The organism is Vreelandella sp. L-15, from assembly GCF_056857635.1.
In genome coordinates this window covers 112,723-170,393 of record NZ_JBSXNN010000092.1, presented here as the reverse complement: position 1 = coordinate 170,393, position 57,671 = coordinate 112,723, and the positions used below count along the sequence as shown (strand labels likewise).

Below are 57,671 nucleotides of genomic sequence, written 5' to 3'. Positions count from 1 at the left end.
CCCATGCCAAACCGATCAGCGCAGAGTTGATTGTGCGCCAGCACTTTATTGGTGTATCCGCCAGCCCTGACAAGATGAGCGAGTGGGGGATTACCCCGGACCACCAGCTGATGTTTTGGGAGTGGGTCGGCGGGCGCTACTCGCTGTGGGGCACCATTGGGCTGCCGATTGCGTTGGTCATTGGCATGGAGAACTTCCGCGAACTGTTGGCGGGCGCCCATGCTATGGATAGCCACTTCCGCGATGCGCCACTGGAGGACAATCTGCCGGTGTTACTGGGCTTGGCAGGTATCTGGAACGTTAACTTTTTGGATATTCGCGCTCACTCGATTCTGCCCTACGACGGGCGGCTTGAGTACTTTGCCGCCTATCTTGAGCAGTTGGAGATGGAGTCCAATGGCAAATCGGTGACGCGCCAGGGCCAAGCGGTGAACTACTCCACCTGCCCGGTGCTGTGGGGCCAGTTGGGCCCTAATGCCCAGCATGCGTTTTATCAACTGCTTCACCAGGGCACGCAGCCGGTGGTGTGCGATTTTATCGCGCCGCTTAAGCGTTACGATGAGGTCGAAAATCTGGATACCCGCCGCCATTTGAAGTCGCAGCATCGCTTGGCGCTGGCCAACTGTTTTGCCCAGTCCCGTGTGCTGATGTTGGGCGACGATGCGCTGGAAGAGGATGGCCCTCGCCCCGAACACAAGCGCTACCGGGGTAATCAGCCCTCTTCAACGGTGCTGCTGGATAAGCTCACGCCTGCCACGCTAGGGTCGTTGATAGCGCTGTATGAACACAAAGTCTTCGTGCAGGCCGTGATTTGGGACATTAACCCCTTTGACCAGTGGGGCGTCGAGCTAGGCAAGCAGATTGCCACCGATACCCAGGCAATTATCGACGGGGAAGGTGATATTGGCCGCATGGACGCCTCTAGCCGCGGGCTGATTGAAGCGTTTTGGGCCGCAGAGCAGCAGTAGGACGCCCAACTCATATGGCTGGATATACAGCTTTTTGCTTTTCCGCTATCCTGTGTGCTTTTCTTCGCGGCCTCACTTGGTGAGAGTCCTGGGCGCCGTTTTTTCACGGCACCCGTTGAGGCTGCCAGTACGCTTTTGTTCAGTACGTTTTTTCAGGAACCGACGTTACATGACCCAGTTTGATGCCTCCCAGTACGGCGCGAGCTCTATCGAGGTCCTATCAGGGCTCGATCCGGTACGTAAGCGTCCCGGTATGTATACCGATACCTCGCGGCCTAACCACCTCGCCCAAGAGGTCATCGACAACAGTGTCGATGAGGCGCTCGCCGGGCACGCTTCAAACATCAGCGTGGTACTCCATAGCGACGGTGCCATTGAAGTGCAGGATAACGGCCGCGGTATGCCCATCGACCTGCATCCGGAGCACGGTGTTTCAGGGGTCGAGCTCATTCTTACCAAGCTCCATGCGGGTGGTAAGTTCTCCTCTTCGAGCTATCGGTTTTCTGGCGGCCTTCACGGCGTGGGCGTGTCGGTGGTCAATGCGCTGTCACGGCGTTTAGAAGTCGAAGTGACCCGAGACGGTGCTCGCCATGCCATTGCCTTCGAGCACGGCGAAAAGGTCGAAGAACTGCATGAAATCGGCAAAGCCCCCAAGCGCGCTACTGGCACTCTGGTACGCTTCTGGCCAGATGAGAGTTATTTTGACAGCCCGAAGCTGGCACTTTCCAAACTGAAACACCTGCTGCGTGCCAAAGCAGTGCTTTGTCCCGGTTTAGCGGTCACGCTAGTAGAGCCGGATGGCACCAAAACCGAGTGGGCCTACGCTGATGGCCTGCGCGACTACTTGGCCGAAGCTACCGATGGCTACGAAGTGCTGCCCAAAGAGCCGTTCGTAGGCCACTTTAGCGACGACGAACATGGCGTAGACTGGGCCATTCAGTGGCTGCCTGAAGGTGGCGAGGCGCTGCTTGAGAGCTACGTTAACCTGATCCCTACGCCCCAGGGCGGCACCCACGTTAACGGCTTTCGTTCTGGGCTGTTAGACGCCCTGCGAGAATTCTGTGAATACCGCAGTCTGCTGCCCCGTGGCATCAAGCTCACCGCCGATGATTTGTGGGAGCGTGCTTCCTTCGTGCTTTCGGTGAAAATGCTTGACCCACAGTTTGCCGGCCAAACGAAAGAGCGACTTTCTTCGCGCACCATTGCCGGGTTTGTATCAGGCGTGGTGAAAGACGCCTTCTCGCTGTGGCTGAATCATCATATCGAGCAGGCCGAGCAGCTAGCGGAGATGGTGATCAGCGCAGCCCAGCAGCGTCAGAAGAAATCGAAGAAGGTCGCGCGGAAGAAAGTGACCTCGGGCCCCGCGCTGCCGGGCAAGCTGGCGGACTGTTCCGGCCAGGACCCGGCGCAGAGCGAGCTGTTTCTGGTGGAAGGAGACTCGGCGGGGGGCAGCGCCAAGCAGGCGCGAAACCGCGAGACTCAGGCTATCTTGCCGCTGCGCGGGAAGATCCTAAATACGTGGGAAGTCGAAACCCACGATATCTATGGCTCTCAAGAAGTTCACGATATTGCCGTGGCGATTGGTGCCGACCCCGGCAGCGCCGACCTTGAAAAGCTGCGCTATCACAAAATCTGTATTCTTGCCGACGCCGACTCGGACGGTTTGCATATTGCGACGCTGCTATGCGCGCTGTTTGTGAAGCACTTCCCCAGTTTGGTGGACGCAGGCCATGTGTATGTGGCGATGCCACCGTTGTACCGCATCGATTTAGGTAAAGAGGTTCACTACGCCCTGGACGAGAGCGAAAAAACCGCCGTTCTCAAACAGCTGGCGAAAAAGCGTGGCACCCCCAACGTGCAGCGCTTTAAAGGACTAGGGGAAATGAGCCCGTTGCAGCTACGCGAAACCACCATGGCCGTGGAAACCCGCCGTCTCGTACAGCTCACGCTGGACGAGGGCGACGGCACCCTGGAAATGATGGACATGCTGCTCGCCAAAAAGCGCGCCAGCGACCGCAAGAAGTGGTTGGAAGATTACGGTAATTTGGCAGACATTGAGGTATGACCCCCCGATGACCATGGATATTCAGGTAGCGGAAGGCGACGTCGAGCGTCTGTCCCTGCGCGATTACACCGAAAAAGCGTACCTCGACTACTCGATGTACGTCATTCTAGACCGCGCCTTACCCAACATTGGCGATGGCATGAAACCCGTGCAGCGGCGGATCATCTACGCCATGCGCGAGCTGGCGCTGCATGCCAATGCCAAGTACAAGAAGTCAGCGCGCACCGTCGGTGACGTACTGGGTAAGTTCCACCCCCACGGAGACAGCGCCTGCTATGAAGCCATGGTGCTGATGGCGCAGTCGTTCAGCTACCGCTACCCGCTGGTGGATGGCCAGGGTAACTGGGGGAGCCCAGACGACCCGAAATCTTTCGCGGCGATGCGCTACACCGAGGCCAAGCTTTCCAAATTTGCCGACGTGCTGCTGAGTGAATTGGGCCAGGGCACCGTGGAGTGGGCGCCCAATTTCGATGGCACCATGCAGGAGCCGGTAGTATTGCCTGCGCGGTTGCCTCACGTGCTGCTCAACGGCGGCACGGGCATTGCCGTGGGCATGGCCACCGATATTCCACCGCATAACGTCTCGGAAGTGGTGGAAGCCACTTGCCACCTGTTGCGTCACCCCGAGGCCACCACGGCGGATTTGATGGCGTTTGTGCCTGCCCCGGATTTCCCGACGGATGCAGAAATCATCACACCGAAAGCGGATCTGCGTAAGCTCTATGAGACTGGCCGAGGCTCGGTCAAATTACGCGCCCGCTATGTGCGTGAAGACGCCAATATCGTCATTACTGCTGTACCCTATCAGGTCAGCGGTGCCAAGGTGTTGGAACAGATCGCCGCGCAAATGCAGGCGAAAAAGCTGCCTATGGTGGCCGACCTGCGCGACGAGTCGACCCACGAAGAGCCAACCCGCCTAGTGATCGAGCCGCGCTCGAGCCGTGTGGATGTCGAAGCGCTGATGGCGCACCTGTTTGCCACCACGGATCTGGAAAAGAACGTGCGGGTGAACATGAACGTGATTGGCCTGGATGGCCGTCCACGGGTGATGCCGCTGACCGATATGCTGGGTGAGTGGCTGCGGTTTCGCCGTGCCACCGTGCGTCGCCGCCTTGAGCACCGTTTAGGCAAAGTGGAAGATCGCCTGCATATTCTAGAAGGCCTACTGACCGCTTACCTGAATATTGATGAGGTGATCCGCATCATCCGCGAAGAGGATGAGCCCAAGCCTGCCCTGATGAGCGCCTTTGGCCTGACCGAGCGTCAGGCTGAAGCGATCCTTGAACTGCGTCTGCGCCATCTTGCCAAGCTGGAAGAGATGAAGATTCGCGGCGAGCAGGATGAGCTGGAAAAAGAGCGTAAAACCCTGCAGGGGCTGCTGGGTAGCGAAGCCAAGCTCACCACGCTGATCGAGAAAGAGATCCGCGCAGCGGGTAAAGAGCACGGCGACGAACGCCGTTCGCCGCTGGTGGAGCGCAGCGAGGCTAAAGCGCTCTCCGAGGTGGAGTTGCTAGGTGCCGACCCGATTACCGTCGTGCTGTCGGATAAAGGCTGGATTCGTGCTGCCAAAGGCCACGATATCGACCCCGAAGGGCTCTCCTACAAAGCGGGGGATCGTTTCCGACTAGCCGCTCGGGGTAAAACCAACCAGCCGCTGGTGCTGCTGGACGATACAGGCCGCGCCTATACCCTGGCGGCGCACAATTTACCCAGCGCCCGAGGGCAGGGAGAGCCGGTAACCGGTCGGGTGAACGTGGCAGCGGGGGCGCAGATGGCGGGTCTGATGCTCGCGCCGCCCACCCAACGCTATCTTCTGGCCAGCGACGGCGGCTATGGGTTTGTGGCCCAGCTCGAAGCGCTCACCGGCAAAAACAAAGCGGGTAAAGCCGTGCTCAGCGTGCCGAAAGGCTGCAGCGTCATGCCGCCCGTGGAGGTGCCGGAAGGCGAATCGCTGTGGGTGGCGTCGGTCTCCAACGAAGGGCGGCTGCTGCTCTTCCCGCTGGACCAGCTGCCCGAGATGGCCAAGGGCAAGGGCAACAAGATGCTCGATATCCCCGGCCCCCGGGCGGCGCGGCGCGAAGAGTTCCTGCGTGATATCGCCATTGTGCCGGAAGGCGGAGAGCTGATCATTCATGCGGGTAAGCGCAAACTGACCCTCAAGGCGGATGATCTCGCGTATTATCGTGGGGAGCGTGGCAGAAGGGGCAGCAAGCTGCCGCGTGGTTTCCAAAAAGTTGATCGTTTAGAAGCAGGGGAGTAACGGATGGCACGCGGGGATGTTCTGTTAACCGTATTGGCACCGCGCTTAACGGCGGATATTGAGTCGCACATGGCCGCGCTGATGGCGCAGTTTGGCCTGCAGGAAGAGCACCGTCAGCGGCTTGCCGATACGGAAAAAGGCGAGCCTATCGACTGTGTGGAGCTGCACTTGAGCGGCGCATCCAGTGAATTAACCTCCCTTCGCCATGCGGCGCTGGAGCTGAGTGAAACCCTCGGTGTGGATATGGTGGTCCAACGGAACCAGCGGGGCGGTGCCGCACCCCGTTTGGTCTGTTTTGATATGGACTCCACGTTGATTAAAGCGGAAGTGATTGATGAGCTGGCGCGCCGTCACGGGGTAGGCGACGAGGTGGCGGAAGTCACCGAGCGCGCCATGCGCGGCGAGCTGGATTTTAAGGCCAGCTTCCGCGAGCGTATGAGCAAGCTGGAAGGCCTGGATGAGTCGGTATTGGCGAATATTGCTACAGAACTGCCGCTGATGGATGGCGTTGAGCGTCTGATGGCGAACCTGAAACGTTTGGGGTTCCGTACGGTTATTTTATCCGGCGGTTTTACCTACTTTGCCCGTTACCTGCAGGAGCGGCTTGGGTTTGATGAAATCCACGCCAACGAGCTGGTGATTGAGAATGGCAAAGTTACCGGTGCGGTCCATGAGCCAATTGTCGATGCCGAGCGTAAAGCCGCGCTACTGCAGCAAATTGCCGAGCGGGAAGGGGTGGCCTTAGCGCAAACCGTCGCCGTAGGTGATGGGGCAAACGACCTGAAGATGTTGGCGAAAGCTGGCCTAGGCGTGGCGTTCCGCGCTAAACCCCTCGTGCGTGCCGAAGCGCGTCAGGCGATCTCCGTGGCAGGGCTGGATGGCGTGCTGTATCTGCTGGGCTACGGTGAAGCCGACTTGATTTAACCACCGTGTACTCACCTAGTACGCAAACGGCGGTGCTAAGCACCGCCGTTTGCTTAATTCACCGCTGTTTGCGGATTTACTCCGCCATATTCAGCGCGCAGTTCCTCAAGCCGCTCGGCCTCGTTATCGGTTAACGCGGGAGCATCCCATAGCGGTTCACCTTCGCTATTGTTAACCCCGAGCAGTGTTAGTGTCAGTACGGCATTACGCGGTATTTGATCGTTGCCCCAGGGGCCAAAACGGTTAGGGGCGAGGCTCCAGGTGGCGCTTTCCCCTGGCGCTAGGCCGCCGGAAGTAGCGTAGTAGAATGTTTCATCCACCCAGGCCACCTCGCGGTTAGGGCTTTTCAGTACGCCGTGCAGCATGAGCTCTGCAACCGCGTGGTCAGAGCCGTTCGTCACCGTTAGCTCAATCACCGGTTCCAGTGCGCCGTAGGGGCTGGTACTGATGTAGTAACGCGCATTATCAATGCTGATTTGCGCTAAATGCTCTTGGGCGCGCTGGGCGCTGTCCTGTTTGGCTTCTAGCCGGTTAAGCGTGCGCAGTGCTTGCTCCCGCTCTCGTGCACGCCGCTGGCGCAGCATCTTGTCAGCGCGCTCAATAATTTCGTCGCCCGTTAGCCCGTGCATATAGGCATTAGCCGATTCAGCAATTTCAGCAGCGTTCATGCGTTGGGGGTTAAAGAGATCGATACCGTTAAACGATGACATGGCTATGATCTTCAGCGCGGTATCAAACTCGTCGCGCTTATAGGTGGGCAGCGACTCACGCACTTTCTCGATTGAGACCACCGCTGCAGGCATGGAACTCGTATCGACTTTCGGGTCGGAGCAGCCTACGAGTACCAAGGCGGATAATGAAAGTGCAGATAGCCTGAGTAGGCTCCACATAGATGTACCTCACCACAAAAAATCAATCGGCAAGAGCTTACCGGAAAGTGGCATCCGCCACTACTTTCTCTTGAGAGCAGATTATGCGTGAGGCTGACACTTTTGGTGCTCGCTCAGATGTTTAGCATAGCGGGCAATAAAAAGCGCTGGCGGTTGCCAGCGCTTGAGAAAATAGGGCAGCGAAGCTTAGCCGTGCCCTTTGTCCGGATGAGGTACCGGCTTTTCGCCGACCTCTTCAGAGCGCAACTCGACCGGTTTGCCCTGGGTTTTTTGGCTGTGCTTTAACTGCATATGCAAACCGGTTTTGGCCAGCAGGTGAGCGCTTACTGGGGCGGTAATAAACAGGAACAGCGTAATCAGCAGCTCTTGGATATCCGGCTTACCATCGACGCTCCAAAAATACCCCATGGAGGCAATCAGCATGCAGCCGATGCCCAACGTAGTGGCTTTAGTAGGGCCGTGTAGGCGCATATAGAAATCGCGCAGGTGTGCCATGCCTAGCGAGCCTATAAACACAAACACGCCTCCGGCTATTAACAGTAGGGAAATCAGTGCTTCAACTAAGAATGGCATAAACGCACCTCATTAATCGGGCTCATTCAATAATATCCCCGCGTAGAATGTACTTGCACACGGCTACCGTACTGATAAAGCCAAGCATGGCGATCAACAGCGCTGACTCAAAGTAAGTCTTGCTGTTGAGCCACAAGCCGAGCAATACGATTAGCGCGATGGAGTTGACGTACATGGTGTCTAGCGCCAGTACCCGGTCAGGGAGATCGGGGCCTACGGTAAGCCGATAAAGGTTCATTAGTAGGGCCATCACCACCAGCGCTAAGGTGATATAGAGCGCAATACTCAGCATTCGTAAATCTCCTTGAGCGGCCGTTCGTAGCGTTCGCGTATTTGCTCAATGAGCGCTTCTTCATCATCCACGTTCAGTGCGTGAATCAGCAGGGATTTGCCATCCATTCGCAGGTTGGCCGAAACGGTGCCCGGGGTCAGGCTGATCGTGCTGGCCAGCAGCGTGATGGTAAAACGCTCCTCCAACATCAGCGGATACTCGATGAAGTGAGGCTTTAGCTTGCGCCATGGGTTAGCGATCAGGTACGCGACCTCAAAGTTGGCGGTGACGATATCGCCCAATACCCGCAGGCCAAAACGCAGCAGCATCATAGGCTTGCTGATCCGTGGCCGAGCATCCCAAAAGCGGTGGGTTAACAAAGGGATCAGAATAGCCAGCGCACCCCCCAGAACGAGCTGGCCAAAGGCGTAGCTGCGCACCAGCAGCAGCCACACCAACAGCAGCAGTATCGAAAGAACTGGGGTGGGCAGCCATTTGCGAGGGGTAATCATGGCGTCTCTCCTGCATCGGGCAGCAGCGTTTCAATTAGCAGCTGTGGGTTGGCGAGCTGCTCGCCGGTGGCTTGGGTGTAGCTGCTCACCGGCCCGGCAAACGCCACCAGTAAAGGCGCGGCGCTGAGTAGCCAGAGCATACCGAACCATTGGTAGCGCGAAAGAGGGCTACCGCTGGGGCTGCCCCGGTGGCTGCGCCAAAACAGCGTAGAGCCTGCACGGGAGAGCGCGATGAGTGATGCTAGGCTGGCGAGCAGCAGCAGTGGCCATAGCCACACGCGCTGAGTGCCTTCTGCGGCTACTAGCACCATCGCTTTACCCAGCGCGCCTGAAAGGGGTGGCATCCCCACCACGGCAATCGCACCGATGAAAAAGGTGATCGCCAGGGCGTTACCCTGAACCAGCGGGCGCCCTTTGACGATGCGCGTACCCGGCTTGCCGCGCTGCAGGCCAATCATCTCAGCCAGCAAGAACAGGCCACCGGTGATCAGCGTGGTATGGATCAGGTAGTAGAGCAAGGCAGAGGTGGCCTCTACCGAGCGCATGCCCACACCTGCCAGCAGCGTGCCGACCGAAATCAGCACCAAGTAGGCCACCAGCAGGCGTAGGTCGCGAGCGGCCATCACACCAACGCCAGCGGCTGCCAAGGTGGCTAGCGCTAACCACCACACCCAAGGCTGCTCAAGCGCCACAAGTCCGCCAGCCTGCTCGCCAAAAATCAGCGAATAGACCCGCAGAATGGCGTAGATGCCTACCTTGGTCATGATCGCAAACAGCGCTGCCACCGGGGCAGGGGCCGCCGCATAGGCGCGGGGGAGCCAGAAATAGAGCGGCAAAATAGCGGCTTTGAGGCCAAAGACGACCAGCAGCATTAGCGCGCCTGCGGTCACTAAGCCCTCGCGCTCGGCGGGCAGGCTAGCAAGCTTATAGCCCATATCCGCCATATTGAGCGTGCCGGTGGCCCCATACAGAATGCCCACGGCAATCAAAAATAGCGACGAGCCCGCTAGGTTAAGCACTACATAGTGAACGCTGGCCTGAATGCGCGCTTTGCCACCACCGTGTAGCAGCAGCGCGTAGGAGGCCAGCAGCAGCACTTCAAAGAAGACAAATAGGTTGAACAAGTCCCCTGTCAAAAACGCGCCGTTGATGCCTAGCAACTGCCACTGAAACAAACCGTGGAAGTTACTGCCTTTCTCGTCGTCTCCACCGCAGGCAAACACCACGGCACCCACGGCAAGAAGGGACGTGAGCAGCACCATCAGCGCGGAGAGGCGGTCGAGCACTAGCACTACGCCAAACGGTGGCTGCCAGTCGCCTAGGGCGTAATAGGTGATCTCACCGCTGGCGGCTTGGCGCACCAGGGCAATCGACACCAGCAGCAGAAGCAGGGTGGCAATAACGCTCACAGCGCGCTTGTAGTGCGCCAGCCCCTGGCGCTGGTAGAGCAATAAAATACCCGCGACCAGGGGTAGTACCACGGGCAACACAATTAGATGCTGAATCATTCGCGGTCTTCCTTTTTACCATCCACGTGGTCGTTACCCACTTCGCTGCGCGCCCGCATGGCAAGAATGACGACGAACGCCGTCATGGCAAAGCCGATGACGATAGCGGTGAGAACCAGCGCCTGGGGCAGCGGGTCGGCAAACTGAGAGCCTTCGTTCACCAGCGCAGCACCGTCCGTCGTCAGCCCGCCCATGGAGAACAGGAACAGGTTGACCGCGTAGGAGAGCAGCGTCAGGCCCACAACGACCGGGAACGTTCTTCCACGCAGCGTCAGGTAGAGCCCGCAGGAGGTTAAGATGCCCGTAGTAATGGCGTAGAGCATTTCCATTAGTGGGATTCCTTTTCATTCGGCGTGTCGTGGGTGTCTGACGTTTTCGGGTCGGTCACCGGGCGGTGTGGTGTCGTCACCTTACCCAGGTTGGCCAGAATCATCAGCGTGGCACCTACCACTGCAAGGTACACACCCAGGTCAAACAGCAGGGCCGTGGCAAGCTCGAACGTGCCAATCAGCGGCAGGCTGAAATACCCAAACGACGAGGTCAGGAAGGGATAGCCCAATAGCCAGCTGCCTAGCCCGGTGAGCGTGGCAATGGCCACACCGACCACGGCGACCGGCTGGAAGGGGAAGTTCAGGCGCTCCTGCGCCCACTCAACGCCCCGCGCCATGTACAGCAGGATCAACGCAACCGCAGTGATCAAACCGGCAATAAAGCCGCCGCCGGGTTGGTTATGGCCGCGTAAGAAGATGAAGGCCGAGACCAGCAGCGCCAGTGGTAGTAGCGTCATTGAGATAGACGTCAAAATGGCCGGGTAGCGATCCGGCGACCAAGCACGGCCTTCACCGTCGCTGTGGGGCATGAACAGACGCAAGCGGTTGAGCAGCTTGAAGATAGCCAGGCCTGCAATGGCCAGTACGGTAATTTCGCCCAGGGTATCGAAGCCCCGGAAGTCGACCAAGATGACGTTGACTACGTTGTAGCCGCCGCCACCGGGTTTGCTGTTCTCCACGAAGAAGTTGGAGATCGATAGCGTTTCTCGGGTCATCACCGCGTAGTTCAAGCTGGCGACCACCAGCCCTAGCGCACCGGCTAGCAGAATATCGCGCACGTTGCGCAACGGGCTCGATTCGGTGGGGGTTTTTTGTGGCAAGAAGAATAGCGCCAGCATCAGCAGAATCATGGTGACGACTTCTACCGATAGCTGGGTCAAAGCGAGATCAGGGGCCGAGAAACGTGCGAAGGTGAGGGCGACAAAGAGCCCTACTACTGACAGCATCAGCAGCGAAATTAAGCGGTAGCGGTGAGTCGCTGCGGTGGCAATACCACCAAAAATTAGCATGCCTGCGCCTAGCAGCACCACGCCATCTATCGGCTGGTTGCCTTTGGTGCCGGTCAATTCTTGCACGCTGGCAAGGCCGATCAGCCCCATCAGCAGGGCGGCACCCAGCAACCATCCCATATAGCGCTGTAGCGAGTTGCCTTCCAGCTTGGTGATGATCTGCTCGGCGCGATAGCCCACGGTGATGATAAACCGCTCGAACACGCGACGCGCATCCACACTGGCGAAGGGCTGCACAAAGCGGCGCAGATCGGCATGACGCCAGTACATGGCAATGCCCGCTGCAAAGGCCAGCAAGCTCATCATCAGCGGCAAATTCACGCCGTGCCAGATGGCGAGATGGAACGACAACGGTTCGACCAGAACGGATTGAGTGGCTAATTCCAAAATGCCCGTCGCGAAAAAGGCAGGGAATAAACCCACCAGCACACATAGCGCCACCAGCAGCTCTACGGGCAAGCGCATCAGGTGGGGCGGCTCGTGGGGAGCTTTCGGCGTTTGCTCGCGGGCGGGTTTGTAGAACACCGCATGAACCAGCCGCAGTGAGTATGCGACGGAGAGAATGCCGCCCAGCGTCGCCAGGGCGGGCAGCACCCAGCTCAAACCGCCGAGTACTGGAGTGGCGAGGGTTTCGGTAAAGAACATCTCTTTCGAGAGGAAACCGTTAAACAGCGGCACCCCCGCCATAGCGGCGGCGGCTAAGGTGGTCAGCAGTGCGGTGACGGGCATCGCCTTTCTGAGCCCGCCAAGCTGCTTCAGCTCTCGGGTGCCGGTTTCATGGTCGATGATGCCCGCGCTCATGAACAGCGCCGCTTTGAAGGTGGCGTGGTTAAGGATATGGAACAGCGCGGCCAACACGGCCATGGGGCTGCCAATGCCCAGCAGGACGGTGATCAACCCCAAATGGCTGACGGTCGAAAACGCCAGAATGCCTTTCAAGTCGGTTTTGAACAGCGCAAACCACGCGCCGTAAAGCAGCGTGATGGTACCTACCAGCGGCACGACCACGCTCCACAATGCGCTATCCGCAATGGCGGGATGCAACCGGGCCATTAAGAAAATACCCGCTTTTACCATCGTGGCTGAGTGCAGGTAGGCAGAAACGGGCGTGGGAGCCGCCATGGCATGGGGAAGCCAGAACTGGAACGGAAACTGAGCAGATTTGGTGAATGCACCCAGTAGTACAAGCCCGAGCATGAGCGGATAAAGCGGATCAGCCACGATGGTGGCGCCGCTGGCCAGCACGTCATCCATCCGATAGCTACCGGCCATATCGCCCAGCAGCAGTAAGCCTGCTAGCAGTGCTAGGCCGCCTGCACCGGTTACCGTAAGCGCCATGCGCGCGCCTTTACGGGCATCGCTGCGATAAGACCAAAAGCCAATCAGCAGGAAGGAGGAGAGACTGGTCAACTCCCAAAATAGCCAGAGCAGGATAAGGTTATCGGACATCGAGATGCCGACCATCGAGGCCATAAACAGCATCAAGAAGGCGTAAAAGCGTCCAAAAGGCTCATCGCTTGCCAAGTAAAAATGGGCATACAATAGAATCAATAGCCCAATGCCCAAAATGAGCAGGTTGAAGAGCAGCGACAGGCCATCGAGACGAAACGCAAGCTCCAGGCCGAGTGCGGGCATCCAGGTGGCAGCAAAACGCAGCGCTTCACCCTCCATCAGGGCAGGTATTTGCAGCAGCGTAAGTAGCAGTGCTGTTGCTGGCAGTATGCCCGTTGCGAGCGAGCACCAAGTGCGGCCGCGTTGGGCAGTCAGTGCCGGCACCAGTACGCCCAGTAACGGCAGTAAGGCGATCCACAGCAGTGTCATGAGGTCATCCAGCGCAAAAAATCAAAAAAATCGCCAGAGCAAAGAGGGTTGCCCTGGAGGCGAAGATACATCAAGTGAAACAACAGGATATCACTTGTATGGAAGGTGTGTAATTTTAGTATAAAGTGTCGACGTTAACCGTTTAGAGACTTCTTGTTCCATGAGTGAACCCTTCAATACCTGGCAAGCCCGCTTTGAAAAGCTGCGTAGTAACAAGCTGTTCGAGACCGTAGTGATCGCCATCATCGTGCTGTCTGCCATGACCATCGGTGCCCGCACCTACGATGAGGTCAGTCAGTTCGAGCAGTGGCTGACCTATCTGGACGTCGCCGTCACCATCTTCTTTCTGGTGGAACTGCTGATTCGCATGGCCGCCGAACGCAATCTGACCAACTTCTTCAAGAAGGGTTGGAACATCTTCGACTTCCTGATCGTCACGGCCAGCCTCATCCCCATGGACGACTCTGAGATGGTGCTGCTGGCACGCCTGCTGCGCATCTTCCGGGTGCTGCGTCTGGTGTCGATGATTCCCGAGCTGCGCCTGCTGCTGGTGGCGTTGATCAAGTCCATTCCACGGATGGGCTACGTGGCGCTGCTGATGTTCATCATCTTCTATATCTACGCGGCGGTGGGCAGCTTCATCTTCCATACCGTGGATGAGCAGCTGTGGGGCAACATTGCGCTGGCCATGCTGACGCTGTTCCAGGTGGCCACCTTCGAGAGCTGGGCCACGGCGGTGCTGTATCCCACCATGGAGCAGTACCCCTACGCCTGGATCTACTTTCTGACCTTCATCTTTTTGAATGCGTTCATTTTCCTGAATATGATGATCGGTATCGTGTTGGACGTGATGCAGAAAGAGAGCGCACAGATTGATTTAGAAAGCGGAGAAGGCGAAGCTGCAGAGATACAGGGCCTGCGTGACGACGTGCGCGCACTGCGCAGCCAGTTGGATCGCATGGAGTCCGCCCTGCAGGCGGCCGCGCAAGCAAAGCCTAGTCTAGCACAGCCTGGGCAAGCAAAGCCTGACCGCGACGAATAACAGGAGAGCCACGATGATGATGAAGGACCCCTCTAAAAAGTATCGCCCTTTCGTGGCGGTAGACCTGCCCGACCGTCAGTGGCCCGGCCAGCGCATCGACACGCCGCCCATCTGGTGCAGCGTCGACCTGCGCGATGGCAACCAGTCGCTGATCGACCCCATGGATCAGGAGCGCAAGCAGCGGTTGTTCGACATGCTGCTGAAGATCGGTTTCAAAGAGATCGAAGTGGGCTTTCCTTCTGCGTCGCAAACCGACTTCGACTTCGTACGTTCGCTGATCGAGCAAGACAAAATTCCTGAGGACGTGACCATTCAGGTGCTGACCCAAGCGCGTCCACACTTGATCGAGCGCACCTTCGAGGCGTTGAAGGGCGTCAAGAACGCCATCGTGCATGTCTACAATGCCACCGACCCGATGTTTCGTCGGGTGGTGTTTAGCGTCGACAAAACCGAGTGCATCCAAATTGCCGTGGATGCCACCGCGCAGATCCGTGACTTGATGGCGGCCAATCCGGAAACGAACTGGACTTTCCAGTACTCACCCGAGCTATTCACCACCACGGAGATGGATTTCGCGGTCGAGATCGTCGAAGCGGTGATGGACACCTTTGGCCCCAGCGTCGACAACAAAATGATCGTCAACCTGCCAGCCACGGTCGAAGTCGCTACGCCCAACAACTACGCTGATCAGATCGAGTGGTTCTGCCGCCATGTGAAAAAGCGCGATACCTTGATCGTCAGCGTGCACCCGCACAACGACCGCGGCACCGGCGTGGCGGCGGCGGAGTTGACGCTGATGGCGGGGGCCGACCGAATCGAGGGCACCCTGTTCGGTAATGGCGAGCGTACCGGCAATGTCGATATCGTGACGCTGGCCATGAACATGTACACCCAGGGCGTACACCCCCAACTCGATTTCTCCAATATCACGCCAATCATGCGCGAAGTGGAGTACTGCAACCAGCTGCCGGTTCATCCGCGCCACCCTTACGTGGGCGACCTGGTGTTCACGGCGTTTTCCGGTTCGCACCAGGATGCCATCAAGAAGGGCATGGCCGAGCGTCGCGCCAACCCAGAAGCCCCCTGGGACGTGCCGTACCTGCCCATCGACCCCATGGATGTTGGGCGCAGCTACGAAGCCGTGATTCGCGTCAACAGCCAGTCAGGCAAAGGCGGCATCTCCTATCTGCTGGAGCAGGAGCACGGTATCGAGCTGCCCCGCAGGCTCTCCATCGAGTTCAGCCAAGTGGTGCAGGAAGTGGCGGACCGCACCGGTAAAGAGATCACCTCACAAATGATCTACCAAGCCTTTGCCGATGAGTATCTAGAGCAGCGGTCACCGCTGGCACTGGTGAATCACCGTCTTTCCTCCGAGCCAGATAGCCCCAAAGTCGCGCTAGAGGCCATTGTCGAAAACGGCGGCCAACGCCAGACCCTGACCGGTGAAGGCAACGGCCCGCTGGCCGCGTTTATCAAGGCGCTGGTGGCGAGCGGCCAAGAGGTCGAAATCATTGACTATCATGAACACTCCCGCGGCCAAGGGGCGGATGCCGAAGCGATCGCTTACGTGGAAGTACGCATTGATGGCAAAGCCGTGTTTGGCGTAGGTACCGATGAAAGCATCACCAGTGCCTCCATGAAAGGTGTGCTGAGTGCAATCAATCGCCATCACTCTACCCAAGCGCCTGCTGCCAATGTGACGGCGGAGTCGCTGGGGTAAATGCTCAAACGGCCTTGGCTGTTCATCGTATTAGTCGCCATGGCCCTGGCTGGGCTGTTCTCGCAGACGGCCTCCCATGAGCCGTTTGAAGAGACGTTGGTACGCTTGGAAGTAGAGCGGGCACTGCCCGCTCTTGAGCCCACGTTTCAAGAAGAGTCTGCTGAGATCAACGCACTGTTTCTTCACTATGCGTCGGATCAAGCGCTATGGATGAGCGCCGCGTTGGCGATATTACGTCACGGTGATATCGCTCGAAGCACGCTTCTCGACTATGGGTTATCGCCCCAATTCCAACAGGTGCTGGTGCGCTTCGGAGCGGATGCCGTGCTGCCTATCAGCTACTTCCGCGATCACGACGTGACGACGCTGCGCGCTCAGCACTGGATAGGAGTGCGCTATCAGCAAGTCAGCCGCTGGTGGGGCGATGAGCCATCGGATACCAATGAGCTAGGTGACGCAGACGTAGAGGCGGCCATGGCCGAGCTAACCCCTTTGCGGCGTGGCCAGATGGGTATCGCGTTACTCGGCAGCAACGGCCATGGGCTGCTCAACCAGTTTGTCGTGGATGACGAAGGCAACGTAGCGTGGCTGCAGGGCGAACGCTTGGTTTCCGGCGTAGGCGACTTTTTTACTAGCGGCCTACGTGATCTGGAAAGCCAGTGGCGGCGTGGCGAGGCAATAGGCGCAAGCGATCTGGGCTGGGCGGGTGTTGATCTACTGGTAATGGCCAGTGCCGTGAAAGTACTCCGCGCTGGAAGAGCCGCTCGTACGGCTCGTGTGGGAAGCGTTGAGGCACAGGCCGCTCGCACGGGTGTGCGTCAAGGGATCGTTGCCACAAGCGGGCGCTTCGCAACGCTGCCGCGCATGGCCAAAGTTGCAGCGGTAGCCGGCACGGCTTATGTGGTCATTCGCCACCCCAGCCTAGTCAGTGCATTGGGTGCCAATCTATCTCAGTGGTTAGGCTGGCCAACGTGGCTCGGGCAGTTTCTTGTCTGGTTAATTGTGCTATTACCGGTAATGTTCATTGCGCGCTTTATTTATCGCTGGCTACTTACACCACTTTTGTGGCTGTTGATGCCACTGATGCGGGTATGTTTTAAAGCCGCTAATCGTTCGCTTGGCAAGCGAACTCAAGAGCAAGCGAAGGAGCTTGTGTAAAGAAGCCCATACGCAATGTTTTACATGTGCATGGGCCTTGTATATCAGCGTTAAGATTGACTTGCCAACCACCCCCGCCAGCCGCCAAATTCGGTGATGTCTTCAGCTTCACCGCCTTCATTTAGCGCCCCCGCGGTGCAGATAAAGCCACACTTCCAACTGCCGTCGGCAAGCTCCACCTGGCCTAAGCCGAGCGGGGCAGGAATGCCCGCTAAAAAGCTGCCCAGGGTTTCGATAGGCAAACGCCAAACTTCTACTTCAATGGCTTGGCCGGTGTCGTCGCGAAGCATCGCCGGGCGCTTTGGAGGCCCACCTGCCAGAGCAAAGAGCTTATAGCGCGGGGCGCTGTGGGTGGTGCTCACCAATACGCCACCCCGCTGTGTGAGCTGATGGTTAAGCGGCAGGCCTTTTAAGTGCGCACCGCACACCACCAGCTCCATGCTGCCATCCTGGGCAGGAGCGGGTAGTTCCTCTAAAGGCGGGTGTGGAATGCTGGTTGCGCCTAACGGTAGCATTAGGCGCGCTTCAAGGGCGCGGGCGAGGGAGAGTAGCGTTAAGTCTGCAAATGCTGGCCCAAACAGCGTGACGCCCACCGGTAGGTCGCGCTCGCTAAATCCCACTGGCACCGCCAGGGCGCTATAGTCGAGCAGGTTCATAAAGTTGGTCCAGGTACCCAGGCGGGAGTTAACACCGATAGGGTCCGCTGCCACCTCGGCCTTGCTTGGGTGAGTCACCGTTGTAGGCGTGAGCATCACATCCACCTGACTAATGAGTGCGTCGGCCTGGCGCTTATATTCAGCGAGTTTATAGCGCGCATCAAAGGCGTCTACTGCCAGCGGCGTTGCCCCACCCTGGGTGATTTGGAAAGTCACCGGGTGTACCGCATCCGGGTTGCTCTTCATTAGCTCACGAATAACATGGTAGCGTTCGGCCACCCAGGGGCCTTCATAAAGTAAGCGCGCAGCAGCCAGTAACGGCGAACAGTCCAGCTCGGCCTTTTCACCGCCCAGTGCTTCAAGCTCAGCAATTGCATGGTGCATGCCTTGGGTATAGGCCGCATCGGTTTGCCACTGGGATTCCAGTGGCACTCCAAAGCGAAACGTAGCGGGCGCTTTTCCGTAGCGTTTGCCGTGTACGGCAAAGTCATGCTGGCGCGACCAAGCGCACTCGGCATCATAGGCTGCGGTAATATCCAGCACCTTTGCGGCATCGTCAGCGGTCAGCGCAAACAGGCTAATGGTATCCAGTGTGGCGCAAGCGGGTACCACGCCCCGGGTGCTAAGCAGCCCCAAGCTCGGTTTAACTCCGTATAAGTTATGAAAGCATGCAGGCACGCGGCCAGAGCCTGCCGTATCGGTGCCCAGTGCAAAACTGACCATGCCAGCGGCTGTAACCACCGCAGAGCCGCTGCTGGAGCCGCCAGGCACCAGCGTTGGGTCGAAGGCATTGGCAGGGGTGCCATAAACTTCCAGCGCCCGCTCGCCTACCAGCCCGGTGGCGAACTGATCCAGATTGGTTTTACCCATGGGAATAGCGCCCGCATCGATCAACTGCTGCACCACAAAAGCGTTTTCCGAGGGCGTGTAAGCATAGGCCGGGCTGCCCGCAGTGGTGGGTATCCCTGCGAGGTCGATGTTGTCTTTCAGCGCAAAGGGAATGCCGTAAAGCGGCAACGTTTCCGGTGACTCACCTTCTAGGCGCTGTAAATAGGGCGCCAACTGCTCGCGACTTAAGCGGGTAATCCAGGCGGGCTCTTTACCGTGGTTTTCGGCCGCTGCCAACAGCTGACTGATAAGATCAGAAGGGGTGAGTTTGCCGCTACGGTAGGCTGCATGCAGGCTGGCAATATCGAGTGCAATAGGAAGCGTCATAATAAATTCCTTAATTAAATCGGTGTCACTAAAGAAGAATGAAGCCGGTTTGCTGCACTGTCATAAATCACTCCCTTCCGCCACGGCTGGGTAGATAGCACTACCCGCCAACCGTCTTGGCTACGCTCTAAGTAGTCAAAGCATAGGCTGGCGCGCCAGAGAAGAGCGCTGTCAGTTAAGCTATTGATTGGGGCGAATAGTGCGTCTGCATTATCTGCCCAAGGGCGAGGTGTGATTGCCATAGCGTGGTCGCCGATTTGCAGCCAGCGCAGTTGGCCCTGCGCGTCTTGAATTACGTCTTCAACGGCATCGTTGGAAAGCTGTTGCCAGTGCTCAACGTACTGATCGTGCGGATGTCGCTCTTCTATAATGGTGCCGTCAATCCAGCGCAGTAGCCCTACATCCTTTTCCAGGCTAGGGCATAGATCCTGATAGCGATGCCAGGTGCATACCCCTAGCTCACTATCGATTTGGGTAATACCTGCAAAAGCAGTGAGTCTCGCCAGCCATTCAAGCTGGCGGCGGTTGCAGTCGTCTAAACCAGTGATGCCTGAAAAGTCAGGCGAGTCTGCAGGCAGGCGCAGGTCGGCATGCCAGTGCTTGCCCTGAAGCCAATAAACCTGAGTAGTGGTGTCGGTCTGTTGGTAGGGTGCTTTAGCGGGCTCATCGTAGAGCGTGCGCTGCCATACGCCACGAAATGCTTGAGGTGTGGCAGGTAAGCCGACGTTCATAAGGGGTCTTCCTTATGCTTACCATGCTGGCCCAGACTACCCACTTCCCGGGCACCTTCGGGGAGCGCAATTTCACCCTTCGCCAAGCGCTCGCGCAGGTAGCGGAAGGTTTGGATGGTTTGGGCGAAGAGGTGGTCGCCTGCTTTTAGTGCTGAGTACCGGGCTTGTCCGTGGCGAGCGATCAGCTCGGGGAGTGGTTCGACCACGGTGTGGTAGTCACAGGCGAAAAACAGCGGGAACGAGTAGCGCTCCTCTTTCACTTTACGTACCCGATGGGAGGTGGCAACAAACTCGCCATTACTCCAGATCTCAAGCATATCGCCAATATTGACGATCAACGCGCCCTCCTTGAAAGGTACATCGATCCACTCGCCTTTCCCATTCATCACCTCAAGCCCTGGCGCGGTAGGCAGTAGCAGGGTAAAGCACTCGTAGTCAGTGTGGGCGCCGATGCCTTGGGCATCCTCAGCATTAGGGTTATAAGGGTAATGGATCAGGCGCAGCTGACTGGGCGGCTTATTGACGTGCTGAAGCAGTTGCTGGGGAGCCAGCCCCAGCGCCATAGCAAAGCCGCCCATCAGTGCGCGCCCGACGTGGTACGCCGCGTCGTAATAAGCGGCCACTGGCTCCTTGAAACCATCAAGGTTAGGCCAGGGGTTAGGGCCAAGCAGTGGCGTTCCGGCCAGCACGTCCGGGTCATCGCTAGGTAGCTCGAAAGCGAGGTCGAAAGCCTCTTTCATGTCGGGCTTGGCTGGGTCTGGCGATTCTTCGCCGGGCGGCACATAGCCGCGATGGTGATGGTAGAGGCCGATGTAGCGCTCCATTTTGATCGCTTCAGACTGTGCGAAGAAACGCTTGGCCTGATGAATCAGGCCTTCGCGCAGTGAACCATCAATACCATGGCCCACCATTTGGAAAAAGCCCACGTCTCGGGCGGCGCGGCCCAGCTCAGCGGCGACCTCGCGGCGTGCCTGTTCATCCCCGTGCAGCAGGGGATGAATGTCGATAATGGGGATCTCCTGAAAGGCTGCTAAGCGTTGGTCTGCGGCAGACGTATTCATGCGTCAGCCTCCTCTTCTTGGGTGAGCACCACCAGAGGCTGGCCGGGTCCAATGGCTGCACCTTCTGCAAGCGGCAGCCTAGCAACACGCCCAGCGCAGTGGGCCGTGACCTCTACCTCCATTTTCATCGACTCCACCAGCGCCACCGGCTGACCGGCGTCTACCTGCTCCCCCTCCTTGACCAGCAGTTTCCACAGGCTACCGGTCACTGGGCTTTCGATACCCAGTTCATTTTCGTCCAGAGTGTCGACTTCTGCGCTAGCTGGTGCTTGGTCTTCAAAGGTGAACTGGCCGTTGGCGCGCCAGGCTGCCATTTCTGCCTGGAAGGCGGCCTCGCGCTTAGTGCGAAATGCCTCGATGGCGTCGGCGTTTTTATCGATATCGGCTTGGTAGTCGGCCAGTTTGAAGCGGGCCGTTTCAATAGGCAGCTCGAAGCGCCCGTGGGGAAAGTCACGGCGAATTTGCTGTAGCTCTTCGTGGCTGACTTCATAAAAGCGAAGTTGATCAAAAAATCGCAGCAGCCAAGGGTTATTGAAGTACTGTGTGGTGCGGTAACGGTTCCACATCTGCAGCGTGCGGCCAACGAACTGGTAGCCGCCGGGGCCTTCCATGCCATAAACGCATAAGTAGGCGCCGCCAATACCCACCGAGTTTTCCGCCGTCCAGGTACGGGCGGGGTTGTATTTGGTGGTGACCAAGCGGTGGCGCGGGTCGAGGGGTGTCGCGACGGGCGCCCCCAAATACACATCTCCTAAGCCCATCACCAGATAACGGGCGTTGAAGACGATATCGCGCACTTGCTGTTCACTTTCAAGGGCGTTGATGCGACGAATAAAATCCAAATTACTGGGGCACCAGGGAGCATCTGGGCGTACGCTGCGCTGATACTTGTCGATAGCTTCCTGGCAGGCGGGGTCATCCCAGGAGAGCGGTAGATGCACGACCCGGGACTCTACTTCCAGTGATTCCACATCCACCAGCGCCTGCTCGGCTTGTTGTAGGTGGACAAGCAGATCGTCAAGGCTCAGCTCTAGCGGTTCGAAATGCACTTGCAGAGAACGTATACCGGGCGTTAGCTCTCGAAGCCCTGTAAGCGGATGTTCACGCAGCCACAGCATCCAGGCGTGAACCCGGAACCGGAGGGCGATATCCAGCTCCATGGGGCCAAATTCGATCAGCAGGAAGTCATCTCCGGCACGGAGGTATACGACCCGTTCACCGGCCTCAGAGGCAGGTACATCTCGTAGAATCGGGCTAGCCCGCTCTGTGGTTAACGCAACGTTGGGGATAGGTGCTAGTGACGCGAGTTGAGTGAGTTGGCGCTCCTCTAAGTCGCGGGCGGTGGTGAGGGTTACCGGGACAAAGCGGACCTTGTCACCAGCGGTGAGTTGCCCCAGCTTCCAGCGTTCAGCGCGCACCACGGTGGCCGGGCAGACAAAGCCACCCAGTGACGGGCCGTCCGGTCCAAGAATGACCGGCATGTCGCCGGTAAAGTCGATAGTGCCAAAGGCGTAGGCGTTATCGTGAATATTGGAAGGGTGCAGGCCCGCTTCACCGCCATCCGCCCGTGCCCACTCTGGGCGTGGGCCAATTAGCCGTACACCGGTGCGGCTGGAGTTGTAGTGCACTTCCCAATCGTGGTCGAAGAAGCGTTCGATATCGCTATCAGTGAAAAAGTCTGGCGCGCCGTGGGGGCCATAAAGCACGGCAATTTCCGTCACGCTTTCGGAACCGTTGCCAATGGCGGGGGCTAGCGCGTTATCCAGCGTGCGTGAGGGCGCAGGCATCAGCGTGGGCAGCTCCAGCATATCGCCGCTGCGCAGTGCCCGCCCGCCATGGCCGCCAAACTGGCCTAGAGTGAAGGTGCTGCGAGAGCCCAGATAGCGAGGGCATTCAATGCCGCCGCGCACTAGAAGATAAGCGCGTGCCCCAGCGGTGGCCTTGCCTAACGTAAGCGTGGCACCGGCCGGCACATCAATGACTTCCCAGTGATTAATGGGGTTGCCATCCAGCGAGGCGGGCAACTTGGCGCCTGCTAGCACGACCTGTGTGGCCCGGTGAAAGCGCAGCGTGGGGCCCTGGAGGGTAATTTCTAGGCCAGCGGCATCCGTGGGATTGTCGAGCAGGCGATTGCCAAGGCGAAACGACCAGTCGTCAAACGGGCCGGAAGGCGGCACACCCACATCCCAGTGACCCTGGCGACCGGGAAAATCCTGAATTGTGGTGAGCGTGCCAGGGGCGATCACTTCCATGGCGGGAGGTGCCCACGCCAGGGTGGTAAGCCAGTGGGTGTCGATATCCGCCTGCTGAAAGCGTTCGGCACGCAGAACGTGGGCAAGCCAGCTACGGTTGGTGGCAATGCCATAAACGCTGGTGTTGTCCAGCGTATCCGCCAGCTGTGCCGTCGCCTGCTTGCGGCTTTCGGCATGCACCATCACTTTGGCTAGCATGGGGTCAAATAGCGGTGACACTTCCAGGCCTGCCTCAATGGCGTGGTCGATGCGCAGGCCGCTGGCTTCAGGAAAGATGACTTCCGTCAGTAGCCCGGCGCTGGGGCGAAAATCGTGAGCAGGGTCTTCGGCGTACAGACGTGCCTGGACGGCGTGACCAGTGGGAGAGAGCGTCTGGGCAAGTGTTTCCAGGCGAGGGAGTTCTCCGGCGCCGAGCTTTACCATCCATTCGACGATATCGACGCCGTAGACCAGCTCGGTGACGCCGTGCTCCACCTGTAGGCGAGTATTAACCTCCAGAAAATAGAAAGCTTCACGCTCGGCGTCGTAAATGAACTCGACGGTTCCCGCGCTGCGGTAGTTGACCGCTTTGCCTAGTTGCACCGCCGTGGCGTGCAGTGATTGGCGCACGGCTTCGGGGAGGTTCGGGGCTGGGCACTCTTCTAGTACTTTTTGATGGCGGCGCTGGGTAGAGCAGTCTCGTTCACCGAGGGCGATAACACTGCCCTGGCCATCGCCAAACAGCTGTACTTCCAGATGGCGGGCACGTGCGATATAGGCTTCCAGGAAGACACCGCCATCGCCAAAGTTGCGCTCGCCAAGGCCTTTCACTGACTCAAAGGCGCGTGCCAGCTCCGTGTGAGAGTGGCAGACCTGCATGCCGATGCCACCGCCACCAGCAGTGGATTTCAGCATGACCGGGTAGCCAATTCGTTCGGCGGCTTGCTTAGCGTCTTCGAGGGTCTCCAGCAGCTGTGATCCTGGCACCAGCGGTACGCCTGCCTTTTCGGCGAGTGCGCGGGCTTCGTGCTTGAGGCCAAACTGCTGTATCTGCTCGGCGGTGGGGCCTAGAAAGACGAGCCCGGCGGCATCGCAGGCGGTAATAAATCGCGTGTTTTCCGAGAGGAAGCCGTAGCCAGGATGGATGGCCTGGGCACCGCTTTGTTGGGCGATAGCGATCAGTTTGTCGATGTTCAGGTAGGTATCGCTAGCCGCCCCCTCACCGAGTGAGTAGGCCTCATCGGCTTGATGCACATAAGGGGCGTCGCGGTCGGCATCGGCGTACACCACCACGCTCCCCACACCTAAAGCTTTAAGCGTGCGTAGAATACGGGTGGCAATCGCGCCGCGATTGGCAATCAGGACTTTGCTAAACGTTTTATGGATGGACATGGCACTGCCTGCAAACAAAGGCGGGTCGTCCCGCAGGTTGTTTGGCCTTCTAGGGTCGTCCCTAGGGCGAATTACTTAACCCCAAATCAGTAGCTCGATGGGCGTGGGGTTGTAGCCGTTGCAGGGGTTGTTGAGCTGAGGGCAGTTGGAGATCAGCACGATGACATCCATTTCTGCGACCATTTCCACATACTTGCCCGGTGCGGAGATACCGTCTTCAAACGTCAGCCCGCCGTCAGCGGTCACCGGTACGTTCATGAAGAAGTTGATGTTGTGGGTGATGTCCCGCTTGCTCAGGCCATACTCTGGGTGGTTGGCGATGGCCTGCATCCAGTTATCCCGGCAGGAGTGCATGTGGCGCTTTTCCAGGTCGTAGCGCACGGTGTTGCTTTCGCTGGCGCAGGCACCACCTAGGGTGTCGTGGCGGCCGCAGGTGTCGGCGGTGAGGGTAAGCATCGTGCGACCTTCGCTGGAGATCAGCTTGGAGCCCGTCGTGAGATAGACCGCTCCCTGTTCGCGAACGGTATCCATGGCGCTGTAGCGCTCGGCGGTGTCGTCGGCGCTGAAGAACAGCGTGTCAGCCGCTTGGTTGCCTTCCAGGTCTAAAATCCGCAAGGTTTGGCCCTGCTTCACGGTGCCAATATAGTGATCGCCCGCATTAACGGTAGTGCGGCTAAGCGCGTTTTCGGGGCGTAAGGTACTCTCGATAATCATGGTTTTCCCCTTAAAGGCCGAGGTGGTATAGGCGGTTATTGGCAAAGCCACGGGCGTTTTCTGGCCGTGAGCGGTAGCAAGGATCGTCCTCTGTTGGTGGCTCAGCCGTACCTAACGCGATATCGACGCCACGGCGCGGGTAGTCAGTGGCAGGGTCCAGCGGGTGGGGGCAGGTATGCAACAACACTAGGGTATCCATCTCGAAGCGCAGCGTGACGCTGTTGCCCGGCTGGCAGTGGTTGCTGACATAGTGCAGCTTGCCTTCGTCATCGCTCTCGACGCGAGAGAACAGGTTGAGATTGGCAGCCATGTCTCGGCGGCTAAGCCCATACTTGGCGAGTTCGACCAGGAAGGCGTCGAAGCCGGTGCGCGTCCAGTCATTGTGGGCCTGCTGGTAGCTCACTGGCTGCCAGCCTTTGGCCAGCAGGTGTTGGGGCAGCAGGTTACCGCCAACGCTGTCGTGCCAGCCAAGGTCATCATGCGTGATCGAGGCAAAGATGCGGCCCATGTCCGAGTAAAGGCAGTGGCCTTGGGTCAGTTTGAACGTGTGCTGGCACTTCAAGGTGTCCGGCAGGTTTAAGCGCTCCAGCAGGTTTTCTGGGTTGTAGCAGAGTAATCCTACGTTGCTGTTGGCCTCCTGGGCGGTCAGGGTTAGTGTTGTGCCGCGACGTAGGCGGAGTGACCAGTGGTGCCCGCCGGGTAAATGAGTGGTGTAATCGGGCTGGCTATTCATAGCAGCGTCTCCTGGGTGTGGGTTTTCAGTCCGCCCTGATGAAGTGCTTCCGTTAAGGCTGCCGTTGGACGGTCTCTCGAAATGGGCAGGTCATAGGTAATGGTGGCGCCATAGGCTTCCGGGGCTTGAGGGTCGTGGCGGGTTTTGTCAAACACCCATAGCCGTGTGCCCAGCTCAAAGGCCTCTTTTAGGTCGTGGGTGATCATGAAGATGGTGAGCTGCTGCTCTTGCCAAAGTCGCGTGATTAATTCGTGCATGTCCTGGCGAATGCCGGGGTCCAGGGCACCAAATGGCTCATCCAGCAACAGCATGCGTGGCCGCATCATGAGCGCCTGGGCGATGGCTAGACGTTGCTGCATGCCGCCGGACAGCTCATGGGGATACTTATTAAGCGCGTGACTTAGGCCAACTTCTTCAATACGTGCTTGGGCTTTCTCAATCGCGTGCCGTTTGGCAGTGCCAAAACTTTTTCCAAGCAGCTTGGCACTATGCAGCTCATCGGCCATCATCACGTTGCCCAGCACAGTCAGGTGTGGAAAGACGGAATACTTCTGAAATACCACCCCTCGATCCGGGCCGGGTTCGTTAGGAATGGGCTTACCATCTAGCAGAAGGTTGCCTTTTGAAATGGCTTCGGTGCCTAGCAGCATCTTTAAAAACGTGGTTTTACCGCAGCCAGAGGCACCTACCAGCGTGACAAATTCTCCTTGCTCGACGCTGAAATTAAGGTTCTCAAGCACGACGTGATGGCCGTAATGCTTTTCTAGGCGTTTGGCGGACAGTAGGCTCATGATTTGTCTCCTTCGCCCGAGTGGTACCAGGGAAAGGCAAGGCGCGATGTCCAGGCGAGAATCTGGTCAAGAAGGAACGCCAGCAGCGTAATCCACGCCACGTAGGGCAGAATCACGTCCATCGACAGGTAGCGGCGAACCAGAAAAATGCGGTAACCAAGCCCCTCTTGGGCGGCAATTGCTTCGGCAGCTATTAAAAACAGCCAGGCGCTGCCGAGGGCCAAGCGAGTGGCATTCAGTAGCCGCGGCGTGAGTTGGGGCAGTAGCACCCGCAACAGTACCTGCCAGGAGCTGGCTCCCAGGGTTTGTGCTTTGATCAGCTGTTCATCGGGAAGTCGCAGCGCATGGCCTTGCAGGTCGCGAATCAGAAACGGCGTCACCCCAATCACGATCAACGCGATCTTGGCGGCCTCACCGGTGCCAAAGGCGATGAATAGAATCGGAAGTATCGCCATCGGAGGGATAAGCGACGCGACGGTGACCAGCGGTGAGAGTTTGGCGCGGATGAGCGGAATGCCGCCGTTTAAAATACCCACTACGAGGCCGATGAAAGCGCTGATCGCCACGCCAATGAGAATCCGCTCTAAGCTGGCGAAAGTGTCTGTCCATAGAACGATTTGGCCAGTGCGTACGTTTTCTGCGGTGGCCAAATGATAAAATGAGCTTGCCATGGTGGCCGGAGTGGGCAGTAGCCGATCATTAGGGTTCTCGGCCAGCCGGGCATTGGAAAGGCTCAGGTAAACCATGGCCAATAACAGGAAAGGCAACAGTCCCAGCAGCCATCTGCTCCCTCGGGATGGGGCTAGATTAATGAGTCGCTTCATGGCGGATGTCCATCGAAGATAAAAGCAGAGGGAGCAGCCGTGGCTACTCCCATGGGCTAGTTACTGAGCGTCGAGGTAAGCTTGGGTAAAGCTGGGGTCGAAGCGCAGTTGCACGTTGCTCTCGTCTCCGAAGACGCCACTGGGTGTCTCAATGCCGACGACTTCTGCGTTTGGTGCCATGTCGCCTAGTAGGCCGTGCTGGAAGCTGAATTCAGCCACTCGCTGCATGGTGTTGAGCAGCTCTGGGCTTTCCATGAGCGCGATGGCTTCGGCGGGGTCGGTGTAGAGGTAGGTGGCGGCAAGTTGCTGACGATAACCGTCAATATCAGTGCCAGCGGCATCTGCCATGATGCCAAGCGCATTTTCATCATCTGCCTCGATGAGTCCCATCACTTCATACCAAGCGCCTACCAGGGCATGACCCAGTGCCGGGTTATCCGCCAAGGTTTGCGTATTTACGACCATCATGTCGAGTATCTCGCCGGGGATCTCAGCTGAGGTGTACACCACGTTGCTATCCGCCATATCCTCGATGGCACCTAACTGGGGGTTCCAGGCAGCGACGGCTTCTGTGGTGTCGCTCGCGAACAGGCCGACGATATCCGCATCGGACGTATTCACCGTTTCGATATCGCGTTCAGTCAAGCCAACGCTTTCGAGAGCACGGGCCAGAAAGTAGTGAGAGACGCTGAATTGAACGAGATTGACCTGACGGCCCGCAATATCGGCTAGGTCATCGCTGCCTTTCAGCACGATGCCATCATTGCCGTTGGAGTAATCGTTGATAATCAGTGCGGTGGAGTCGACGCCGCTGACCGATGGAATCGTTAGAGCATCCATGTTGGTCATGGCACACCCATCGACGTTGCCAGAAGTGAACTGATTGATGGATTCCACGTAATCATTCACCTGCACGACATCGATACTAATGCCGTATTCGTCGGCCCACTTATTGACCACGCCTTCTACGTCGGCATAGGACCAGGGCATCCAGCCGGCATAAATCGACCAGCAGACGCTAAAGTCGCTGCGTTCTTGCGCTTGGGTAGGTGTGATCGTCATCGTCAAGGATGATGCTAGTAGCGCCGCGGTCAGCGGAGCTAGGGACAGGCTTTTGAGGGCAGAGCGATTGGAACGGGTCATGAGAGCCTCCAGCGGCTAAGAAAAAACTCAGGGGCATCGGCGCATCACTGTGCCTTATCCTCCCGGGCTTTTATCCCGCCGTGTAACCTTGCGCTTGCAAGGTCGATTGCTCTCGGACCAGCCACGTCCATCAGGGGCATATCGTTGATGGCGTCGGAACCCTAGCGATCTATTGGAAACTCGATTGTGTGGCAGCGAAGGCAGCCAATACCCCATGTGTAACACTTAACTACACAGCAAAATATTGGCCGTCATCTATAAAAATCATTAATTTTAATAGGTTATAGAGGTTTTATAGTTAACTCTAAGAAGCTGATGATAGAGTAATGCATTATCGTAGTGCGTAGAGCGGTGCGCTACGCACCGCAATGAAACAAAGAGGCCAATGGCAGGGGAGGATCACAAAGGCGTCTTGCTCATCTTGCCCGGTACTTCCCGCACCAGCCTGGGCATGAGAAAGCCGGGCAGGTGTTCCAGTAGCACTTGAATGAGCGCTTGCGCCTCTTTGTCAGGCACGTCAAAGTGCGCGGCGCCCTGAACTGGGTCGAGTACGTGGAGGTAGTAGGGCAGCACGCCTGCTTCAAACAGCCGTTCCGAGAGGGCTGCGAGGGTAGGCACGTTGTCGTTAATGTCCCGTAATAGAACGCTCTGGTTTAGCAGCGTGACGCCTGCCTGTTTTAAGCGCGTGCAGGCATCCACCACGGCTTGGTCGATCTCATTGGCGTGGTTGATATGCAGCACGACGACTTTTTGTAAGCGGGTGCTGCCTAACCAGCTCAGCAGGCCTTCATCCACACGGTCGGGAATGACCACGGGCAAGCGGGTGTGAATGCGCAGCCGTTTTAGGTGAGGAATGCTCTCTAGCTGTTCAACCAGCCACGCCAGCTGCCGGTCGCTGGCGGCAAGGGGGTCGCCTCCTGATAGGATGGCTTCGTGAATCGAGGTGTCGGCACGTAGGTAGTCCAGCGCTTCCTGCCACTGGGCGCGGGAAGGCGAGTTCTCGCTATAAGGAAAATGGCGGCGAAAGCAGTAGCGGCAGTTGATTGCGCAGGCTGGGCTTGCTATCAGAAGTACCCGGTTTGCATATTTATGGATCAGCCCTTTGACGGGGCGGTGGTCGGCTTCCTCTAACGGGTCTGTGACGTAGCCCGGTGAGGCCAGTGTTTCATCGCCTATAGGCAGCACTTGACGCAACAGCGGGTCATTAGGGTCGTTGGGCTTAATGCGGGCAAGGTAAGCGTCGGGCACGCAAATATCGAACAGACGATGTCCGGCCTGCACTTCGGGCAGCCATTGGGCGTCTAAACCAAGGCGTTGGCAGAGCGTGTCGGGATCACGAATCGCATGAGAAAGCTGCTGCTGCCAGGAGGTTGAAACCTGGGCATGGGCGTGGTGACCAGCGATAATGATGTTCTCCTGCAAAAAGCCCTCCTTCGGGTTATCATGCGCGCACTTAGCGGCGTTGCTATTCGCAATGACGCAACTGACGGTAACGTAAGTGGCTGGCAGATCGCCGCACGTACGACATAGACAATTGAAACAGACCATTGAGAGGCATTATGGCGAACTATTCTACCAACGAATTCAAAGCAGGTTTGAAAGTAATGCTCGACGGCGACCCCTGTTCGATCGTTGAGAACGAGCTGGTGAAGCCGGGTAAAGGCCAGGCGTTCAACCGCGTGAAGCTGCGCAACCTGATGACAGGCCGTGTGGGTGAGAAAACCTTCAAGTCTGGCGACTCTTTAGAAGGCGCTGACGTCATGGATCTGGAAATGGAGTACCTCTATACCGACGGTGATATGTGGTACTTCATGAAGACCGACGGCTCGTTTGAGCAGTATGCGGTAGAGAAAAAAGCGCTGGGTGATACCGTCAAGTGGCTAAAAGAGCAGGTACCTTACATTCTTACCTTGTGGAACGATAAGGCCATTTCCGTAACGCCGCCTAATTTCATCGAGCTGGAAGTCGTAGAGACTGACCCAGGCCTAAAAGGCGATACGGCGCAGGGTGGTTCTAAGCCTGCTACGCTATCTTCGGGTGCTGTGGTTCGCGTACCGCTGTTCATCAATCAGGGTGAAGTGCTGAAAATCGACACCCGTTCTGGTGAGTACGTATCACGCGCTTAACCGCGCGATGATAAAAGCGGCAGACATAGTCGCTTAAGCGTTTCGTTCATAAAGCCACGCGATACTGTTGCGTGGCTTTATGTTGTTAGGGAGAAGGGAATGACACTGAACTGGCAGCCAACGGCAACGATGGGCACCTTGCGCGAGCGCGCACGTTTGATCGCGACGGTGCGCGCCTTTTTTGCTGCTCGGGGCATATGGGAGGTGGAGACGCCAGTGCTCGGCCAAGGGGGCAGCACCGACGTGCATCTAGTGTCGCTATCGTCGCTTGCCCGCACCGATAAAGGTCAGCGCAAGCTATGGCTGCAAACCTCGCCTGAGTTTCATATGAAGCGACTGCTGGCGGCCGACAGCGGCCCCATTTTTCAGCTGGCAAAAAGCTTTCGTGATGGCGAAGTGGGGGCTCGGCACAATATCGAATTCACCATGCTGGAGTGGTACCGCCCTGGTTTCACGCTGGCGCAGTTGATAGAGGAGACAACGGCGCTGGTGGAGCACGTATTGCCCCAGTCACCTGGCCCGGTGGTGTACTACCGTTATCGCGAACTCTTTCATCGCCACTTGGAGGTAGACCCGTTCACCACGTCGCTGGTCACGCTGCGGTCGCTAGCAGCAGAGCGGGGCAATATGTCGGCCCAAGCGCTAGCCGAGGAGGGGCGCGATACTTGCCTGGATCTGCTCATGGGAATGGTTATCGAGCCAACCTTGGGGCAACAGGAGCTTAGCGTAGTCGTTGACTATCCTGCGAGCCAAGCGGCGCTGGCGCGACGTCATCAGGATGCCGATGGCGAATGGGTGGCCTCTCGCTTTGAGCTATACCTGAACGGTATCGAGCTCGCCAATGGCTACGATGAGTTGACCGATGCCGAGGAGCAGCGCCAGCGTTTCGATGCAGATAATGCCGAGCGTCGCCGGTTGGGGCTACCTGAAGTAGATGTCGATGCTCATCTACTGGCAGCGCTAGAACAGGGGCTGTCAGCCTCTTCCGGCGTGGCGCTGGGGCTGGATCGTTTGATCCAATTAGCGCTGGGTAAAACGCGCCTGGAAGAGGTCTTGGCGTTTTCGACGGCTAACTGCTAACAACGCGGCCAGCCTGGCTCAGGGCGTTGGGGTAGCGAGGCTCTGCCCCATTTGCACTGTTGCCCCTAGCGCGTGGTTGCCAAACACCACGGGTTTAGCGAAACACAACACGACGGTGGAGCCGAGCTTGAAGCGGCCCATCTCAGCACCTTTCTCCAGCACAATCGGCTGCCCGAAGCGCATGCGCTGAGGGTGGCCCGACAGCGGTGTTACTTGCCCAGACCAGACGGTTTCAATGGCGGCTACAATCATGGCGCCGACCAGCACCATCGCCATAGGGCCGTGCTCGGTATCAAAGATGCACACCAAACGCTCATTGCGGGCGAACAAGCCGGGCACGTAGTTGGCGGTGGCTTGGTTGACCGAAAAGAGTCGCCCCGGCACGTAGATCATTTCCCGCAGCGTGCCGGTCACTGGCATATGCACGCGGTGGTAGTCGCTTGGCGAGAGATAAACCGTCGCGAAGCTGCCGTTCAAAAACTCATCAGCTAACGCTTTGTCGCCGCCCAGCAGGGTTTGGACGGAAAACGTATGCCCTTTTGCCTGCACCAGTTTGCCCGCCGTGGTGAGGCGGCCAAACTGTGAAAGCGTGCCATCCGCAGGGCTCAGTAGACCTTCGCCCAGTGGGCGAGCATCCGCTTTCAGCGCGCGGGTAAAAAAGTCGTTGAATGTGGCGTAGGCGGTGGGGTCTGGCTCCAGCGCCTGGCTCATATCCACCTTAAAGCGCTTGATAAACGCTTTAATCAGGGTGTCTTTCACCCAGGGGTTATCGCACTGGGCAAACTTACCCGTCAGGCGCGACAGCGCGTGTTGAGGCAAGGGGTATTGAAGTAGTGAAAAGGCTTTTTGGGAGAGGGTCACAGTAATATCTTCATTTCTCGATGGGTGTATCGTCGCGGTTGCCCCATTCACCCCAGGAACCCGCGTAGCCGCGTATATTAAAGCCTAGCGCTTTACCTACAAGCCAAGTAAAGCTGCTGCGGTGGTGGCTTTGGCAGTGGGTGGCAATTTCCTTATCGGGAGTGAGCCCTAGGGCATTAAGTTCGGTCATGAGCTCGGCGTAGTCGCGGATTCTCAGCGCCCGGCTGCGATCCATGGCGTCTAGCCAATCCATGTTCACTGCACCAGGAATATGTCCCAAGTGTTTGTTGTTGCCGCGTTCGCCGTCGTACTCCGCTTTGGAGCGGGCGTCCCAAATGGCAAACTGTTTGTTGCTGAGCTTCTCTTTGATCTCATCGCAAGTAATGGCGGCACTAGGGTTGAGAATCTCAGCGTGGTATTCGCTTGGCGTTGGCGCGGTGGGCTCGGTTCTCTCTTCCAGGCCTGCGTCGCGCCAGGCGTGAATGCCGCCGTTTAGATAGGAGTAGCGGGTGTGGCCGATCAGCTCCAGTGTCCAGAGCAGGCGAGCTGCCCAGCCGCCGCCTTCGTCGTCGTAAGCCACTACATGGGTGTCGCGGGTTAATCCCAGCGCGCTGAATAACTTGGAGAGAAACTCCACCGACGGCACGTCGTTGGGCACTGGGCCTTCGCCGCGCATCAAGTAGCGAAAATCCAGATAAATGGCGCCGGGAACGTGGCCCTGACGGTAGCTTTCGCCATTGGCGGGCACATCGATAATCAGCAGTTCAGGCGCCTGTAAGTGCTCTTGTAACTGCTCCGGCTCCACGATGAGTGGCAATAGATTGTGTTCTGATGAGTGGCTGGCGGTGCTCATATCCGGCTCCCTTAACATTAAGACAACTGCAACGAGGCTAACGGCGGTGTTGCCCTGGTCATTGTAGGTTCGTCACTGCGGATTCAAGCTATCGAGAATACGTCGATAGCTGGCGAAACGCTCTGGATGAATCTTGCCTGCCTCGACGGCGTCCAGTAAAGCGCAGCCCGGCTCATTGCGGTGGCGGCAGTCCCGGAAGCGGCAAAGGCCCAAATAGGGGTGGAACTCGATGAAACCATCGGTCACTTCCTGCTCGTCCAGATGGATCAGGCCAAACTCGCGAATGCCGGGCGAGTCGATAAGTTCGCCATTGCTGACTTCGTCGCTGCGCATGGCATAGAGACGCGCTGTGGTCGTCGTGTGCGTGCCTTTACGCGAATCTTCCGATAGCGCGCCAATACGCAGGGTTTCGTCGGGCAGTAGTAGGTCAATCAGCGATGATTTCCCCACGCCACTTTGGCCGACGAATACCGAGGTGCGGCCCGCGAGCTGCTGGCGCAACTTATCCAGCCCTTCGGGGTTGGCCGTGGTGGTGCGTACCACCGGATAGCCTAGCTGGTGATAGCGCTCCAGCAGCTGACCGAGTTCGCCGCCATCGTCTGGCAGTAAATCGGTTTTATTCAGCACCAGCACAGGCGCGATGCCGGTAGCTTCAGCGGCTACCAGATAGCGGTCAATCAGGTTGGGGTGGGGTGCAGGCTCGACGGCGAATACAATCAGCAGCTGATCAATATTAGCGGCTACCGGCTTAAGCTGGCCGCGTGGGTCAGGGCGTTTCAAAATACTGTCGCGCTCTTCACGGGCAACCACCACGCCAGAGCCATCCTGGCCTGCCCGCCAGATCACTCGGTCGCCGGTCACCAAGCCATCAAGGTTGGCGCGCAGGTGGCAGCGTATAGGTGTGCCGTCGGCGTCACGCACTTCCAGCGTACGGCCAAAGTGGGCCATCACTCGACCCGGCTGCTCTGGGCCGTATTCGCCTGCAGAGAGCTTTTCGGCATCCTTGGAATCGCGCTTTTCAGCGCGCTGGGCGCGTTCGGCTTGAATCTTCTCGACTCGCCACTGCTGCTGGCGGCTTAATTTACGTTTGCTCATGACCACCTGATGATCGTTACAATAGACGTCATTGTACCCACCAGGGCGGTCAACTGTCCTGTATGGGGTGCGGGTTAGCGCAATATAAGCGACACTTTTACTTTATTCGCCGATGTCAGGGCGAAACTGGCCAAGGAATGAATGCAATGAGCGAGCAAAGCGGCGCACCGCGTAGCGACCTGTTGGTATGGATTGATTTGGAAATGACCGGCCTGGAGCCGGATAAGGAGCGCATTATCGAGGTGGCGACACTCATCACCGATGCTCAGTTGAATGTCGTGGCAGAAGGCCCAGTGATCGCCGTCAAACAGCCCGATAGCCTCTTGGCCGGAATGGACGATTGGAACCAGAAAACTCACGGTGAGTCTGGGCTGGTGGCGCGGGTGAAAGCGAGCACCATCGAAACTAAAGAAGCCGAGCGCCAAACTCTCGACTTTTTACGCCAGTACGTGGTGGCGGGCTCCTCGCCGATGTGCGGCAACAGTATTCATCAAGACCGCCGCTTCTTAGAGCGGGAAATGCCCGACTTGTGGGCGTTCTTTCACTATCGCAACTTGGATGTCTCGACCGTCAAAGAGTTGGCGAAGCGCTGGAACCCCGGTGCGCTGGCGGGCTTCAAAAAGCAGAATGCCCACTTGGCGATGGATGATATCAAGGAGTCGATTGCGGAGCTTGCCCATTACCGCAGCACGTTTTTGCGTATTGAAGGTGGTGGCGACGAAGAGGAGTAGCCCTCATGCGCGTGTCGCGATACGCGCATCTCGCTTATGGCGCTGCTCGTCGAGTGCCCAGGCAACGTGTTCGCGTACTAGCGCGCTGGGATAGGCACGACGTGCCCACAGCGCTGCCTCGACGGCATCACTCCACGGAGCATTGCCTAACCCGACGGCAAGATTACGTAGCCAGCGCTCATAGCCAATGCGGCGAATGGGGCTGCCTGCGGTTTTGTCCAAAAATTCCTCTTCGCCCCAGCTAAACAGCGCAATAAGCGATGCGCGGTCAAGGTCGTGGCGTGGGGAAAAGTCCTCTTCTTGGGTGATTTTTGTGAAGCGCGTGAACGGGCAAACGAGCTGACAGTCATCGCAGCCATACACGCGATTGCCCATGGCGCGACGGTACTCCACGGGAATCGCGCCGTGCAGCTCAATGGTGAGATAAGAGATGCACTTGCGCGAATCGACGACCTTATCGTCCACGATGGCCCCTGTGGGACAAGCGGTGCGGCAAGCGCTACAGCTGCCGCAATGCTCTTGCGCAAAAGGTGCATCGACAGGCAGCGGTAGGTCGGTATACAGCTCCCCAAGAAAGAACAGCGAGCCCGCTTTGGGATTCAGCAACATGGCGTTTTTACCGAACCACCCTAAGCCTGCTTTATGGGCGAGCGCACGCTCCATCACCGGGGCGGAGTCGACGAAGGCGCGAAAACCAAATTTTCCTACTTCTTGCTCGATGTGCTTTGCTAACTGCGCCAAGCGTTTGCGCATTAATTTATGATAATCACGGCCCAGCGCGTAGCGGGAGACATAGGCACGGTTGGGTTGGCCAAGCACCTTGGCACTCTCTACTTCGGCGGGCAGGTAGTCCATGCGCACGCTGATGACGCGGCGGGTGCCGGGTTCCAGTTCGTCAGGTCGCGTGCGTTTGGTGCCGTGCCTCGCCATAAAGCCCATCTCGCCGTGGTAGCCTTTACCCAGCCAGTTGGTGAGGTGCGATTCGTGGTCGTTTAGATCAGTGTCAGTGATACCCACCTGCTGAAAGCCCAGCTCGCGCCCCCACTGTTTAATCAGTGCGGCAAGCTGGCGAAGCTGTTCTGCGGATAGCCGTTCGTGAGTCGGGTGTTCACGCGACGGCTGGTTGCGAGACAGTGAAAAAGTCGTGGAACTTGGCATGGTCAGTCAACGGTGGTGCGTTAAGCGCGCTATGCTAACGCATTAGCCTCTGCCACAACATGCCGTGCGTGCCTAAGCTGACACTGGCTGTGTTTAAGCGTTGATTTAGTACCCTATTAAGGAGCAATCGTGTCTACGTTGAGTACCTCTTCGCTACGCCCCCTTTATAAGGCGTCTCAAGTGCGCGAGCTGGATTGGCGCACCATTGCAGGCGGTATAGAGAGCTTTGCCCTAATGCAGCGAGCCGCCTCTAGCGCCTGGCACAGCTTTCGTTCCCGCTGGCCTCAGGCGCGCAGTGTCACGGTGCTTTGCGGCGGCGGTAATAACGGCGGCGATGGACATGTATTGGCGGCGCTGGCTATGCAGTCGGGGCTTAAGGTGCAGCGCCTTTCCCTCAAGCCGCGAGACGCGCTTTCTGGCGACGTTGCCCGTGCCGCGGAGCTGGCAACGGCCGCCGGGGTAGGGTTTGAAGAGTGGCACCCGCACACTACGCTTGCCGGTGAGGTCATTGTCGATGCGTTGCTGGGTACCGGGCTTTCCGGCGAGGTCGAAGGCAGCATTAAGCAGGCCATTAAAGCGATGAATACGGCATCTCAGCCAGTGCTGGCGCTGGATATCCCGTCGGGCATTTCAGCCGATACTGGCGCGATGTTAGGCACAGCAGTGGAAGCCACCTGCACGGTAACCTTTATTGGCGACAAAATTGGTCTGCATACCGGTGATGCCCCGGCGTATACCGGCGATATCGATTTTCGCCCGCTGGGCGTCAAAGCCCAGGCATTTTTTGATATTCCACCTACCGCTTGGCGGCTGGATGATGCGCTGCTAGGCGAGGCTTTCACTCCACGTTCTCGTACTAGCCATAAGGGCAGCTTGGGGCATGTGCTGGTGATGGGCGGAGCGCTGGGCTTTGGTGGCGCAGCGCTGCTGGCCTCCCAGGCGGCTGCACGCTTGGGTGCCGGTAAGGTAACGTTGGCCACGGCACACGAACATATCACCGCAAGCCTAGTGCGCTGCCCAGAAGTCATGGCGCGGGCGGTGCGTGGTGGTGCTGATGCGGCAGATTTGCCTGCCTCAGCGGATGTGGTGGTGATTGGGCCAGGGCTTGGGCAAGAGTCCTGGGGGCAGGCGATGTTGCAAAGCGCGCTTCAGGCTTCTTCACCGCTGGTGGTGGATGCCGATGCGCTCAACCTGTTGGCAAGCCGCTGGCCAGACCTCCGCCGAGATAACTGGATACTCACGCCTCATCCTGGTGAAGCAGCAAGGCTGCTGGGGTGCTCTGTGTCTGATGTCCAAGCCGACCGGCCTGAGGCTGCCCGTGCATTGCAACGCGCTCGTGGCGGTATAGTGATATTGAAAGGAGCAGGCAGCCTGATTGCCGGGCCGAGCGGATTGGTGGTTTGCCCTTACGGGAATCCAGGCATGGCGAGTGGCGGGATGGGAGATATATTAAGCGGTATGTTAGGCGCTTTGGTGGGGCAGTTTAATAGCCTGGAGCAGAGCGCATGGCTGGGCGTGATGGCACACGCTTTAGCGGGGGATGAAGCCGCTAAAGCAGCGGGCGAGCGTGGCCTGTTAGCAAGTGATCTGGCATCCTATGCACGAGTGTTAATTAACCCGTGAAGGCGGCCAACATGCAGGTGCAATTGAACGATGAAGCGGCCCACGTCGCTTTTGGCGAAGCGCTGGGTCAAGCGCTAAAAGGTCACGGGCGTGTTTATTTAGAAGGCGACTTAGGGGCAGGTAAAACGACCTTAACGCGCGGCATTTTGCGGGCCTACGGTTATCAAGGGGCGGTGAAAAGCCCCACCTACACCTTGGTAGAGCCTTATGAACTTGGCAATCAACGTATTTATCACCTTGATTTGTATCGCCTAGCAGACCCGGAAGAGCTGGAGTTCATCGGTGGACGCGATGTGCTGGCCGACGATGCGCTATGTCTGATTGAGTGGCCGAGCCGAGGGGAGGGCTGGTTGCCCGCCCCAGATCTGCGTATTCAACTGAGCGTTGCTGAAACTGGACGCGTCGCGCTATTAAACGCCGGTAGTTCTCTTGGCGAAGATGTCATAGAGCAACTGGCGCGTCAGTGTGTCGGGATGCAACAGGAGTGTGGTGTGCTTCAATGTATATGAAAAACCCACTGGCTCGTTTAATAGGTCAGTTAGCAACTGGCTGCGCGGTTTTATTGGTAGGTACTGCCACTCTGCAGGCGGCCACCGTTGAGAGCATGCGACTCTGGGCAGCACCCGATCATGCTCGTTTGGTGTTTGATCTTACCGCTGCCGCAGAGGCCAATGTGTTTTCATTAGAAAACCCGTCGCGCCTAGTCATTGATCTTGATGAGAGCCAGCTGAATACCGACGTATCAACACTGCCGCTAGATGGCAGTGCGATTGCGGAAGTGCGAACCGGCGTGCGGGATGGTGGTGGCCTGCGGGTCGTGCTTGAGTTGAATCGTGATATTGAGCCGCGCCACTTTACGCTACCGCCTAATGATCAGTATGGCCACCGTCTCGTGGTGGATTTGGAGTACCCTGGCGAAAGCGCTGTGGAGAACCCTATCGACCCTATTGAGGCGATGATTCGTGACCAGGAGATGCTGGCGCAGCGCTCGGCTCAGGCCCAGTTGCCCGGTGTGGAAGCTGACGTTTCTACACCTACGCCCGCGCAGCCTCCCGTCGAGGTTCAGCCCGCTCAGCCTCACCCACAGCGTGACATAATTATTGCTGTTGATGCGGGGCACGGCGGCGAAGACCCCGGTGCGATTGGCCCATCGGGTACTCGTGAAAAGGATGTGGTGTTGGATATCGCCCGACGGCTGGCTGCTGAGGTGAATCGAACCCAAGGCTTCAAGGCTGTGTTGATTCGTGACGGCGACTATTATTTGGGTTTACGCCAGCGTACTCAGCTTGCCCGCGAGCAGAAAGCTGACTTCTTTGTATCGGTACATGCCGATGCGTTTACCAGTCCAAGGCCCCAGGGTAGCTCGGTTTATGCGCTTTCACAGCGGGGGGCAACGTCAGAAACGGCTCAGTGGCTGGCGGATAGCGAGAACCGCTCCGACTTGATTGGTGGCGTCGATGGCAGTTTGTCGCTGCGTGATAAAGACCAAGTATTGCGCGGGGTGCTGCTGGATCTCACCATGACGGCTACGCTCAACGACTCGCTCTCGATTGGCGGGCAGGTGCTTGAACAACTTGGGCGCGTGAACCGGTTGCATAAATCGCGGGTAGAGCAGGCGGGCTTCATGGTGCTGAAATCGCCGGATATTCCCTCGCTACTGATTGAAGTGGGCTTTATCTCAAACCCAGATGAAGAGCGCCGCCTGCGCGACCCGGTGCATCAGCAGGGGCTAGCAACGGCCATTTTCAGTGGCTTGCGCAATCATTTTCAGCGTAACCCGCCCCCAGCGAGCCTGCTGGCGTGGCAGCGCGATAATCAGCGTAGCCCTACCGGAAACGAGTACCGCATTCAGTCCGGTGATACGCTATCGGCGATTGCGATTCGCCACGGCGTACCGGTGAGCCAGCTAAAGCAAGCGAACGACCTGAATGGCGATGTTATCCGTGTGGGTCAGGTGCTGCGTATCCCCAGTTCTTAAGCCGTTGTTTAAGCGTCTGGGCTAGAAACGGGTGCTTAAGAAATCGTTTTGATGATTAGCTTCTGAGGTGTTGGTTGACTGAATTAAACTCGCTGTCTGGCCGTATTCATGTGCTCGACCCCCGCTTAGCGAACCAAATCGCGGCGGGGGAGGTGGTCGAGCGCCCCTCGTCAGTGACAAAAGAGCTGATTGAGAACGCCATTGATGCGGGCAGCCAGCGTATTGAAGTAGAGATCGAGCAGGGCGGTGCCCGGCTGATTAAAGTGCGCGACGATGGTATCGGTATTGGCGAGCAGGACTTGCCCCTGGCGCTGGCCCGCCATGCCACCAGCAAAATCAGCAGCCTGGAGGATCTAGAAGGCGTTAGTTCGCTGGGTTTCCGCGGCGAGGCACTAGCATCTATCAGCTCCGTCTCGCGCCTAGAGCTAGTCTCTAATGCCGATGAAGACCCCCGCCAGGGGTGGCGGGTAGTGGCGGAGGGCCGTGGCATGGAGGCCAGGGTAACGCCCGCGCCGCACCCCCGAGGCACCAGTGTTTCTGTGCGCGATCTGTTTTTTAATACGCCAGCGCGGCGCAAGTTCTTGCGCACTGAAAAGACCGAGTTTGCCCACGTGGAAGAGGCGTTTCGTCGTCAAGCGCTGTCGCGCTACGACATTGCCTGGGTACTGAGGCACAATCAAAAAGTGGTGCACCAGCTGCCGCCGGGCAATATGCCCACTGCGCGCGAGCGCCGTATTGCCTCCCTGCTGGGTAAAAATTTTATTGAGCATGCGCGTTATATTGAACGCGAAGCGGGTGGCCTTAGGTTAAGCGGCTGGGTGGGGCTGCCGACCCACTCTCGCTCCCAGGCTGACCAGCAGTACTTCTTCGTCAATGGCCGGGTCGTGCGTGACCGCTTAGTGGCGCATGCGGTGCGCCAGGCCTACCGAGACGTGCTGTATAACGGTCGTCATCCGGTTTTTGTACTCTATCTTGAGCTGGACCCGGATGTGGTCGACGTTAACGTCCATCCCACCAAGCATGAAGTGCGCTTCCGCGATGGACGCATGGTGCACGATTTCCTCTACTCCAGCCTGCACCACTGCCTGGCGGCCTCCAAGCCCACCGAAGAGGAGCCGGCGGCGTCAGACACTCAAGCCAATGAAGTGGTTGAGCCCACAGTGTCTGCCGAGGTAGAGCAGCCTGAGCCGCGCTGGCAGCAGCAGGGCATGCCGCTATCGGAAGGGTCGGATCGGCACCCCGGCGCCGAGCGGGTGCGCCGGTTTATGCAGGGGTATCAGGCGCTCCATCCTGATCACGAAGAGACGCTGTTAACGCCTCAACCAAGCCCGCCCGGCCAGCGCCCGGCTGCTAACGAAGTGCGCGAAGCGCCGCTTGCTATGCCTGCCCACGATGCCACCGCGGCACCGCCGCTGGGCTTTGCGTTAGGCCAGTTGCATGGCGTGTATATCCTGGCTCAAAACGCCCAGGGGTTGGTGTTGGTCGATATGCATGCGGCTCATGAGCGGATCGTATATGAACGCATGAAAAACCAACTGGCGGCGGCTAAAGGGATCGATACGCAGCCGCTGTTAGTGCCCGTATCGCTAGCGGCGAGTCGCAGCGAAGTGGCTACTGCAGAGAGCGAACGTGACGCTATTGCTCAGCTAGGCGTTGAGTTGGATGTGGCAGGCCCCGAGACGCTGCTGGTGCGCCAACTGCCCGCTCTGCTGGCTCAGGCCGACCCTGAAGCGCTGGTGCGTGAAATGCTCGAAGAGCTAGCTCGATTTGGCCGTACGCATCAGGTAGAGGCGCGTATTCATGAGTTGCTGTCTACCATGGCGTGCCATGGCAGCGTGCGTGCCAATCGTCGTTTAACGCTCGATGAAATGAATGCCCTGTTGCGCGATATGGAACGCACCGAGCGCAGCGATCAGTGCAATCACGGTCGTCCTACTTGGACGCAAATGAGCATGAAAGCGCTCGACCGACTTTTTTTACGTGGCCAGTAATGATGAAGACAATAAACGGAGTGCGGTAAACAGATGGCTGATACACGCCCCTGGGCGATATTTTTGATGGGGCCTACTGCCGCTGGAAAAACCGACGCGGCAATAGCGCTCCACGAGCAGTTAGGTCACGAGCTCATCAGCGTGGATTCCGCCATGGTCTACCGGGGAATGGATGTGGGCAGCGCTAAGCCCAGCGCTGAGGAGCTTGCGCGGGCACCCCATCGGCTTATTGATATTCGCGACCCTGCCGACCCTTACTCCGCGGCAGATTTTCGTGAAGACGCCCTGCAAGAGATGCGGCAAATCAGCGCGGCTGGGAAAGTGCCGCTGCTGGTAGGCGGCACAATGCTTTACTTTAAACGCTTAGTGGAAGGTGTCGCGAACCTGCCTTCTGCGGATGCCGCTATTCGTGAACAGCTTGAAGTGAAGCGACAAGCCGAAGGCTTAGCGGGCTTGCATCGCGCACTCGCTGAAGTGGACCCGGCTTCGGCGGCGCGTATTCATCCTAATGACCCCCAGCGATTAATGCGGGCTTTGGAAGTGTTTTACGCCAGCGGTCGACCCATGAGCGAGCTGTGGGCCGAACAGCAGCCTGAAACCTTTCCGTGGCGGGTGTTGTCGATAGCGCTAGCGCCTAATGATCGTAAGATACTTCATCAACGTATTGCCCAACGTTTTGAAACAATGTTGGGTGAGGGCTTGATAGATGAGGTGGCCGCCCTCAGAAAGCGTAATGATATTCATCTTGGCTTGCCATCGATGAAGAGTGTTGGCTACCGTCAAGTATGGGAATATTTAGACGGCGCTTACGATCAGGGCGAGCTGGTGTCACGAGGGGTCATTGCCACTCGGCAGCTAGCGAAGCGTCAGCTCACTTGGTTGCGTAGCTGGCCGTCACTTAACTGGATAGACTCGCAGCAGCCAGACGCATTGGATAAGCTTCTGAAATTCGTGCGTGACAGCGGTGCTTAGCGTAAGATAGTGATTTCGTAAGCAAGTGTTTTCGAGTGGCCGGCGAGCGCTTTTGACACACCGGGCCTTTCGGGCAACAAGATTGCGGCGTAGCACCAGTAGGGCACGCCATTTGATAACCAACCCCAACGACAGTTTTAGGGAGAGCAACATGTCCAAAGGGCAGTCCCTTCAAGACCCGTACCTGAACATCTTGCGCAAGGAGCGCATTCCGGTCTCTATTTTCCTGGTAAACGGCATTAAGCTGCAGGGCCAGATTGAATCGTTTGACCAGTTTGTCATCTTGTTGCGCAATACCGTCAGTCAGATGGTTTATAAACACGCTATTTCCACGGTAGTGCCTTCACGCAATGTGCGTTTGCCGGCACAAGACCCTTCAGCATCTGATGCTGAACTCTAACACTGCTGGATAGCAAGAGAGTCCACGAGGTATTGATTGTTTTTTGAACGCCCAGAAGCCGGTGAAACGGCAGTTCTTGTTCACGTAGATTTCTATGATGAGCAGGCGCGTGAAGACCCGGGTGAGTTCTTGGAGCTCGTGCGCTCTGCTGGCGCAGAGCCCGCGACATTGCTCACAGCCAGCCGACAGCGCCCTGATTCCCGTACGTTTATTGGGTCAGGTAAGTTGGATGAGCTGCGGGCAATGCTCGCAGCTCATCAAGCGGAACTGGTGATCTTCAACCACAGTTTAAGCCCTTCCCAGCAGCGTAACCTTGAGAAGGAACTCAAGTGTCGTGTCTTGGATCGCACCGGTCTGATTCTCGATATTTTTGCGCAGCGGGCACGAACACATGAAGGTAAGCTGCAAGTAGAGCTTGCCCAGCTTGAGTATATGTCCACACGCCTGATTCGCGGCTGGACACACCTTGAGCGCCAAAAAGGCGGCATTGGCCTGCGCGGTCCTGGCGAAACCCAGCTAGAGACTGACCGACGGCTGCTGCGCGGCCGCATTAAATCTATTCATAAACGGCTCGATAAAGTACGCAGCCAGCGCGAGCAGAATCGGCGTGCTCGGGCTCGGGCGGAGATCCACAGTGTTTCGCTGGTGGGTTATACCAACGCGGGTAAGTCGACGCTGTTTAACGCGTTGACCAGCGCTGAGGTTTATGCGGCTGATCAACTGTTTGCTACCCTGGATCCAACGCTCCGTCGGCTTGAAATCGAAGACGTTGGGCCCGTTGTTATGGCGGATACGGTTGGTTTTATTCGCCATTTGCCGCATAAGCTGGTGGAGGCCTTTCAGGCGACGCTGCAAGAGGCGGCCGAGGCAACTTTGCTGGTGCATGTCATCGATGCAGCTGACCCAGATCGAGAGCTAAACGTTGAGCAAGTCGATAATGTGCTCAAAGAGATCGGTGCTGACAGCGTGCCGGTGCTCAAAGTCATGAATAAAATCGACAAGCTAGACAGCGCCCCGCGCATTGAGCGCGACGGCCATGGCGTGCCAGAGGTAGTTTGGCTGTCTGCTCAGCAGGGCCACGGGCTTGATCTATTGCATGAAGCTTTGACCGAGCGCCTTGCCAATGACGTGATTGGTTTTTCGCTTACACTGTCACCAGAGCAGGGTAAGTTACGCGCTGGCTTGCATGAGCTTAACGCCGTACGCGAAGAGAGTTTTGATGAGCAAGGGCGCTCCGTGTTGGATGTGCGCTTGCCCAGGCGCGACTTTAACCAGTTGATGGCTCAACTGGGTGAGCGTGCCAATACCTATTTACCAGAAGCATTACGCGAATCTGACGAATGGTAGCCCATCAAGTACCTACTCCACAGTCATTGACTGTGGAGTTGTGGTACACGATTGATATAGCAACAATATCAAAAGCACCCGGCCTTGCATAAGCACAAGGCAAAGTGCAGGTGAACACCTTAGTGGAGACGAAGTATGGCCTGGAATGAGCCCGGTGGTGGCAACCAGCACGACCCCTGGAGTGGTGGTGGTCGACGTGGTAACAGCGGCGGCGATCGCGGTGGGAGCAATGGTGGTGGCGATAACGGCAATAAAGGTGGCAACAATCAAGGGCCACCCGATCTTGACGAAGCGCTGAAAAAATTCCAAGACAAGCTGAACGGCATGCTTGGCGGCGGCAATAAGAAAAGTGGCGGGGGCGGTAATGGTAAAAGCGGGGGCGGTAAACCTCGCAATTCCTTTGCGTTGCCGGGCCTCTTGATTATTGTTGCGCTTGCCATTTGGGGTGCCTCAGGCTTTTACTTGGTTGACCAGTCTGAGCGTGGGGTTGTACTGCGCTTTGGTGAGTACCAAGGCATTGTTGAGCCAGGCCTGCAGTGGAATCCACCGCTGATTGATGATGTGCGCATGGTAAACGTAACACGCGTTCGTTCCGTCTCTCAGACCCAGTCCATGCTGACTCGCGACGAGAACATCGTTGAAGTGGAAATCTCTGCGCAGTACCAAGTCGCCAACCCGCGTGACTTTGTACTTAACGTACGTAATCCCGCTCTCTCTATTGAGAATGCGCTGGACTCTGCACTGCGTCATGTGGTCGGTGGTACGGATATGATTGATATCCTGACCTCTGGTCGTGAGATTTTGGGTAGCTCGGTGGCGAGCCGTCTGCAAGCATACTTAGATGCCTATGGTGCCGGTATTCGTCTGCAAACCATCAACATTGAATCAACATCTGCACCTGCACCGGTTATTGATGCCTTTGATGACGTTATTCGTGCTCGCGAAGATCGCCAGCGGACCATCAACGAAGGTATGGCTTATGCCAACGCGATCATCCCAGCTGCACAAGGCCAAGCTCAGCGTGTTGTAGAGCAGGGCCAGGGTTACCGGGAGTCAGTAGTCGCTGAAGCGCAAGGTCAAGCCAACCGTTTTAATGCGCTGTTAACTGAGTACCGTAATGCGCCAGAGGTCATGCGTGAACGTATGTATCTGGATGCAATTGAAGAAGTGTTTGGTAGCACGCCCAAGGTGCTGTTGGATGTGAGCGAAAATGCTCCGCTGATGTACCTGCCGCTAGACCAGATGCGCAGTAACAGTGGTAGTGACAGCAGTTCAACGACTGATAGCAGTGGCGATAGCAGCAGCGATGCGATTGATCCGCGCGTGCTGGAGTCGCTGCGGGGCAGCCAAAGCAGCTCCTCATCGTCGTCTAGTAATAACCCTATCCGCAGGGAGGGCCGCTAAATGATTAATAATCGATCCCTGCTTATCGTAGGTGGCTTGGCCGCCGTGGCGTGGCTAGCAAGTAACAGCCTATACGTAGTGGATGAAACCGAGCGTGCGGTGAAGCTGCGTTTTGGTGAAGTCATCGAAGAGAATATTCAGCCGGGCCTGCATGCCAAAATTCCGATTGCTCAGACAATTCGTAAATTTGACACGCGTTTGCTGACACTGGATACCGATACCAGCCGTTACCTGACCCTTGAGCAGAAAGCGGTAATCGTAGACTCCTACGTAAAGTGGCAAGTGATTAACCCCACTCGCTACTACGAGGCGACCGCAGGTGATGAGATGATGGCGATTCGCCTGATTCAGCCACGCGTCGATGAGAGTCTGCGTAACGAGTTTGGTCGCTTGAACCTTCAGGAAATCATTGCCGAGCGCCGTGATGACCTAATGACAGGCCCGACAGCAGAGCTTGACGAGCTGATGCGTGAAGAGCTCGGCGTGGCGATTCGCGATATCCGTATCAAGCGTATCGACCTGCCGGAAGATGTCTCTGCCGCTGTGTTCGAGCGTATGCGTTCAGAGCGGGAGCGTGAAGCCCGTGAGTGGCGCGCCCAGGGTCAAGAAGAAGCTGAGCGTATTCGTGCTAACGCCGACCGCCGCCGTCAGGTTCTGCTTGCTCAAGCAAACGAGCGCGCCGAAACCCTGCGTGGTGAAGGTGACGCCGAGGCAGCTGCGATCTTCTCCCAGGCTTACGGCCAGGATCAGGAGTTTTTCGCTTTCTGGCGCAGTCTAAACGCCTATCGTGAAAGCTTCTCTGGCGATGGCAACCTGCTGGTGCTTGAGCCGGATAGCGACTTCTTCCGCTACCTGCGTAGCGCAGTGCCTAATAGCGCTGAGTAATGGCGCGTAACCCCGTCAAGCGCTGTGCTTGGCGGGGTTCAACTAGCGCATAAACGTGATAGACTTTATCTACCGGGCGTCGCCCGGTTTTTTTGTGGCCCTCGTTTCGTGAACGTTTCCACGCAGCGCCTTGTGAGGCTGTTGGTGGTGTCGTCAGAAGGGGCCTTCATCGTCTCGCAGGATTGTTCACATGACCATCGCTGACCGCTGGCTATTGCCCGACGGCATGGATGAGGTGCTGCCGCCTCAGGCAAGCCGCATGGAAGAGCTGCGCCGTGCGCTGCTTGATCTTTACCATTGCTGGGGCTACGACCAAGTAATGCCGCCGCCGGTGGAGTTTTTGGACTCCTTGCTGACAGGTACCGGCACAGACCTCGACCTTCAAACGTTCAAGCTTACCGACCAACTGACGGGCCGCATGATGGGTGCATCTGCCGATGTGACGCCTCAAGTTGCGCGTATGGACGCTCACTCCCTAAAACGCCAAGGCCCGGTGCGTCTGTGTTACTGCACCAATGTGCTGCGCGCAAAGGCCGACCAGCATCAGGGCGGCCGAAGCCCCGTACAGGTTGGTGTGGAGCTGTTTGGTCATGCAGGCTTAGAGGCTGATAGTGAAATTATCCACTTAGCATTAGCAAGTCTGCATGCGGCGGGCGCTGATGAAATTCACCTGGCGTTGGGCCACATTGGTATTTACCGTAGCCTTGTAGAGGCCGCTGCACTCAGCGATGAGCAAGAGCGTGTGCTATTTGAGGCCTTGGCGTTAAAATCACCGGGTCAGCTAGCAGAGCAAGTGAACGTCAGTGTGAGTGATCCTGTGCTGGCCGATATGCTGATGGCCTTGGGTGAGTTACATGGCGATGCCAGTGTGTTGGCCCAGGCCCGCGAGCGCTTTGCAGGTGCGCCTGCGCCTGTAACTGCAGCCCTCGACCAGCTAGAAGCGCTTTATAAAGGCGTTCTGGCGCGCTTTGACGTCTCGCTCTATTTTGATCTGGCAGAGCTGCGTGGCTATCAATACCACACCGGTATGATGTTCGCGGCTTACGTGCCGGGTTATGGCCATGCGCTGGCCAAAGGCGGGCGCTATGATGATACCGGGCGCGCGTTTGGCCGTGCACGGCCTGCCACCGGTTTCTCGATGGACCTGAAACAACTGGCATCGCTGGCGCTGGCTTCACCCAGCCGGGGTGCAATTTGGGCTCCTGCCCAAGAAGAAGAGTCGCTTAACGCTGCCATTGTGGCGCTGCGTGAGCAGGGTGAACGCGTAATTCAAGCGCTGCCTGGGCAGCGTACTGGGCCGGCGGAGCACAGCTGTGACCGCCGTCTTGAGTTTATCGATGGTCGTTGGCAGACAACGACCCTGACACAAGAGACGAGTGCATAATGGGTAAGAATGTCGTAGTCCTGGGTACCCAATGGGGTGATGAAGGCAAAGGCAAGATCGTTGACCTGCTCACCGAATCCGCCTCTGCTGTGGTGCGCTTCCAAGGCGGCCATAACGCAGGCCACACGCTGGTCATCGACGGTGAGAAAACCGTTCTTCACCTGATTCCTTCAGGCGTGCTGCGCCCTGGTAAAACCTGCGTGATTGGCAACGGTGTTGTGCTCTCGCCGGAAGCGCTGATCAAAGAGATCCGCGAGTTGGAAGCGAAGGGCGTGCCCGTGCGTGAGCGCCTGCGTCTTTCTCCGGCGTGCCCGCTGATTCTGCCTTACCATGTGCGCCTAGACCAAGCTCGTGAGAAAGCCCGCGGTGTTGCCAAAATCGGTACTACTGGTCGTGGTATTGGCCCGGCGTACGAAGACAAAGTGGCTCGTCGCGGCCTGCGTTTGGGCGATATGCTTCATCGCGAGCGGTTTGCCTCCAAACTGGGTGAAGTGCTCGACTACCACAACTTTGTACTGGTGAATTACCACGGTGAGCCGGCGGTAGACTTCCAGGAAGTGCTGGATAGCGCCATGCAAATGGCCGAGGAGCTGCGTCCGATGGTCAGCGATACGGTCAGTATGGTTCATGACCTGCGTAAAGCCGGTGAGAATATCCTGTTTGAGGGTGCTCAAGGCTCGCTGCTGGATATCGACCACGGTACCTACCCCTATGTGACCAGTTCGAACACCACCGCGGGTGGTACGGCGACTGGTTCTGGTGTCGGTCCGCTCTACCTGGACTACGTGCTGGGTATTACCAAAGCCTATACCACTCGTGTCGGCTCCGGCCCGTTCCCCACCGAGCTGTTTGACGATCACGGCCGTCACCTAGCTGAGCGTGGCCATGAGTTTGGTGCTACTACGGGCCGCCCGCGTCGCTGTGGCTGGTTTGATGCCGTTGCCTTGCGTCACGCGGTACAGATCAACTCGGTATCGGGTATCTGCCTGACCAAGCTGGACGTACTGGATGGCTTGGAAAATATCCGCGTGTGTGTCGGCTACCGCAGCAAAGATGGCGACGTGCTGGATAACCCGGTGGATTCAGAGGGCTACGAAGCGGTAGAGCCGGTCTATCACGATCTGCCAGGCTGGAAAGAGTCCACGCTGGGCGCTAAGAAGGTGGAAGACTTACCGGCTAATGCCCGTGCATACATCAGCTTCCTCGAAGAGCAGGTAGGCACTAGCATCGATATCATTTCTACCGGTCCCGATCGTATTGAAACCATCGTGCTGCGCAACCCGTTCGAAGGCTAGGTCGTACACCTTCAGGTGATACTAAAAGGGCGGCTTGGCCGCCCTTTTTCGTGCTTAGAAATCGATGCCTCGCCGGGCCTGAAGGCCGTTGTTAAAAGCGTGTCGCACCTCCTGCATGTCGGTCACGGTGTCGGCCATGGCCACCAGCTCACGGTGGGCATTTCGCCCGGTAATGATCACGGTTTGTTCCTGCGGACGGTCCAGTAGCGCCTGTTTGACCGTGGCGATATCGAGATAGCCAAACTTCAGCATGTAGGTGAGTTCGTCCAACACCACGAGATACATCTCGGGGTCTGCCAGCATTTTCTGCGCTTCTTGCCAGACCTCCAGACAGGCGGCGGTGTCCGCTTCGCGATTTTGCGTATCCCAGGTAAAGCCGGTTGCCATGATAGCGACGCTCAAATGAGGATCGTCTTCCAGCCGATTGCGCTCGCCACACTCCCATAACCCCTTGATGAACTGCACCACGCCTACTTTGTAGCCATAACCCAGCGCGCGCGTGACGGTGCCCCAGGCGGCGGTGGTTTTGCCTTTTCCGTTGCCCGTGTTGATGAGCAGCATTCCGCGCTGCTCGGTGGCATTGGCGACTTTTTCGTCCACTCGCGCTTTGAGTTTTTCCATCGATGCTTTATGGCGGGTATCGCGATCACTCATGGTCTCTCCTCGTTGAAAGAGTACAGGGCTATGTCAGCAGGTTACGACAGAGGCGCACAATTTAACATCGCCCTGAGAGGTGTTTGTATAGCTTTTAAGCTTGATGTGACCGGCTTGCAGAGTTTTTGTCCAGCTTTTTCTAAGAGAATTGGCCGGTTGGGGGCTTGCTGCTCTAGAATGGTGGGTCATGTCTTGTCAGGAATAGTGTCATGCCCTCATTTGATATCGTGTCAGAATTCGATCAGCACGAAGCCGCCAATGCGGTTGACCAAGCAAACCGTGAAGTACAGTCACGGTTTGACTTTAAAGGCGTCGATGCCAGCTTCACGTTGGAAGGCGATAAGGTGCTGCTCGAGGCCGAAGTAGATTTCCAGCTCAAGCAAATGCTGGACGTGTTGCGTAACCGACTGATTGCCCGCGGTATCGACGCACGTTGCATGGACGTTAAAGACGCGGTGCTGTCTGGTGTGAAGGCGCGCCAGGAAGTAGAGCTCAAGCAGGGCCTCGACCAAGCAGAAGCCAAAGATGTGGTAAAGCGTATCAAAGGCAGTAAGTTGAAAGTACAGGCTCAAATTCAGGGCGAGAAGGTGCGCGTAACGGGTAAAAAGCGCGATGATTTGCAGAGTGTGATGGCACTACTGCGCGGTGAAGAAGGGCCTGATTTGCCGCTGCAGTTTGATAATTTCCGCGATTAACGATTATAAGAAATATTCATTGAGTAGCGCAGCGTTTGCGCTACTCGACTACTTAAAGCTTACAGGAGTTTCGCATTATGTCTGATCCGCAGCCGGTTTATTTAAGCGACTATCAGCCGCCCGCCTACCAAGTGACCCATACCGAGCTGACGTTTGATCTTGACCCCACCGCGACCCGTGTTAAAGCACGCCTTACCGTAGAGCGCCACGCCAGTGCTGAACAAACTACGCCGCTGGTGCTGAACGGCGAACACCTGACGCTGCACGCGCTCGCGATCAACGGCCAGGCGCTCGCTGAGGCCGATTACCAGCTCACCGATGAGACGCTCACAATTCCCAGTGTTCCGGCAGCGTTTACCCTGGAGAGCGAAGTCGAGATTTCTCCTAGCAGTAACACTGCCTTAGAAGGGCTGTATCAATCGAACGGCATGTACTGCACGCAGTGCGAAGCGGAAGGATTTCGCCGCATCACCTATTACCCTGACCGCCCGGATGTTATGGCTACGTTTAAGGTCACCGTGATAGGTGATGCGCAGCGGGAGCCGGTGCTGTTGGCGAACGGTAACCCAGTTGATCAGGGCACCTTAGAGAGCGGCCGGCACTTTGTGACCTGGGAAGATCCGCACCCCAAGCCCTGCTATCTTTTTGCGCTGGTGGCAGGCGATTTAACCAAGGTCGAAGATCACTTCACCACCATGAGTGGCCGTAACGTGACGTTACAGCTCTGGGTGGAGCAAGAGAATCTCGATAAGACCGACCACGCCATGGCCTCGCTAAAGCGGGCAATGACTTGGGATGAAGAGACCTACGGCCGCGAGTATGACTTAGATCTGTTTATGATCGTGGCGGTGAATGACTTCAATATGGGGGCGATGGAGAACAAAGGATTAAACATTTTTAACTCCGCTGCCGTGCTGACCCACCCCAATACCGCCACCGATGCGGCGTTTCAGAATGTCGAAAGCATTGTGGCCCACGAATACTTCCACAACTGGTCGGGGAATCGCGTGACGTGCCGCGACTGGTTCCAGCTCTCGCTAAAAGAAGGTTTTACGGTATTCCGCGATCAGTGTTTTTCTGCGGATATCAATTCAGCCCCTGTCAAGCGCATTCAAGACGTCTCGTTTTTCCGCACCGCGCAATTTGCCGAAGATGCAGGTCCCACGGCGCATCCGGTTCGTCCGGATCACTATATCGAGATCACCAACTTCTACACTCTGACCATTTATGAAAAAGGGGCGGAAGTTGTGCGCATGCTGCGTAACCTGCTGGGCTGGGAGGCCTTCCGCCGTGGCTCGGATCTCTATTTCGAGCGCTTTGACGGTCAGGCCGTGACGATCGAAGACTTCGTGGGCTGCATGGCCGAGGTATCGGGCATCGATTTAAGCCAGTTCATGCGCTGGTACTCCCAGGCGGGCACGCCGGAAATCGATGCCCACGGTGAGTACGACTACGCCAACGCCGAGTACCATTTGACGCTGCGCCAGCGTACCCCCGCCACTCCCGGCCAGCCCGACAAGCAGCCGCTGCATATTCCTGTGCGCATGGGCTTGGTGGGCACAAAGTCCGGTCAGGATCTTACTCTGACGCTTGAAGGTGAAAAGCTGGGTAAGGACGCGGTCATTCACCTGACCGACGATGAGCAGACCTTCATCTTCACCGATGTGGCAGAGGCGCCGGTTCCATCGCTGCTGCGCGACTTCTCCGCCCCAGTAAAACTGCACTTCCCATACTCTCGCGAAGATTTGGCCTTCTTACTGACCCACGATAGCGATGGTTTCAACCGCTGGGACGCGGGGCAAAGGCTCGCACTGTTGGCGCTGGATGACTTGATCGCCGCCCACCGCAACGGGGTAGAGAAGGTCATGGATAGCCGGGTGGTAGAAGCCTTTAGAACGCTCCTGACTTCCTCCATGGATGACAAGGCGGTACTGGCTGAGATGCTAACGCTGCCATCGGAAGCCTACATCGCCGAGCAGCAGCCGATTGTCGATGTGGATGCGATTCACGCCGCGCGTGAGTTTGTGCGCCAATCCTTGGCTCAGGCGCTGCGTGATGAATTTATCGCCGTGTATAAAGAGAATAGCACTGATGAAGCTTATGCGCCGACGCCTGAACAAATTGCCCAGCGCAGTCTCAAAAACATAGCGCTATCTTACTTAATGTCCATTGAGGACGACGAGAGTGTGGCACTTTGTGAAGCGCAGTTTGCCGCTGATCATAATATGACCGATGTACGCCATGCGTTGACACTGTTAGTACACAGCGACCGTGATGATTTGGCTAACCCCGCGCTGAAAGCGTTTGGTGAAAAGTGGGCACACGACCCGCTTGTGATGGATCAGTGGTTTACGATTCAGGTATCGCGCCCTCAGCCGGACGTATTGGAGCGCGTAAAGTACCTAATGCAGCACCCAGCGTTCTCCATCAAGAACCCCAACAAGGTGCGTGCGTTAGTAGGTGCCTTTGCGCAAAATCGGGTCAATTTCCATCGCTTGGATGGCAAAGGGTACGCGCTGTTGGCAGATGTGGTGATTGAGCTAAACCGCCTGAATCCAGAGATTGCCGCGCGGTTAATCACCCCCTTAACCCGCTGGCAGCGTTTTGATGAAGCGCGTCAGCAGTTAATGCGTGCGGAGCTAGAGCGGATCAAACAAGAACCGCTGTCGTCCAACGTGTTCGAGGTGGTCGAGAAAGCGCTGGCATAACGTGCATCCAGGGAATTAACCATGGAGAGGGAAGACACCGGTGACAGATTCACAGCAGTGTTATTTACTGATTATTAACGGTCAGTCTGCCGGAAATCCGGCGCTACGCGAGGCCGTTGAAGCACAGCGCAAGGCAGGGACGCCGATGATTGTTCGCGCTACTTGGGAAGGTGGCGATGCCGCCGAGTTTGCGGCCCAAGCCGTTGAACTAGGAGCTACCAGTGTGATCGCCTGTGGCGGCGATGGCACGGTAAACGAAGTGGTTAACGGGCTAATGCGCATCCCCCATGACCATCGTCCGAGCTTGGGCGTGGTGCCGATGGGCAGCGCGAATGATTTTGCCACTTCGGTGGGGTTACCTTTGAAGCCGGATCGCGCACTGGCGGATGCCGTTCGCTTGCCGTCTGCGCCCATCGATGTGATTCGTATGACGGCAGAAACCAGTGGCGAACCGTCGGTATGCTATTACATCAATATGACCACCGGTGGTTTTGGCGCAGAAATTACCTCCTCTACCCCCAAAACGTTAAAACGCATGTTAGGGGGAGGAGCCTACTCACTGATGGGGGCGCTCAAGGCGTGGCGGCATCGCAGTTATCGCGGCACGTTGCACTGGGGCGATCATGAGCAGGCCGCGTCACTGCTGCTGCTGGCACTGGGCAATGGGCGTCAATCGGGTGGGGGGCAGGTGCTGGCCCCTCGTGCCAAGCTTGATGATGGGCGATTGGACGTTCTGCTGGTCAAAGATTTTCATTCGGTGACGGAGCTCCCTGCGCTGCTAGGCGAGCTACAGCAGTTCCCCGCAGAAGGGCGTTATGTGCGCTACTTCACTGCCAGCCAGTTGACCGTTACCACTCGGTCCGATGATGAACCTTGGCCGCTGACCCTGGATGGTGAGGCAAAACGCTATCAACGATTCACCGCTGAAGTCGTCCCGCTAGCGTTGAAGGTACGCTTACCAGAAGGCTGTTCGCTGTTGTCTGCCAACGACCGCCACTAATGAATTCGAACCATTAAGGAGCATGACTCGATGAGCTACCGTGTATGGATGCCGCTACTGGCCAGTTTGGCCCTACTGCTGAGTGCCTGCGGCGACAGTCAAGAAGAGGCAAATGTCGTACCGGAAGAGAGCGCGGCCGAGCAGCCCAGTGAGACGCTAGCCGCTGCACCTGACACCAGTAGTGACGATGTTCCTTCGCCCTCCCAGGTGGAAGACGACATTGAACGTCAGGCGTCCGAGCCTTCCAATGTTCAGGAAGACCTGTCTTCCACCGTCAGTGAGTCAACTTCGGAGCCCCTGCAGGCGGACGAAGAGACGCTGGCCGCCGACCCCGACGAAGCCCTTGACGAAGCCAGCGCAATGCCGGGTGAAACCACGCGTTCTGATGTCGATGACGTGATTGCCGAGACTGAGCGTCGTTTCGAAGAGGCACAGCGTCAGTTGGAGCAACAGTTTCAAGAAATCGAGCAGCAGTCGCCCGAACTGGCACCCATGGAGAACGATCCCATCGAGCCAAGCTGGGAGCGCGAAAGCAGTTTACCCGAAGGCTCTTCCGTGGAAGGTGGGTTAGAAGCGCAAGATGTGGATGCGCTCATCGAAGATACCGAACGTCAATTCGAAGAGGCCCAGCAGCGCCTAGAAGAGCAGTTCCAAGCCTTGGAGAGTGAGCGCCCCAGCAGTGACGATAGCGAAGCGCAAGAGGCCGAAAGCTCCTCGGATGACACGTTGGATACATCGTCTTAAGAAGTAAACCCCAACCTATAAAAAAAGGCCCGTATTCCGGGCCTTTATCCATTCGGTGCGGTTCAAGCAACGCGAATGTTGGAGGCCTGAAGGCCTTTTTTACCCTGAGTCACCTCGAAACTGACTTTCTGACCATCTTGCAGGGTCTTAAAACCTTCAGCTTGAATTTCGGAGAAGTGGGCAAAGAGATCGTCACCGCCGTCATCGGGAGAGATGAAGCCGTAACCTTTGGTGTCGTTGAACCACTTGACAGTGCCAGTTGCCATCGTTCATATCCTTAACGTGCTTAATGATTGAGCAGGTGGCTCATTGCCTACCTACCAAATCCACTTTAGAAGCAAATAATCAGCACGTCCAGTAGTGACGTGGTTAAGATTTTTTGGGTATACGGATTTAATGGTTGATGGGGCACCTTCACCCCATCAATCTGATACCACCCTCAGATGGTTGATAGATCGACTCCGTAGTTGAGTTCCTCTGCGAAGTCCGGCAGTCCGTAACCGATGGTTTTCTTGTAGAAAGGAGAGACCTTCGCAGTCGGTGCCTTCTTCTTGTGCTTCGTGGTGTAGGCGGCCAGCAGTTGCGGGAACGCGCCTGTCCAGGTCTCCATGATGAGGCGCTCCCGGTCTGAGACTTCGTGAGCGCGTTTCAGCAGGATTTTCCGGTCTCCCTTGAGAGTCCGGCTCTGGGACGGTTTCAGCTCCTTTCTGAGGCCCTTGCGCACTCTCTCTAGGGCATCGTTGGCCATGCGCACCACCGGCCACATGGAACTTATCGACCACGATACGGGCCTGGGGCAGCACAGCCTTGACCGCTGCCCGGTAGGGGTTCCACATGTCCATGCTGACGATCTCGACCTTCTGCCAGTCTTTCAGCTTCATCAGGTAGTTGGTCACCACGTTCTGGCGGCGGGTGGCCAGCAGGTCGAGCAGGGTTCGCTCCTCAATGTTGGTCAGAATGCAGCGGTAGCGCTTGTTCAGGTATAGCTCGTCAATGCCCAGGATGCGGGGCGTCTCGAAGCGGTGCCAGCGCCCCAGGAACTCGGCGCGGGCGTTGAAGATGTCGCGCACCGTCTTCTCGTCCAGGCCGGTCTGTGCCGCCACAAAGGTGTAGGGGTGGTTGAAGGATTCCTTCTCCACGTACTCATGCAGCCGCAGTGTCAGTCAGATCCATCCGGCTCGGCATTGGTGTTTGCTTTTTTACCCAACAAGCTGCTGGAAACGAAAAGTAAGGCACCGAGGACAATTGCAATATCAGCCAGGTTGAAGGCCGGCCAATGCCAGTCTCGCCAATAGAAATCAAAGGAATCCACAACATAGCCGCGAAAGACCCGGTCAATCAGGTTGCCCATGGCGCCACCGAGGATAAGACTGTAAGCGATGGCTTCTCCTTTATGACGATTTTCAAGGATCAGCTTGATCAGAAAAATCGAGACCACTACCGCGATTCCGATAAAAAAGTAGCGCTGCCAGCCTCCACCATTCGCAAAAAGACTGAATGCGGCACCGGTGTTCCATAGGTGCACCCAGTTAAAGAACGGGGTCACCGAAACATACTCGCCATAGGCCATTGATTGCTGCACCAGCCACTTTACAGCCTGATCAGACGCTGCCAGCAGGCCCGATATGGACAATAGGGCATACGGCGAGAGCTTTTTGCCAATAATGAGCATTATTTAACCCTTCAACGCCAAAATGCGTCTGGCACCGTTAAGCACGACGAGCCCCGCGATGGTGCCGATAATTAGATCCGGATAATTGGAACCGGTCCACGCGACCAGGGCGCCGGCGGTGATGACCCCCAGGTTGATCACCACGTCGTTGGCCGAGAATATCCAGCTTGCCTTCATGTGCGCCCCGCCTTCCCGATGTTTGGATATGAGCAGCAGACAACTGGTATTGGCAATCAATGCGACGAATGCGATAGCCATCATCACCAGCGATTCAGGCTCACTACCGAATACAAAGCGTCTCACCACCTCTACGAGCACGCCCACAGCCAAGATCAGTTGCAGTACACCAGCAAGATGCGCGGCACGTAGCTGCATTTTCACGCTATGTCCAACCGCATAAAGGGCAAGCCCGTACACCGCCGCATCAGCAAAATTGTCCAGGGACTCTGCAATGAGGCCAGTTGACTGAGCCA

50 protein-coding genes, 1 pseudogene and 1 riboswitch (2 of these 52 only partly in view) are annotated in these 57,671 nt (G+C 57.3%); of the genes and pseudogenes, 25 read left to right on the top strand and 26 right to left on the bottom strand.

Annotation, left to right across the window (positions count from 1 at the left end; genetic code table 11):
- The 4 genes from pgi to serB all read left to right on the top strand — a co-directional run.
- Window positions 1-968, top strand: the 3' portion of a protein-coding gene (gene pgi, locus AC13CY_RS14325) for a glucose-6-phosphate isomerase (protein ID WP_289124248.1). It extends 736 nt beyond the left edge of the window; the window shows 968 of its 1,704 coding nt (coding positions 737-1,704); its start codon lies beyond the left edge, outside the window; it ends in the stop codon at window positions 966-968.
- Between the two features lie 169 nt (window positions 969-1,137).
- Window positions 1,138-3,033 (top strand): DNA topoisomerase IV subunit B, encoded by a 1,896-nt coding sequence (gene parE, locus AC13CY_RS14320; RefSeq protein WP_483052675.1) that lies wholly within the window; start codon window positions 1,138-1,140, stop codon window positions 3,031-3,033.
- A 7-nt stretch (window positions 3,034-3,040) separates the two neighbouring features.
- Window positions 3,041-5,293: a DNA topoisomerase IV subunit A gene (gene parC, locus AC13CY_RS14315; protein ID WP_044629070.1), complete on the top strand. Its 2,253-nt coding sequence runs from the start codon at window positions 3,041-3,043 to the stop codon at window positions 5,291-5,293.
- A gap of 3 nt (window positions 5,294-5,296) precedes the next feature.
- Window positions 5,297-6,217, top strand: a complete 921-nt coding sequence (gene serB, locus AC13CY_RS14310) for a phosphoserine phosphatase SerB (RefSeq protein WP_044629071.1) — start codon at window positions 5,297-5,299, stop codon at window positions 6,215-6,217.
- Window positions 6,218-6,270: 53 nt separating this feature from the next.
- Here the strand turns inward: serB and AC13CY_RS14305 are convergent, their stop codons facing one another.
- The 7 genes from AC13CY_RS14305 to AC13CY_RS14275 form a co-directional block, all read right to left on the bottom strand.
- A complete protein-coding gene (locus tag AC13CY_RS14305; protein WP_483052674.1) occupies window positions 6,271-7,107 on the bottom strand; it encodes a DUF6694 family lipoprotein in 837 nt (278 codons plus the stop codon).
- A gap of 186 nt (window positions 7,108-7,293) precedes the next feature.
- Window positions 7,294-7,680, bottom strand: coding sequence for a Na+/H+ antiporter subunit G (locus AC13CY_RS14300; RefSeq protein ID WP_062372548.1), 387 nt, complete (start codon window positions 7,678-7,680; stop codon window positions 7,294-7,296).
- 22 nt (window positions 7,681-7,702) lie between these two features.
- Window positions 7,703-7,972, bottom strand: coding sequence for a K+/H+ antiporter subunit F (locus AC13CY_RS14295; protein WP_044629074.1), 270 nt, complete (start codon window positions 7,970-7,972; stop codon window positions 7,703-7,705).
- The gene (locus tag AC13CY_RS14290) at window positions 7,966-8,463 is read right to left on the bottom strand and encodes a Na+/H+ antiporter subunit E (protein WP_044629075.1); all 498 of its coding nucleotides are present in this window, start codon (window positions 8,461-8,463) and stop codon (window positions 7,966-7,968) included. Before AC13CY_RS14290 ends, AC13CY_RS14295 begins: the two co-directional genes overlap by 7 nt.
- The gene (locus tag AC13CY_RS14285; RefSeq protein WP_044629076.1) at window positions 8,460-9,971 is read right to left on the bottom strand and encodes a monovalent cation/H+ antiporter subunit D; all 1,512 of its coding nucleotides are present in this window, start codon (window positions 9,969-9,971) and stop codon (window positions 8,460-8,462) included. Before AC13CY_RS14285 ends, AC13CY_RS14290 begins: the two co-directional genes overlap by 4 nt.
- Window positions 9,968-10,300 carry a Na+/H+ antiporter subunit C gene (locus AC13CY_RS14280; protein WP_044629077.1) on the bottom strand — a complete coding sequence of 111 codons (333 nt, stop codon included), beginning with the start codon at window positions 10,298-10,300 and terminating at the stop codon, window positions 9,968-9,970. The genes AC13CY_RS14285 and AC13CY_RS14280 overlap by 4 nt, the downstream gene beginning before the upstream one ends.
- A complete protein-coding gene (locus AC13CY_RS14275; RefSeq protein WP_044629078.1) occupies window positions 10,300-13,131 on the bottom strand; it encodes a monovalent cation/H+ antiporter subunit A in 2,832 nt (943 codons plus the stop codon). Before AC13CY_RS14275 ends, AC13CY_RS14280 begins: the two co-directional genes overlap by 1 nt.
- A 160-nt stretch (window positions 13,132-13,291) precedes the next feature.
- Between AC13CY_RS14275 and AC13CY_RS14270 the strand changes: the two genes are divergently transcribed.
- The 3 genes from AC13CY_RS14270 to AC13CY_RS14260 are packed head-to-tail and all read left to right on the top strand — an operon-like array spanning window position 13,292 to window position 17,051.
- Window positions 13,292-14,173: an ion transporter gene (locus AC13CY_RS14270; protein WP_058576404.1), complete on the top strand. Its 882-nt coding sequence runs from the start codon at window positions 13,292-13,294 to the stop codon at window positions 14,171-14,173.
- Window positions 14,174-14,186: 13 nt separating this feature from the next.
- Window positions 14,187-15,893, top strand: a complete 1,707-nt coding sequence (gene leuA, locus AC13CY_RS14265) for a 2-isopropylmalate synthase (RefSeq protein ID WP_172416289.1) — start codon at window positions 14,187-14,189, stop codon at window positions 15,891-15,893.
- A complete protein-coding gene (locus AC13CY_RS14260; protein WP_074210435.1) occupies window positions 15,894-17,051 on the top strand; it encodes a hypothetical protein in 1,158 nt (385 codons plus the stop codon).
- Window positions 17,052-17,101: 50 nt separating this feature from the next.
- Here AC13CY_RS14260 and atzF read toward each other — a convergent pair whose 3' ends face one another.
- From atzF to epmB, 10 genes are all read right to left on the bottom strand, one after another.
- Complete coding sequence (atzF, locus tag AC13CY_RS14255) at window positions 17,102-18,922, bottom strand: allophanate hydrolase (protein ID WP_062372563.1); 1,821 nt, start codon at window positions 18,920-18,922, stop codon at window positions 17,102-17,104.
- A 14-nt stretch (window positions 18,923-18,936) separates the two neighbouring features.
- On the bottom strand, window positions 18,937-19,653 hold the full coding sequence (locus tag AC13CY_RS14250) for a hypothetical protein (RefSeq protein ID WP_062372566.1): 717 nt from the start codon (window positions 19,651-19,653) through the stop codon (window positions 18,937-18,939).
- Window positions 19,650-20,714, bottom strand: a complete 1,065-nt coding sequence (locus tag AC13CY_RS14245) for an isopenicillin N synthase family dioxygenase (RefSeq protein WP_483052673.1) — start codon at window positions 20,712-20,714, stop codon at window positions 19,650-19,652. Before AC13CY_RS14245 ends, AC13CY_RS14250 begins: the two co-directional genes overlap by 4 nt.
- Entirely contained in the window at window positions 20,711-24,337 is a 3,627-nt protein-coding gene (gene uca / locus AC13CY_RS14240; RefSeq protein WP_074210437.1) for an urea carboxylase, read from the bottom strand. The genes AC13CY_RS14245 and uca overlap by 4 nt, the downstream gene beginning before the upstream one ends.
- A gap of 75 nt (window positions 24,338-24,412) precedes the next feature.
- Window positions 24,413-25,051, bottom strand: coding sequence for an urea amidolyase associated protein UAAP2 (locus AC13CY_RS14235; protein ID WP_074210438.1), 639 nt, complete (start codon window positions 25,049-25,051; stop codon window positions 24,413-24,415).
- Window positions 25,052-25,061: 10 nt separating this feature from the next.
- Window positions 25,062-25,784: an urea amidolyase associated protein UAAP1 gene (locus tag AC13CY_RS14230; protein WP_074210439.1), complete on the bottom strand. Its 723-nt coding sequence runs from the start codon at window positions 25,782-25,784 to the stop codon at window positions 25,062-25,064.
- Window positions 25,781-26,575, bottom strand: a complete 795-nt coding sequence (locus tag AC13CY_RS14225) for an ABC transporter ATP-binding protein (protein WP_074210440.1) — start codon at window positions 26,573-26,575, stop codon at window positions 25,781-25,783. The genes AC13CY_RS14230 and AC13CY_RS14225 overlap by 4 nt, the downstream gene beginning before the upstream one ends.
- Complete coding sequence (locus AC13CY_RS14220) at window positions 26,572-27,399, bottom strand: ABC transporter permease (protein WP_074210441.1); 828 nt, start codon at window positions 27,397-27,399, stop codon at window positions 26,572-26,574. Before AC13CY_RS14220 ends, AC13CY_RS14225 begins: the two co-directional genes overlap by 4 nt.
- Before the next feature lie 60 nt (window positions 27,400-27,459).
- Window positions 27,460-28,542: a putative urea ABC transporter substrate-binding protein gene (locus AC13CY_RS14215; RefSeq protein ID WP_074210442.1), complete on the bottom strand. Its 1,083-nt coding sequence runs from the start codon at window positions 28,540-28,542 to the stop codon at window positions 27,460-27,462.
- 57 nt (window positions 28,543-28,599) lie between these two features.
- Window positions 28,600-28,718: riboswitch (guanidine-I (ykkC/yxkD leader) on the bottom strand.
- A 223-nt stretch (window positions 28,719-28,941) separates the two neighbouring features.
- On the bottom strand, window positions 28,942-29,964 hold the full coding sequence (epmB, locus tag AC13CY_RS14210; protein ID WP_483052672.1) for an EF-P beta-lysylation protein EpmB: 1,023 nt from the start codon (window positions 29,962-29,964) through the stop codon (window positions 28,942-28,944).
- Window positions 29,965-30,101: 137 nt separating this feature from the next.
- Between epmB and efp the strand changes: the two genes are divergently transcribed.
- Window positions 30,102-30,668, top strand: coding sequence for an elongation factor P (efp, locus tag AC13CY_RS14205; RefSeq protein WP_054641005.1), 567 nt, complete (start codon window positions 30,102-30,104; stop codon window positions 30,666-30,668).
- A 99-nt stretch (window positions 30,669-30,767) separates the two neighbouring features.
- Entirely contained in the window at window positions 30,768-31,748 is a 981-nt protein-coding gene (gene epmA, locus AC13CY_RS14200; protein ID WP_483052671.1) for an EF-P lysine aminoacylase EpmA, read from the top strand.
- An 18-nt stretch (window positions 31,749-31,766) separates the two neighbouring features.
- Here the strand turns inward: epmA and asd are convergent, their stop codons facing one another.
- The 3 genes from asd to rsgA form a co-directional block, all read right to left on the bottom strand.
- Complete coding sequence (gene asd, locus AC13CY_RS14195; RefSeq protein WP_044629087.1) at window positions 31,767-32,609, bottom strand: archaetidylserine decarboxylase; 843 nt, start codon at window positions 32,607-32,609, stop codon at window positions 31,767-31,769.
- A gap of 10 nt (window positions 32,610-32,619) precedes the next feature.
- A complete protein-coding gene (locus AC13CY_RS14190) occupies window positions 32,620-33,462 on the bottom strand; it encodes a sulfurtransferase (protein ID WP_044629088.1) in 843 nt (280 codons plus the stop codon).
- 72 nt (window positions 33,463-33,534) lie between these two features.
- A complete protein-coding gene (rsgA, locus tag AC13CY_RS14185) occupies window positions 33,535-34,557 on the bottom strand; it encodes a small ribosomal subunit biogenesis GTPase RsgA (protein ID WP_058576417.1) in 1,023 nt (340 codons plus the stop codon).
- Window positions 34,558-34,703: 146 nt separating this feature from the next.
- Between rsgA and orn the strand changes: the two genes are divergently transcribed.
- Entirely contained in the window at window positions 34,704-35,288 is a 585-nt protein-coding gene (gene orn, locus AC13CY_RS14180) for an oligoribonuclease (protein WP_128082392.1), read from the top strand.
- Window positions 35,289-35,291: 3 nt separating this feature from the next.
- Here the strand turns inward: orn and queG are convergent, their stop codons facing one another.
- A complete protein-coding gene (queG, locus tag AC13CY_RS14175; protein ID WP_483052670.1) occupies window positions 35,292-36,446 on the bottom strand; it encodes a tRNA epoxyqueuosine(34) reductase QueG in 1,155 nt (384 codons plus the stop codon).
- A gap of 129 nt (window positions 36,447-36,575) precedes the next feature.
- Here queG and AC13CY_RS14170 point away from each other — a divergent pair, with 129 nt between their 5' ends.
- The 11 genes from AC13CY_RS14170 to AC13CY_RS14120 all read left to right on the top strand — a co-directional run bounded on the left by AC13CY_RS14170 (window position 36,576) and on the right by AC13CY_RS14120 (window position 49,725).
- Window positions 36,576-38,069, top strand: a complete 1,494-nt coding sequence (locus AC13CY_RS14170; protein ID WP_483052669.1) for an NAD(P)H-hydrate dehydratase — start codon at window positions 36,576-36,578, stop codon at window positions 38,067-38,069.
- Between the two features lie 11 nt (window positions 38,070-38,080).
- Window positions 38,081-38,578: a tRNA (adenosine(37)-N6)-threonylcarbamoyltransferase complex ATPase subunit type 1 TsaE gene (gene tsaE / locus AC13CY_RS14165; RefSeq protein ID WP_044629091.1), complete on the top strand. Its 498-nt coding sequence runs from the start codon at window positions 38,081-38,083 to the stop codon at window positions 38,576-38,578.
- A 95-nt stretch (window positions 38,579-38,673) separates the two neighbouring features.
- Window positions 38,674-40,047: an N-acetylmuramoyl-L-alanine amidase gene (locus tag AC13CY_RS14160; RefSeq protein ID WP_390168792.1), complete on the top strand. Its 1,374-nt coding sequence runs from the start codon at window positions 38,674-38,676 to the stop codon at window positions 40,045-40,047.
- Between the two features lie 74 nt (window positions 40,048-40,121).
- Entirely contained in the window at window positions 40,122-42,038 is a 1,917-nt protein-coding gene (mutL, locus tag AC13CY_RS14155; RefSeq protein ID WP_044629093.1) for a DNA mismatch repair endonuclease MutL, read from the top strand.
- Window positions 42,039-42,071: 33 nt separating this feature from the next.
- The gene (miaA, locus tag AC13CY_RS14150; RefSeq protein WP_044629094.1) at window positions 42,072-43,010 is read left to right on the top strand and encodes a tRNA (adenosine(37)-N6)-dimethylallyltransferase MiaA; all 939 of its coding nucleotides are present in this window, start codon (window positions 42,072-42,074) and stop codon (window positions 43,008-43,010) included.
- 151 nt (window positions 43,011-43,161) lie between these two features.
- Window positions 43,162-43,410 carry an RNA chaperone Hfq gene (gene hfq / locus AC13CY_RS14145; RefSeq protein ID WP_044629095.1) on the top strand — a complete coding sequence of 83 codons (249 nt, stop codon included), beginning with the start codon at window positions 43,162-43,164 and terminating at the stop codon, window positions 43,408-43,410.
- A 36-nt stretch (window positions 43,411-43,446) separates the two neighbouring features.
- Window positions 43,447-44,757, top strand: coding sequence for a ribosome rescue GTPase HflX (gene hflX / locus AC13CY_RS14140; protein WP_044629096.1), 1,311 nt, complete (start codon window positions 43,447-43,449; stop codon window positions 44,755-44,757).
- Window positions 44,758-44,892: 135 nt separating this feature from the next.
- Window positions 44,893-46,161, top strand: coding sequence for an FtsH protease activity modulator HflK (gene hflK, locus AC13CY_RS14135; RefSeq protein WP_483052668.1), 1,269 nt, complete (start codon window positions 44,893-44,895; stop codon window positions 46,159-46,161).
- Window positions 46,162-47,046, top strand: coding sequence for a protease modulator HflC (gene hflC, locus AC13CY_RS14130; protein ID WP_044629098.1), 885 nt, complete (start codon window positions 46,162-46,164; stop codon window positions 47,044-47,046).
- A gap of 190 nt (window positions 47,047-47,236) precedes the next feature.
- Window positions 47,237-48,430 (top strand): ATP phosphoribosyltransferase regulatory subunit, encoded by a 1,194-nt coding sequence (locus tag AC13CY_RS14125; RefSeq protein WP_058576425.1) that lies wholly within the window; start codon window positions 47,237-47,239, stop codon window positions 48,428-48,430.
- Window positions 48,430-49,725 (top strand): adenylosuccinate synthase, encoded by a 1,296-nt coding sequence (locus tag AC13CY_RS14120; protein ID WP_044629100.1) that lies wholly within the window; start codon window positions 48,430-48,432, stop codon window positions 49,723-49,725. The genes AC13CY_RS14125 and AC13CY_RS14120 overlap by 1 nt, the downstream gene beginning before the upstream one ends.
- Before the next feature lie 54 nt (window positions 49,726-49,779).
- On the opposite strand, the gene cobO is transcribed toward AC13CY_RS14120, so the two are convergent.
- Complete coding sequence (gene cobO / locus AC13CY_RS14115) at window positions 49,780-50,379, bottom strand: cob(I)yrinic acid a,c-diamide adenosyltransferase (RefSeq protein WP_062361200.1); 600 nt, start codon at window positions 50,377-50,379, stop codon at window positions 49,780-49,782.
- A gap of 209 nt (window positions 50,380-50,588) precedes the next feature.
- On the opposite strand from cobO, the gene AC13CY_RS14110 reads away from it, so the two are divergent.
- The 4 genes from AC13CY_RS14110 to AC13CY_RS14095 all read left to right on the top strand — a co-directional run bounded on the left by AC13CY_RS14110 (window position 50,589) and on the right by AC13CY_RS14095 (window position 55,526).
- Window positions 50,589-51,074 (top strand): YajQ family cyclic di-GMP-binding protein, encoded by a 486-nt coding sequence (locus AC13CY_RS14110; protein WP_044630767.1) that lies wholly within the window; start codon window positions 50,589-50,591, stop codon window positions 51,072-51,074.
- Window positions 51,075-51,151: 77 nt separating this feature from the next.
- A complete protein-coding gene (pepN, locus tag AC13CY_RS14105; RefSeq protein WP_089674844.1) occupies window positions 51,152-53,782 on the top strand; it encodes an aminopeptidase N in 2,631 nt (876 codons plus the stop codon).
- A 40-nt stretch (window positions 53,783-53,822) separates the two neighbouring features.
- Complete coding sequence (yegS, locus tag AC13CY_RS14100; protein WP_058576428.1) at window positions 53,823-54,782, top strand: lipid kinase YegS; 960 nt, start codon at window positions 53,823-53,825, stop codon at window positions 54,780-54,782.
- A gap of 30 nt (window positions 54,783-54,812) precedes the next feature.
- Complete coding sequence (locus AC13CY_RS14095; RefSeq protein ID WP_213263016.1) at window positions 54,813-55,526, top strand: hypothetical protein; 714 nt, start codon at window positions 54,813-54,815, stop codon at window positions 55,524-55,526.
- Between the two features lie 62 nt (window positions 55,527-55,588).
- Here AC13CY_RS14095 and AC13CY_RS14090 read toward each other — a convergent pair whose 3' ends face one another.
- The 4 genes and pseudogenes from AC13CY_RS14090 to AC13CY_RS14075 all read right to left on the bottom strand — a co-directional run.
- Window positions 55,589-55,792, bottom strand: coding sequence for a cold-shock protein (locus tag AC13CY_RS14090; RefSeq protein WP_044630763.1), 204 nt, complete (start codon window positions 55,790-55,792; stop codon window positions 55,589-55,591).
- Between the two features lie 173 nt (window positions 55,793-55,965).
- Window positions 55,966-56,689: pseudogene (locus AC13CY_RS14085) on the bottom strand (ISL3 family transposase); the annotation flags it as partial.
- Window positions 56,686-57,198, bottom strand: a complete 513-nt coding sequence (lspA, locus tag AC13CY_RS14080) for a signal peptidase II (protein WP_004863699.1) — start codon at window positions 57,196-57,198, stop codon at window positions 56,686-56,688. The pseudogene AC13CY_RS14085 and the gene lspA, both read right to left, overlap by 4 nt.
- A gap of 3 nt (window positions 57,199-57,201) precedes the next feature.
- Window positions 57,202-57,671, bottom strand: partial view of a cation efflux transmembrane domain-containing protein gene (locus AC13CY_RS14075; protein ID WP_483052667.1) — the 3' portion only. It continues 427 nt past the right edge of the window; 470 of the gene's 897 nt are visible here — the last part of the coding sequence; the start codon falls outside the window, past its right edge; the stop codon is at window positions 57,202-57,204.

Coding starts and splice junctions, on each gene's coding strand:
- AC13CY_RS14280 (WP_044629077.1), bottom strand. CDS start 10,300: ATGGAAATGCTCTACGCCATTACTACGGGCATCTTAACCTCCTGCGGG.
- hfq (WP_044629095.1), top strand. CDS start 43,162: ATGTCCAAAGGGCAGTCCCTTCAAGACCCGTACCTGAACATCTTGCGC.
- AC13CY_RS14305 (WP_483052674.1), bottom strand. CDS start 7,107: ATGTGGAGCCTACTCAGGCTATCTGCACTTTCATTATCCGCCTTGGTA.
- AC13CY_RS14160 (WP_390168792.1), top strand. CDS start 38,674: ATGCGACTCTGGGCAGCACCCGATCATGCTCGTTTGGTGTTTGATCTT.
- AC13CY_RS14290 (WP_044629075.1), bottom strand. CDS start 8,463: ATGATTACCCCTCGCAAATGGCTGCCCACCCCAGTTCTTTCGATACTG.
- AC13CY_RS14220 (WP_074210441.1), bottom strand. CDS start 27,399: ATGAAGCGACTCATTAATCTAGCCCCATCCCGAGGGAGCAGATGGCTG.
- AC13CY_RS14110 (WP_044630767.1), top strand. CDS start 50,589: ATGCCCTCATTTGATATCGTGTCAGAATTCGATCAGCACGAAGCCGCC.
- AC13CY_RS14215 (WP_074210442.1), bottom strand. CDS start 28,542: ATGACCCGTTCCAATCGCTCTGCCCTCAAAAGCCTGTCCCTAGCTCCG.
- leuA (WP_172416289.1), top strand. CDS start 14,187: ATGATGATGAAGGACCCCTCTAAAAAGTATCGCCCTTTCGTGGCGGTA.
- AC13CY_RS14245 (WP_483052673.1), bottom strand. CDS start 20,714: ATGAATACGTCTGCCGCAGACCAACGCTTAGCAGCCTTTCAGGAGATC.
- AC13CY_RS14090 (WP_044630763.1), bottom strand. CDS start 55,792: ATGGCAACTGGCACTGTCAAGTGGTTCAACGACACCAAAGGTTACGGC.
- parC (WP_044629070.1), top strand. CDS start 3,041: ATGACCATGGATATTCAGGTAGCGGAAGGCGACGTCGAGCGTCTGTCC.
- tsaE (WP_044629091.1), top strand. CDS start 38,081: ATGCAGGTGCAATTGAACGATGAAGCGGCCCACGTCGCTTTTGGCGAA.
- atzF (WP_062372563.1), bottom strand. CDS start 18,922: ATGACGCTTCCTATTGCACTCGATATTGCCAGCCTGCATGCAGCCTAC.
- AC13CY_RS14230 (WP_074210439.1), bottom strand. CDS start 25,784: ATGAATAGCCAGCCCGATTACACCACTCATTTACCCGGCGGGCACCAC.
- efp (WP_054641005.1), top strand. CDS start 30,102: ATGGCGAACTATTCTACCAACGAATTCAAAGCAGGTTTGAAAGTAATG.
- AC13CY_RS14260 (WP_074210435.1), top strand. CDS start 15,894: ATGCTCAAACGGCCTTGGCTGTTCATCGTATTAGTCGCCATGGCCCTG.
- hflK (WP_483052668.1), top strand. CDS start 44,893: ATGGCCTGGAATGAGCCCGGTGGTGGCAACCAGCACGACCCCTGGAGT.
- AC13CY_RS14300 (WP_062372548.1), bottom strand. CDS start 7,680: ATGCCATTCTTAGTTGAAGCACTGATTTCCCTACTGTTAATAGCCGGA.
- AC13CY_RS14235 (WP_074210438.1), bottom strand. CDS start 25,051: ATGATTATCGAGAGTACCTTACGCCCCGAAAACGCGCTTAGCCGCACT.
- AC13CY_RS14095 (WP_213263016.1), top strand. CDS start 54,813: ATGAGCTACCGTGTATGGATGCCGCTACTGGCCAGTTTGGCCCTACTG.
- AC13CY_RS14295 (WP_044629074.1), bottom strand. CDS start 7,972: ATGCTGAGTATTGCGCTCTATATCACCTTAGCGCTGGTGGTGATGGCC.
- AC13CY_RS14125 (WP_058576425.1), top strand. CDS start 47,237: ATGACCATCGCTGACCGCTGGCTATTGCCCGACGGCATGGATGAGGTG.
- lspA (WP_004863699.1), bottom strand. CDS start 57,198: ATGCTCATTATTGGCAAAAAGCTCTCGCCGTATGCCCTATTGTCCATA.
- AC13CY_RS14225 (WP_074210440.1), bottom strand. CDS start 26,575: ATGAGCCTACTGTCCGCCAAACGCCTAGAAAAGCATTACGGCCATCAC.
- AC13CY_RS14270 (WP_058576404.1), top strand. CDS start 13,292: ATGAGTGAACCCTTCAATACCTGGCAAGCCCGCTTTGAAAAGCTGCGT.
- AC13CY_RS14120 (WP_044629100.1), top strand. CDS start 48,430: ATGGGTAAGAATGTCGTAGTCCTGGGTACCCAATGGGGTGATGAAGGC.
- pepN (WP_089674844.1), top strand. CDS start 51,152: ATGTCTGATCCGCAGCCGGTTTATTTAAGCGACTATCAGCCGCCCGCC.
- uca (WP_074210437.1), bottom strand. CDS start 24,337: ATGTCCATCCATAAAACGTTTAGCAAAGTCCTGATTGCCAATCGCGGC.
- AC13CY_RS14250 (WP_062372566.1), bottom strand. CDS start 19,653: ATGAACGTCGGCTTACCTGCCACACCTCAAGCATTTCGTGGCGTATGG.
- AC13CY_RS14275 (WP_044629078.1), bottom strand. CDS start 13,131: ATGACACTGCTGTGGATCGCCTTACTGCCGTTACTGGGCGTACTGGTG.
- AC13CY_RS14285 (WP_044629076.1), bottom strand. CDS start 9,971: ATGATTCAGCATCTAATTGTGTTGCCCGTGGTACTACCCCTGGTCGCG.
- miaA (WP_044629094.1), top strand. CDS start 42,072: ATGGCTGATACACGCCCCTGGGCGATATTTTTGATGGGGCCTACTGCC.
- cobO (WP_062361200.1), bottom strand. CDS start 50,379: ATGAGTGATCGCGATACCCGCCATAAAGCATCGATGGAAAAACTCAAA.
- hflC (WP_044629098.1), top strand. CDS start 46,162: ATGATTAATAATCGATCCCTGCTTATCGTAGGTGGCTTGGCCGCCGTG.
- serB (WP_044629071.1), top strand. CDS start 5,297: ATGGCACGCGGGGATGTTCTGTTAACCGTATTGGCACCGCGCTTAACG.
- queG (WP_483052670.1), bottom strand. CDS start 36,446: ATGCCAAGTTCCACGACTTTTTCACTGTCTCGCAACCAGCCGTCGCGT.
- epmA (WP_483052671.1), top strand. CDS start 30,768: ATGACACTGAACTGGCAGCCAACGGCAACGATGGGCACCTTGCGCGAG.
- parE (WP_483052675.1), top strand. CDS start 1,138: ATGACCCAGTTTGATGCCTCCCAGTACGGCGCGAGCTCTATCGAGGTC.
- AC13CY_RS14190 (WP_044629088.1), bottom strand. CDS start 33,462: ATGAGCACCGCCAGCCACTCATCAGAACACAATCTATTGCCACTCATC.
- rsgA (WP_058576417.1), bottom strand. CDS start 34,557: ATGAGCAAACGTAAATTAAGCCGCCAGCAGCAGTGGCGAGTCGAGAAG.
- orn (WP_128082392.1), top strand. CDS start 34,704: ATGAGCGAGCAAAGCGGCGCACCGCGTAGCGACCTGTTGGTATGGATT.